Origin of the sequence: Nonomuraea basaltis, assembly GCF_005893125.1 — a bacterium.
In the GTDB taxonomy this organism is placed as follows: Bacteria; Actinomycetota; Actinomycetes; order Streptosporangiales; family Streptosporangiaceae; genus Nonomuraea; species Nonomuraea basaltis.
Genome location: NZ_VCJS01000095.1, coordinates 1 through 47,601 on the forward strand (window position 1 = coordinate 1; position 47,601 = coordinate 47,601).

Annotated in this window: 45 protein-coding genes and 1 pseudogene; 12 read left to right on the forward strand and 34 right to left on the reverse strand. The window is 71.2% G+C overall.

Going from position 1 to position 47,601, the window contains the following annotated elements; genetic code table 11:
- Positions 1 to 1,393, forward strand: a 1,393-nt coding sequence (locus tag EJK15_RS71110) for a hypothetical protein (protein WP_171074715.1), incomplete at its 5' end; no start/stop codon positions are given.
- Positions 1,394 to 1,481: 88 nt separating this feature from the next.
- Here the strand turns inward: EJK15_RS71110 and EJK15_RS35835 are convergent.
- Genes EJK15_RS35835 through EJK15_RS35845 form a run of 3 tightly spaced genes read right to left on the reverse strand, consistent with a single transcriptional unit; the run spans position 1,482 to position 4,423 of the window.
- The gene (locus EJK15_RS35835) at positions 1,482 to 2,306 is read right to left on the reverse strand and encodes a TIGR03619 family F420-dependent LLM class oxidoreductase (protein WP_138714919.1); all 825 of its coding nucleotides are present in this window, start codon (positions 2,304 to 2,306) and stop codon (positions 1,482 to 1,484) included.
- Between the two features lie 54 nt (positions 2,307 to 2,360).
- Positions 2,361 to 3,323, reverse strand: coding sequence for an acyl-CoA dehydrogenase family protein (locus EJK15_RS35840; RefSeq protein WP_138714920.1), 963 nt, complete (start codon positions 3,321 to 3,323; stop codon positions 2,361 to 2,363).
- Positions 3,320 to 4,423, reverse strand: coding sequence for an acyl-CoA dehydrogenase family protein (locus tag EJK15_RS35845; protein ID WP_138714921.1), 1,104 nt, complete (start codon positions 4,421 to 4,423; stop codon positions 3,320 to 3,322). The genes EJK15_RS35840 and EJK15_RS35845 overlap by 4 nt, the downstream gene beginning before the upstream one ends.
- 66 nt (positions 4,424 to 4,489) lie before the next feature.
- Here EJK15_RS35845 and EJK15_RS35850 point away from each other — a divergent pair, with 66 nt between their 5' ends.
- Positions 4,490 to 5,581: a helix-turn-helix domain-containing protein gene (locus EJK15_RS35850; RefSeq protein WP_138714922.1), complete on the forward strand. Its 1,092-nt coding sequence runs from the start codon at positions 4,490 to 4,492 to the stop codon at positions 5,579 to 5,581.
- On the opposite strand, the gene EJK15_RS35855 is transcribed toward EJK15_RS35850, so the two are convergent.
- Entirely contained in the window at positions 5,559 to 6,524 is a 966-nt protein-coding gene (locus EJK15_RS35855; RefSeq protein WP_138714923.1) for an alpha/beta hydrolase, read from the reverse strand. The genes EJK15_RS35850 and EJK15_RS35855 overlap by 23 nt on opposite strands.
- Before the next feature lie 94 nt (positions 6,525 to 6,618).
- A complete protein-coding gene (locus EJK15_RS35860; RefSeq protein WP_138714924.1) occupies positions 6,619 to 7,287 on the reverse strand; it encodes a type 1 glutamine amidotransferase domain-containing protein in 669 nt (222 codons plus the stop codon).
- A gap of 216 nt (positions 7,288 to 7,503) precedes the next feature.
- Here EJK15_RS35860 and EJK15_RS35865 point away from each other — a divergent pair, with 216 nt between their 5' ends.
- Both EJK15_RS35865 and EJK15_RS35870 read left to right on the forward strand, forming a co-directional pair.
- Positions 7,504 to 8,886 (forward strand): FAD-dependent oxidoreductase, encoded by a 1,383-nt coding sequence (locus EJK15_RS35865; protein ID WP_138714925.1) that lies wholly within the window; start codon positions 7,504 to 7,506, stop codon positions 8,884 to 8,886.
- 111 nt (positions 8,887 to 8,997) lie between these two features.
- The gene (locus EJK15_RS35870; protein ID WP_138714926.1) at positions 8,998 to 9,795 is read left to right on the forward strand and encodes an SDR family NAD(P)-dependent oxidoreductase; all 798 of its coding nucleotides are present in this window, start codon (positions 8,998 to 9,000) and stop codon (positions 9,793 to 9,795) included.
- A gap of 8 nt (positions 9,796 to 9,803) precedes the next feature.
- On the opposite strand, the gene EJK15_RS35875 is transcribed toward EJK15_RS35870, so the two are convergent.
- A complete protein-coding gene (locus EJK15_RS35875; RefSeq protein WP_138714927.1) occupies positions 9,804 to 10,829 on the reverse strand; it encodes a phosphotransferase family protein in 1,026 nt (341 codons plus the stop codon).
- Positions 10,826 to 11,044, reverse strand: coding sequence for a hypothetical protein (locus EJK15_RS35880; RefSeq protein WP_206061299.1), 219 nt, complete (start codon positions 11,042 to 11,044; stop codon positions 10,826 to 10,828). The genes EJK15_RS35875 and EJK15_RS35880 overlap by 4 nt, the downstream gene beginning before the upstream one ends.
- A gap of 248 nt (positions 11,045 to 11,292) precedes the next feature.
- On the opposite strand from EJK15_RS35880, the gene EJK15_RS35885 reads away from it, so the two are divergent.
- Positions 11,293 to 12,051 carry an SDR family NAD(P)-dependent oxidoreductase gene (locus EJK15_RS35885; protein WP_138714928.1) on the forward strand — a complete coding sequence of 253 codons (759 nt, stop codon included), beginning with the start codon at positions 11,293 to 11,295 and terminating at the stop codon, positions 12,049 to 12,051.
- A 12-nt stretch (positions 12,052 to 12,063) separates the two neighbouring features.
- On the opposite strand, the gene EJK15_RS35890 is transcribed toward EJK15_RS35885, so the two are convergent.
- Genes EJK15_RS35890 through EJK15_RS35915 form a run of 6 tightly spaced genes read right to left on the reverse strand, consistent with a single transcriptional unit; the run spans position 12,064 to position 17,023 of the window.
- Positions 12,064 to 13,110 carry an MBL fold metallo-hydrolase gene (locus EJK15_RS35890; RefSeq protein WP_138714929.1) on the reverse strand — a complete coding sequence of 349 codons (1,047 nt, stop codon included), beginning with the start codon at positions 13,108 to 13,110 and terminating at the stop codon, positions 12,064 to 12,066.
- Positions 13,107 to 14,621, reverse strand: coding sequence for a class I adenylate-forming enzyme family protein (locus tag EJK15_RS35895; RefSeq protein ID WP_138714930.1), 1,515 nt, complete (start codon positions 14,619 to 14,621; stop codon positions 13,107 to 13,109). Before EJK15_RS35895 ends, EJK15_RS35890 begins: the two co-directional genes overlap by 4 nt.
- 39 nt (positions 14,622 to 14,660) lie before the next feature.
- Complete coding sequence (locus EJK15_RS35900) at positions 14,661 to 14,981, reverse strand: EthD domain-containing protein (protein WP_138714931.1); 321 nt, start codon at positions 14,979 to 14,981, stop codon at positions 14,661 to 14,663.
- 28 nt (positions 14,982 to 15,009) lie between these two features.
- Positions 15,010 to 15,420 (reverse strand): nuclear transport factor 2 family protein, encoded by a 411-nt coding sequence (locus EJK15_RS35905; protein WP_138714932.1) that lies wholly within the window; start codon positions 15,418 to 15,420, stop codon positions 15,010 to 15,012.
- 26 nt (positions 15,421 to 15,446) lie between these two features.
- On the reverse strand, positions 15,447 to 15,800 hold the full coding sequence (locus EJK15_RS35910; protein ID WP_138714933.1) for a nuclear transport factor 2 family protein: 354 nt from the start codon (positions 15,798 to 15,800) through the stop codon (positions 15,447 to 15,449).
- A 38-nt stretch (positions 15,801 to 15,838) separates the two neighbouring features.
- Entirely contained in the window at positions 15,839 to 17,023 is a 1,185-nt protein-coding gene (locus tag EJK15_RS35915; protein ID WP_138714934.1) for an ABC transporter substrate-binding protein, read from the reverse strand.
- A gap of 170 nt (positions 17,024 to 17,193) precedes the next feature.
- Between EJK15_RS35915 and EJK15_RS35920 the strand changes: the two genes are divergently transcribed.
- Entirely contained in the window at positions 17,194 to 17,889 is a 696-nt protein-coding gene (locus tag EJK15_RS35920; RefSeq protein WP_138714935.1) for an alpha/beta fold hydrolase, read from the forward strand.
- 42 nt (positions 17,890 to 17,931) lie between these two features.
- Here the strand turns inward: EJK15_RS35920 and EJK15_RS35925 are convergent, their stop codons facing one another.
- From EJK15_RS35925 to EJK15_RS35990, 14 genes are all read right to left on the reverse strand, one after another.
- Positions 17,932 to 18,573: a TetR/AcrR family transcriptional regulator gene (locus EJK15_RS35925; protein WP_138714936.1), complete on the reverse strand. Its 642-nt coding sequence runs from the start codon at positions 18,571 to 18,573 to the stop codon at positions 17,932 to 17,934.
- Positions 18,574 to 18,653: 80 nt separating this feature from the next.
- On the reverse strand, positions 18,654 to 19,802 hold the full coding sequence (locus EJK15_RS35930; RefSeq protein WP_138714937.1) for an acetyl-CoA C-acetyltransferase: 1,149 nt from the start codon (positions 19,800 to 19,802) through the stop codon (positions 18,654 to 18,656).
- A 25-nt stretch (positions 19,803 to 19,827) separates the two neighbouring features.
- Positions 19,828 to 20,634, reverse strand: a complete 807-nt coding sequence (locus EJK15_RS35935) for an enoyl-CoA hydratase/isomerase family protein (RefSeq protein WP_138714938.1) — start codon at positions 20,632 to 20,634, stop codon at positions 19,828 to 19,830.
- The gene (locus EJK15_RS35940) at positions 20,631 to 21,389 is read right to left on the reverse strand and encodes an SDR family NAD(P)-dependent oxidoreductase (protein ID WP_240777433.1); all 759 of its coding nucleotides are present in this window, start codon (positions 21,387 to 21,389) and stop codon (positions 20,631 to 20,633) included. Before EJK15_RS35940 ends, EJK15_RS35935 begins: the two co-directional genes overlap by 4 nt.
- Entirely contained in the window at positions 21,386 to 22,156 is a 771-nt protein-coding gene (locus EJK15_RS35945; RefSeq protein ID WP_138714939.1) for an SDR family oxidoreductase, read from the reverse strand. Before EJK15_RS35945 ends, EJK15_RS35940 begins: the two co-directional genes overlap by 4 nt.
- Positions 22,153 to 23,370: an acyl-CoA dehydrogenase family protein gene (locus tag EJK15_RS35950; protein WP_138714940.1), complete on the reverse strand. Its 1,218-nt coding sequence runs from the start codon at positions 23,368 to 23,370 to the stop codon at positions 22,153 to 22,155. The genes EJK15_RS35945 and EJK15_RS35950 overlap by 4 nt, the downstream gene beginning before the upstream one ends.
- Before the next feature lie 24 nt (positions 23,371 to 23,394).
- Complete coding sequence (locus EJK15_RS35955) at positions 23,395 to 24,363, reverse strand: phosphotransferase family protein (RefSeq protein ID WP_138714941.1); 969 nt, start codon at positions 24,361 to 24,363, stop codon at positions 23,395 to 23,397.
- Positions 24,360 to 25,562, reverse strand: coding sequence for an acyl-CoA dehydrogenase family protein (locus tag EJK15_RS35960; RefSeq protein ID WP_138714942.1), 1,203 nt, complete (start codon positions 25,560 to 25,562; stop codon positions 24,360 to 24,362). The genes EJK15_RS35955 and EJK15_RS35960 overlap by 4 nt, the downstream gene beginning before the upstream one ends.
- A 78-nt stretch (positions 25,563 to 25,640) precedes the next feature.
- Complete coding sequence (locus EJK15_RS35965; protein ID WP_138714943.1) at positions 25,641 to 26,786, reverse strand: thiolase family protein; 1,146 nt, start codon at positions 26,784 to 26,786, stop codon at positions 25,641 to 25,643.
- Entirely contained in the window at positions 26,783 to 27,184 is a 402-nt protein-coding gene (locus EJK15_RS35970; protein WP_138714944.1) for a Zn-ribbon domain-containing OB-fold protein, read from the reverse strand. Before EJK15_RS35970 ends, EJK15_RS35965 begins: the two co-directional genes overlap by 4 nt.
- A 3-nt stretch (positions 27,185 to 27,187) precedes the next feature.
- The gene (locus EJK15_RS35975; protein WP_138714945.1) at positions 27,188 to 27,976 is read right to left on the reverse strand and encodes an enoyl-CoA hydratase/isomerase family protein; all 789 of its coding nucleotides are present in this window, start codon (positions 27,974 to 27,976) and stop codon (positions 27,188 to 27,190) included.
- 101 nt (positions 27,977 to 28,077) lie between these two features.
- On the reverse strand, positions 28,078 to 29,199 hold the full coding sequence (locus EJK15_RS35980; RefSeq protein ID WP_138714946.1) for an acyl-CoA dehydrogenase family protein: 1,122 nt from the start codon (positions 29,197 to 29,199) through the stop codon (positions 28,078 to 28,080).
- Positions 29,199 to 31,787 (reverse strand): ATP-binding cassette domain-containing protein, encoded by a 2,589-nt coding sequence (locus tag EJK15_RS35985; RefSeq protein ID WP_138714947.1) that lies wholly within the window; start codon positions 31,785 to 31,787, stop codon positions 29,199 to 29,201. Before EJK15_RS35985 ends, EJK15_RS35980 begins: the two co-directional genes overlap by 1 nt.
- Before the next feature lie 10 nt (positions 31,788 to 31,797).
- Positions 31,798 to 32,667 (reverse strand): branched-chain amino acid ABC transporter permease, encoded by an 870-nt coding sequence (locus tag EJK15_RS35990; protein ID WP_138714948.1) that lies wholly within the window; start codon positions 32,665 to 32,667, stop codon positions 31,798 to 31,800.
- Positions 32,668 to 32,918: 251 nt separating this feature from the next.
- On the opposite strand from EJK15_RS35990, the gene EJK15_RS35995 reads away from it, so the two are divergent.
- Positions 32,919 to 33,962, forward strand: coding sequence for an NAD(P)-dependent alcohol dehydrogenase (locus EJK15_RS35995; protein ID WP_138714949.1), 1,044 nt, complete (start codon positions 32,919 to 32,921; stop codon positions 33,960 to 33,962).
- Positions 33,963 to 34,436: 474 nt separating this feature from the next.
- On the opposite strand, the gene EJK15_RS75045 is transcribed toward EJK15_RS35995, so the two are convergent.
- The 4 genes and pseudogenes from EJK15_RS75045 to EJK15_RS36015 all read right to left on the reverse strand — a co-directional run bounded on the left by EJK15_RS75045 (position 34,437) and on the right by EJK15_RS36015 (position 38,248).
- Positions 34,437 to 34,610, reverse strand: a complete 174-nt coding sequence (locus EJK15_RS75045; protein ID WP_240777434.1) for a hypothetical protein — start codon at positions 34,608 to 34,610, stop codon at positions 34,437 to 34,439.
- Between the two features lie 265 nt (positions 34,611 to 34,875).
- Positions 34,876 to 35,034 (reverse strand): annotated as a pseudogene (locus EJK15_RS77805) (integrase core domain-containing protein); the annotation flags it as partial.
- Positions 35,035 to 35,226: 192 nt separating this feature from the next.
- Positions 35,227 to 36,705 carry a class I adenylate-forming enzyme family protein gene (locus tag EJK15_RS36010; RefSeq protein WP_138714950.1) on the reverse strand — a complete coding sequence of 493 codons (1,479 nt, stop codon included), beginning with the start codon at positions 36,703 to 36,705 and terminating at the stop codon, positions 35,227 to 35,229.
- Positions 36,695 to 38,248, reverse strand: coding sequence for an NAD(P)-binding domain-containing protein (locus EJK15_RS36015; RefSeq protein ID WP_138714951.1), 1,554 nt, complete (start codon positions 38,246 to 38,248; stop codon positions 36,695 to 36,697). The genes EJK15_RS36010 and EJK15_RS36015 overlap by 11 nt, the downstream gene beginning before the upstream one ends.
- Positions 38,249 to 38,309: 61 nt before the next feature.
- Between EJK15_RS36015 and EJK15_RS36020 the strand changes: the two genes are divergently transcribed.
- Positions 38,310 to 39,800: an aromatic amino acid ammonia-lyase gene (locus EJK15_RS36020; protein ID WP_138714952.1), complete on the forward strand. Its 1,491-nt coding sequence runs from the start codon at positions 38,310 to 38,312 to the stop codon at positions 39,798 to 39,800.
- A 299-nt stretch (positions 39,801 to 40,099) separates the two neighbouring features.
- Here EJK15_RS36020 and EJK15_RS36025 read toward each other — a convergent pair whose 3' ends face one another.
- On the reverse strand, positions 40,100 to 40,960 hold the full coding sequence (locus EJK15_RS36025) for a TIGR03619 family F420-dependent LLM class oxidoreductase (protein ID WP_138714953.1): 861 nt from the start codon (positions 40,958 to 40,960) through the stop codon (positions 40,100 to 40,102).
- A 112-nt stretch (positions 40,961 to 41,072) separates the two neighbouring features.
- Here EJK15_RS36025 and EJK15_RS76550 point away from each other — a divergent pair, with 112 nt between their 5' ends.
- The 4 genes from EJK15_RS76550 (at position 41,073) to EJK15_RS36040 (ending at position 45,524) form a co-directional block, all read left to right on the forward strand.
- Positions 41,073 to 41,195, forward strand: a complete 123-nt coding sequence (locus tag EJK15_RS76550) for a hypothetical protein (RefSeq protein WP_276615459.1) — start codon at positions 41,073 to 41,075, stop codon at positions 41,193 to 41,195.
- Between the two features lie 589 nt (positions 41,196 to 41,784).
- The gene (locus EJK15_RS36030) at positions 41,785 to 43,374 is read left to right on the forward strand and encodes a carboxylesterase/lipase family protein (protein ID WP_171074716.1); all 1,590 of its coding nucleotides are present in this window, start codon (positions 41,785 to 41,787) and stop codon (positions 43,372 to 43,374) included.
- 266 nt (positions 43,375 to 43,640) lie between these two features.
- The gene (locus EJK15_RS36035; RefSeq protein WP_138714955.1) at positions 43,641 to 43,868 is read left to right on the forward strand and encodes a hypothetical protein; all 228 of its coding nucleotides are present in this window, start codon (positions 43,641 to 43,643) and stop codon (positions 43,866 to 43,868) included.
- Between the two features lie 39 nt (positions 43,869 to 43,907).
- Positions 43,908 to 45,524: a carboxylesterase/lipase family protein gene (locus tag EJK15_RS36040; RefSeq protein ID WP_138714956.1), complete on the forward strand. Its 1,617-nt coding sequence runs from the start codon at positions 43,908 to 43,910 to the stop codon at positions 45,522 to 45,524.
- A 145-nt stretch (positions 45,525 to 45,669) separates the two neighbouring features.
- Here the strand turns inward: EJK15_RS36040 and EJK15_RS36045 are convergent, their stop codons facing one another.
- Both EJK15_RS36045 and EJK15_RS36050 read right to left on the reverse strand, forming a co-directional pair.
- Entirely contained in the window at positions 45,670 to 46,590 is a 921-nt protein-coding gene (locus EJK15_RS36045) for an ABC transporter permease (RefSeq protein ID WP_138714957.1), read from the reverse strand.
- Positions 46,587 to 47,601, reverse strand: a 1,015-nt coding sequence (locus tag EJK15_RS36050; RefSeq protein WP_206061300.1) for an ABC transporter permease, incomplete at its 5' end; no start/stop codon positions are given. The genes EJK15_RS36045 and EJK15_RS36050, both read right to left, overlap by 4 nt.

Here is a 47,601-nt window from a genome sequence, read left to right on the forward strand (position 1 = left end):
GACCTCCACTTCCGCCGCCGCAGGCCAGGCCGCCAAGAAGGGGAAGCACGCCAAGCCGACGACGGCCGACACGACGTCGGTGACCGCCGAGCCGCTGCCGACGCACGTGGACGCCTCAGCCACCGGCCCGTTGCCGAGCATCGACTCTCCGACGCTGATCGGGTCCGCCCTGGTGGCCGCACTCGCCCTGCTCGCCGTGGCCAAGACCCGCCAGTCCCGGGTACGGCTCGCCGCCGCCACAGCAAGCACGGCGCCACGCCCGGCCAAGCCCGCACCCCATCGCCGCCGGCGGCGCGGCAGGCGGCGCGGCGCGGCGCAGCCGGCTGACACACCCATGTGGACCCGGCACCTCCTGGACACCCTCGAACCCGCTACACAACCCGAACGACCCACCGTCACGGCAGACGCCGACCTCACCGCCACGGCGAACGCGGACCTCGCCGCCGCCGCCGGCCTCACCACCACGGCAGACGCCGACCTCGCCGCCACCGGCCTCACCGCCACGGCAGGCACCGAACCGCGCATCGCCGCTGCTCGTGTCGAAGGGCTCATCGCCGCCCGCTTCGCCGAGCACCCCATCGGTGCCCGGCACGGCGAGCAGCCCAGCGTCGGCGCGGGTTCCGGGCAGGTGCTGCGGCTGCGCGGCACAAGGCCCTTCGACCCGTTCGCGGACGCCGCGCCGCACCGCTCCGCCGCCGGTCACGCCCCCGGCCGCTCCTCGGGCGATCGCACAGCGAGCCGCTACGCCGGCGACCGCACCCTGGACGGCCACACCGCCGACCGGCACAGGGCTGACCACCACGCCGCCGACCGGCACAGGGCCGATCGCCACACCGCCGACACGAGCCCGTTCACGCCTGCCTTCGACACGGGCTCCTTCGGAGCGCCGCTCGACACCGGGCCCTTTGAGCCCTGCTGGGACACCGGGCCCTTGCAGCGGATCCGTGACACCGACCCCTTCGAGGACGCCTTCAGCGCCAGTCCGGCCGCGGCCGCCTTCGGCGCAGACCCGTTCGGGTCCACCGGGGACACGAGCCCCTCACAGCCCGCTCGCGACACCGGCCCTCTCGTCCTCGACACCGGGCCCTTCGCGCGCGTCGTCATCCCGCAGGCGACCAGCGCGTTCGACGCCTTCGCCCCCGCCGGGAGCGGCACCATGGGCGGGGACATCCTCGACTCGCCCGGCATCGGCACGGCGGCCTACCGAGGACGTCGCCGGCGCCGGGAGTCGCCGGTGGAGAAGCAGTTCGCCGCCTCCTCCACCAACATCCCGCCGCATGGCAGCCGCCACCGCACCACCGTGTCCCTGCCGGGGCACGACGACCGCGAACTGGTCGGCGCAATCAGCGCCTCCTCCACCGGCCGCGCCCGAAGGGGCCGCCACCGCGCCTGACCACAACGGCACGACACCGCAGCCTCACGGCACCGCAGCGTCACGACACCACGGCGTCACGACACCACGGCGTCACGGCGCGGCGGCGTCACGGCGCGCCGCTGCCGACCCCGTACCGCTCGGCGAAGGTGGCGAGGCTGGAGACGGCGTCGCGGCTGCGCGTCCAAGGACGGACGATCAGCCGGTCCACGCCCAGCGCCGCCCACGCGGGCACCTCCTCGGGCGAGGCCAGCGAGTAGGCGTGCGCCGTCACGGGCACGCCGGCCCCGAGCCGGTCGAGCTGCGGCTTGATCGACTCGATCGTGTGCGGCATGCTGATCCACCCGTCGCAGAGCCGGGCCGCCCGGCGCAGGGCGGCCGGCGACTCCCCGCCCGCGAGCACCGGCAACCGCCGCTGCACCGGCTTGGGCTCGAAGGCGACCTCGGGAAAGGAGTAGAACCTCCCGGAATGGGCGACCACCGGCTCGCTCCACAGCCGCCTGACCACCTCGATCGCCTCGTCCAGCCGCGCCCCGCGCGTGCCGAAGGGGATCCCGGCCGCCTCCCACTCCCCTCGGTACCAGCCCGCGCCGACCCCGCAGATGGCCCGTCCCTCCGAGACCACGTCGAGGGTGGCGAACGCGCGCGCCGACACGAAGGGGTGGCGCAGGGCCAGCAGCTGCACCGCCGTGCCCAGGCGGACGCGGGAGGTGAGGGCGGCCAGCCAGCACAGGAACGCGGGCGCGTCGAACAGCGGCGTCGCCGGCTTGATGCCCGGATCTGACGTGCCCGGGTAGACAGCGAGCGACAGGTCGGTGGCGAAGACGAGGTGCTCGGGCAGCCACACCGACTCGAACCCCAGCTCGTCGGCGGCCATCGCCACGTCCTTCCACGCGGCCGGATGCAGCAGCCCGAGCGGCACGCCGAACTTCACGAGAACCTCCCCAGGGGGCCGCACATCACGCCGGCCGCCGCGCGCCACCGCACCTCATGGGTACCTCCGCAGGTCGCCGCCGAGCAAAGCGGTGCGCAGGCGTTCGCGGTGGGCGGCCGTGGTGCCGTACGCGGCCGACAGCGACCAGGCCCGGGCGAGCCAGAACCGCAGATCCAGCTCCTCGGTATAGCCGATGGCCCCGTGGACCTGCAGCGCCACCCGGGCCGCCAGCGTGGCGGCCTCCCCGGCGGCGACCTTGGCGGCGCTCACGTCCCGCTCCACTGTGGCGGCGGCCCCGTCCACCGCCAGGGCGGCCCGGTACACCATCGGCGCCGCGAACTCGACGGCCACGGCCACGTCGGCGAGCTGATGCTTGACCGCCTGGAAGGACCCGATCGGAGCGCCGAACTGCGTCCGGACCCGGGCGTAGGCGACCGAGACCGCGAGCAGCTCCCTGGCGACCCCGATGAGCTGCGCGGCGGTCGCGACCGTGACCCGCCGCAGCGCCGGTGCGGCCGAGCCGCCCAGCCTCTCGGACTCGTCGAAGGCCACTTCGAACAGCGGCCGGCACGGATCCACGCCGGGCCGGGGCGTGAGGCGTACCGACTCCTTGGCGACCAGGCGCAGGCCGTCGGCGCCGGCCACGACGAGCAGGTCGGCGAGGTCGGCGTCCGGCGCGTACACCTGGCCGGGCAGCAGCACGCTGACGCACACCGCCCCCGAGGCGAGCTTGGGAATGCCCGCCGGCAGGTACGGCGCCGCGACGGCGGTCTCCACGACGGGCCCGGGCAGGCACGCCCGCCCGGTCTCCTCCAGCGCGGGCAGGACGTCGGCCAGGCCGAGCCCCAGCCCGTCGCTCTCGGGAGGCAGGAGCAGCCCGAAGAACCCCAGCACGGCCAGCTGCTCCCAGGCCGGCCGGCGCTCGGACCGCAACGCGGCCGGCGGGCAGTGCGCCCGCAGCACGTCCCGTACGGTCGCGCCCAGGGCGAGCTGCTCGTCGGTGAAGGCGAAGTTCATCGTGGCAGCCCCAGGACCCGCTCGGCGATGATGTTGCGCTGGATCTCGTTCGTACCCGCGTAAATGGGCCCGGCCAGCGAGAACAGGAACCCGTCCAGCCACGGCGTCTCCCCCGCCCGCTCCCCCAGCAGCTCCATGGCCAGGGCGTGCATGCGCAGGTCCAGCTCGGACCAGAAGACCTTGCCCATGCTGGCCGCCGCCCCGGCCTCCTCCCCCGCCATGATCTTGCGCGCGGTCCCGAACGTGTGCAGCCGGTACGCCTCCGCCTCCGCCCAGCACCGGGCGGCACGGTCCGCGAGCGCCGGGTCGGCGGCGGTGCGGGCCAGCGTGACGAGCCGGTCGGCGGTGGCCAGGAAGCGCCCGGGGCTGCGCAAGGTGAGGCCGCGTTCGGAGGAGGTGGTGGCCATCGCGATCCGCCACCCCTCCCCGACCTCGCCCAGCACCATCGACTCGGCGGCGAACACTCCGTCGAAGTGCAGCTCGGCGAACCCGGGCAGCCCGTCGAGCTGCGCGATCGGCCGGACGGCGACGTCGTCCAGCGGGAACATGAAGTACGTCAGTCCCTTGTGCCGCGTCCCCGACGTGCGGAAGAGGCCGAACCCGTGCGTGGCGTGGGCGGCCCGCGAGCTCCACGTCTTGTGCCCGTACAGCCGCCAGCCGCCGGGTACGGGCTCGGCGCGGGAGGTCAGCGCGGCCAGGTCGCTGCCAGCCTCCGGCTCGGACCAGGCCTGCGCCCACACGTCGTCGCCCCTGGCCATCCTCGGGAGCCAGCGGTCGCGCTGCTCGGGGGTGCCGTACCTCATTAGGGACGGTGCCAGGAGGAAGATGCCGTTCTGGGTGACGCGGGCGGGGGCGCCGGCGGCCCAGTACTCCTCCTCGAAGATCAGCCAGTCGATCAGGGAGGCGCCGCGGCCGCCGTACTCCTCGGGCCAGGAGACGACGGACAGCCGCGCGCCCGCCATCCGGGCCTCCCAGGCCCGGTGCGCTTCGAAACCCTCGGGGGTGTCCATGGACGGGAGCGGCCCCGGCGCGTGCGCGTTCAGCCAGTCGCGAACCTCGGCGCGGAAGTCCAGCTCGGCCGGGGAGAAGTCGAGATCCACGCCTACCAACCTAGCGCACGCTTGGTAGGCTCGCCAGGTCGCCGTTCACCGAACTAGTCTGGGGTTGTGCAGGGACTGCTGCTGCGACTGTCGACGCTCGACAGCGACGCGGAGAGCGCGGTGCGGGTCATCGCCTACTTCGACTCACTGCTGCGCGACCACGTGAGCGTTCCGGTGCTGCTCGCCGCCACGGCGCGGCTGGCGCAGTGCCCGGTCGGGCTGTTCGACGCGACCGCCGACCGGCGCACCCGCACGTCGCCGAACGGCTCCGTGGACACCCCCGCGGCCTCTCCCGCCCAGGTCAGGGAGCTGAGCTCCGGTCTCGGGTCGGTCTGGATGGAGCGCGAGGGGCCCCCGCACGGGCTCGACGAGATCGTGCTCGAGCGGTACGCCGCCGCCGCGGAGGTCACCCTGGAGCGTGCCGCCGCTCTGGCGCGGGCGGGCCAGGACCCGGCGCTGGTCGAGCTGGCGCTGTCGGCCGAGACCGGCGAGACGGAGCGCGCCCGGGCGCTGCGCCTGCTCGGCTTCGCCCCGTCCACCCCGCTCCAGGCCCTCGCGATCGCGCTGCCCGACCAGGGGCTGGCGGCCGGCCTGCGCGCGATGGGTCACCAGGTGCGCGAGGCCAGGATCGGCGACACGGAGGCCGTCCTGGTGGCGACCACCCTGCCGAGGCAGCCCGGAGACGCCGTCGCCGACCTCGGCCCCGAGCTGCCCGAAGGGGCGCGGGTGGGGATCGGGCCCGGGCTGCCGGGAGCGCAGGCGGCCGAGTCCTGGGCCGGCGCGCGTACGGCGCTGCGCTTCACCGGCCCGCACGACCGGGTCATGCGCTGGTCGGAGCTGGGCGCGCTGGCGCTGTTCGCCGATCTGCCGGAGGCGGCGGTCGCGGGCCTGGCCGACGTCCAGGCGATGGCGCGGCTCGGTGACGAGGCCGTGGCCGCGGTGCGGGCGCTGTGCCTGGCCGGCTCGATCCGCGGCTCGGCCACCGCCGTTCACCTGCACCACAGCTCGATGGCCGCCCGCATCGCCCGCGCCGAGTCCGTTCTGGGCTTCTCGCTCGCGGACCCGGCGGGCCGCCTGCGCGCCCACCTGGCCCTCGCCCTGCTACGGCTGCACGCGAACATCAGCCCGGCGAACGTCAGAGGCCGTACGCCCGCTTGAGCGCGGCCACCCGGGACGCCCTGGCACGCTTGCTCAGCTCGGCGTCCGGCACCATGCCGTCGAACCCGTGGAAGGCCCCCGGGTAGAGGTGGAACTCGGTGGACACCCCGGCCCGCGACAGCCGCAGCGCGTAGTCCAGGTCCTCGTCCCTGAACACCTCCAGCTCCCCGACGTCGATGAACGCCGGAGGCAGCCCGGACAGGTCGGTGGCCCTGGCCGGGGCCGCGTACGGGGACACGTCGTCGGCGCCCATCCGGTCGCCGAGCAGCGCGCCCCAGCCGTACAGGTTCGCGGACCTGTCCCAGACGATCGCGTCGGTGAACTCCTGGCTGGACGGGGTGATGTTGCGGTCGTCGAGCATCGGGCAGATGAGCAGCTGGAAGGCCACGTCGGGGCCGCCCCTGTCGCGGGCCAGCAGCACGGTCGCGGCAGCCAGCCCGCCGCCCGCGCTGGCGCCGCCGACAGCCACCCTGGCCGGGTCGATGCCCAGCTCGTCCGCCGCCTTGGCGGTCCACACCAGCCCCGCGTAGCAGTCCTCGACCGGCGCGGGATGCGGGTTCTCCGGCGCCAGCCGGTAGTCGACGGAGACCGCCACTATGCCGAGCTGCTCGACATAGCTGATCATCAGCGCTTCGTCGATCTCGGGCGTGCCGAGGATCATGCCGCCGCCGTGGATCCAGTAGAGCGCGGGCCGGTTCCCGGCCTCGTCCGCCGGGCGGTAGATCCGTACCCGGATGTCGGGCGCGCCGTCGGGTCCCGGCACCTGCCGGTCTTCGATCACCACGTCGGTCTCGGCGGGCGGCGCGGCGGCGAGGAAGGCGTTGATCTGGGCCCGGAACCCGTCGAGCTGCTCGAGCGACAGGTTCGACAGGTCGGACGCAGGCAGCGGCGACTGCTCGATCCCGGTGCGGAGTTCAGGGTCGAGGTTGGGGTGGTATGCCATGCGGTTCACCTTTCCACGGGGCGCGTTGTGCTACTCCGATGGTCAGAGGCAGCGCCCGTGGCGCACAACCGCCATCCGGCGGCGATTGTCCTCCTCACGCCCGCCGTTCGGCGAGGACCTCGACGACCCGCTCGGCGAGCGGGGCCGCGCTGGCGGGGTTCTGGCCGGTGGCGAGGCGGCCGTCCAAGACGACCCGGGCCTGCCAGTGGGGGCCCGGCTCGTGCTCGGCGCCCCGCTCCACCAGCTTGTCCGCCAGGAGGAACGGCACCACGTGCGCCACTCCCCGCAGCTTCTCCTCGTCGTTGGTGAACGCCGCCACCCGCTTGCCCGCCACCAAGTATGACCCGTCGGACAGGGTGAGGTTCACCAGCGCGGCGGGGCCGTGGCAGACGGCGGCCACCACGCCGCCCCGCTCGTACACCTCCCGGCCGACGCGGATGACGCCGGGATCGTCGGGGAAGTCCCACATGGTGCCGTGGCCGCCGGCGTAGAGCACGGCGTCGTAGCGGGAGGCGTCGACGTCGGCCAGGCGGGCGGTCTCGCGCTGCTCGGGCGAGGCGAGGAAGGCGACCTGGGCGGGGTCGCCGGGATCGAACCCGTCCTGTGGCGGCTCGCCGCCGCGCACGCTGGCGACGTCCACGTCGTATCCGGCCCGCCGGAAGATCTCCCAGGGGTGGGCCGCCTCGGGCACGTAGTATCCGGTCTTCTCCACGCCGCCGAGGTCGTCGTGGCTGGTCAGGGCAATCAGGATGCGCTTGGTCATGCCTCACAGCATCGCCCCCGGCCGCCATCAGCCACAAATCACCAAACCACCCCAGAGCCATCACAATATTGATATGCCGCCTATCTCGCTCGACCTGCTCCGGATACGGTCGGCAATCCATCATTTGAACTGAATTGAGTTTGGTCTATGGTGGCAGATAGGCCCGGGTCGGTTCGCTGAGCGGCCGATCAACGTGTGCCGCGAGAGGAGAGTCGCGTGAGCGCAGAAGCCGTCGACCTGCTGATCATCGGCGCCGGCATGGCAGGATTGACCGCCGGCGCCCGCGCCGTCCGCAACGGACTGTCCGTACTCATCGTCGAGATCAGCGGAGACGTCGGGGGATCCGCGCGCTTCGCCGGGTACGTGTGGACTGCCCCCACCCACGAAATCATGGATCAGCAAAATCCCCATGGAGACGTCCCGCTGAAGCGAGCACTGGTGGACAGGTTCGCCGACGGGGTCTCGTGGATTCGCTCCGTCGGCGTCGAGGTCAAGGACGCGCAACGCATCCTCAGCTTCGGCCGAGGGCACCAGTTCGACACCAACCACTACGTCGACACCTGCTGGCGCCTCATCCTCGACGGCGGTGGCGAACTGCTGCTCAACACCGAAGCCAAACGGCTGCTGGTCGAGCGCGGGGTCGTCGCCGGAGCGGAACTAAGGCCGGCCGACGGCACGCGAAAGCGGGTGCGAGCCCGCTCCACGCTCATCGCGACCGGCGGATTCCAGGGCGACCCGGAGCTCCGCACCGCTCACGTGCACCCTCACGCCGACCGTATGCAACTGCGCTCGAATCCGCACAGCCGCGGCGGCGGCTACCGTCTGGCCGCCCAGGCCGGTGCGGCCACCGGTCATGAAACCGCCGGCTTCTACGGCCACCTCGTCCCGAGTGGCATCCCTTTCGCCGATCCGGCGGACTTCGTCGACCTGTCGCTGTATTACAGCGAGCACGCGCTGCTGTTCAACCTGAACAACGAGCGGTTCGCAGACGAGACGCTGGGCGACCACCTCACGACCATCGCGCTGCTGGAGCAGCCCGAAAGCCGCGGTCTCCTCATCGCCGACGCCCGCGTGTTCCGCGACTGGATCGTCGGCTCGTATGTCGAGGGAGCGGTCGCTGTGGACAAGTTCGCTCTGGCGAGCAAGCGAGGCGGCCGGGTCGGACTTGCCGACGATCTCAGCGAACTGGCGTATCTTCCGGCGGATTGGGGCTACGACGGCGAGGCCGTTCGCGACGGCGTCGAGCAGTACAACCAGCGCGCCTCGGCAGGGCTCGAGCCGACGCCCGGCCGGCGGCTGGATCCTCTCCCGCTCGACGAACCGCCGTACTACGTCATCGAGACGGTTCCCGCCATCACGTTTCCGTTCCACGGCCTGCTCATCGACGACCGGGCCCGCGTCCTGAACCTGGATGGCGAACCACTCGGCGGACTCCTCGCGGCGGGGTCGGACGTCGGCGGCCTGTGGAACCGAGCATACGCGGGCGGTATCGCGGCCGCCCTCGTCCTCGGGCTCACCGCCGCGGACACCGCCGCAAAGGCCGCCGCAGACGCCGCTGCAAAGGCCACGGCGGACGCCCCGGCGAAGGCGGCGACGTGATACATCCAGCCCTCCCCCTGGCGAGCCCCGCGGCCGCTCTGCCCGCTTGTTGCAGCACGTCAGATCGCATCCCCCGGGGATGCTGTTGACCGTCTCGAAAGGAGCGGCCCCATGACCGGGACCGGCAACGGGAGATTCGAGGGGGCGATCGCGCTGGTCACCGGAGGCGGATCCGGGATCGGGGCCGCGGTCGTCCGGCAGCTCGACCGCGAGGGCGGCTCCGTGATCTATGTGGCCGACGTCGACGAGGACGGAGCGAAATCCGTGGCCGCGACCACCAGGTCCGGCCGCGCGGTCGTCCTGGACGTCACCGTCGCCGCCGACGTGGAAGCGCGGATCGGGCGGATCGTCGCGGAGCACGGCCGGCTCGACGTCGTCGTGAACTGCGCGGGGGTCGACGATCCCCGCGCCAAGGCGCGGATTCTCGCCGCCCAGCAGTCGGGTGAGCCCGTCGACGTGTTCCGCCACCTCGAGGACGATCAGTGGCTCCGTGTCATGCGGGTCAACCTCGACGGTACGTTCCACGTCCTGCGTGCCGCGGTGCGCGCGATGATCCCGGCCCGCCGCGGTGCCATCGTCACGGTCGGATCGTCGGCGGCCTTCGACACGCTCACGGGCTACGCCCACTACGCGGCGTCCAAGGCAGGAGCCCATGCGCTCGCGCAGTCGGTGGCCAAGGAGGCGGCGGCGTTCGGCGTACGGGTCAACGTCGTCGCGCCGGGTCCCGTGGACACCCCCATGGCGGCGCGGACCCCCGCGGCGGTGAGGGAGGCGCTGGCGGCGTCGGGACCGGTCGGGTACGCCTCCCCCGACGAACTGGCGGACAACATCTTGTACCTGGCGTCCCCCGGCGCCTCGAACGTGGTGGGCGCCGTACTCCTCAGCAACGGGGGCCGTTTCACGGTCTGAGGCCCAGGTCAGGGGAAGGTGTCGAGACCGGCCTGCAGCAGGGCGGGCACGGCCGAGCCGACGGCGTCGAACCCCGCTCCCACGGTCTGACCCGCGAGCGAGCGGGCATGGATGCCCTCGGCGATGACGGCCAGCTTCAGGTAGCCCAGCGCCTGGTAGAAGGCGAGCGACGAGATGTCGCGGCCGGATCGTTTGGCGTAGCGCTCGGCGAGCTCGTGCCCGGCCGGGAATCCGGCGTTGGCCGTGGGGGCGTGGCGCACTCCGAGCACCGGCTCGCAGACGGGGTCCCAGTAGACGAGGAGCAGGCCGAGGTCGGCGAGCGGATCCCCGAGCGTGGACATCTCCCAGTCGACGATGGCCAGCAACCGGCCCGGGTCGGCCGCGTCGACGATCGTGTTGTCGAGCCGGTAGTCGCCGTGGACGACGGACGTCCCGCTCGCCGCCGGTGTCCTCAGAGCCAGCCGCCGGTGCAGCTCGTGGAAGGCGGGCAGATCCCGGGTCGCGACGTGGCCCCATTGTCCGTGCCAGCGGCGTACCTGACGCTCGAGGTATCCGACGGGCCGGCCGAACCCGCCGAGGCCGATCTGTCCGGGGTCGAGTGAGTGCAGCCGCACCAGCTCGTCGACGAGAATCTCGGCGCACCGCCGCGCCTGGTCCGCGGGGAGTGCGGCGGCGTGGTCGCCGTCGCGGAGGACGGCTCCGTCCACGTACGACATGATCGTGAACGGGACGCCGATCACAGCGGTGTCCTCGCAGCACAGCACCGCCCGCGGCACCGGTACGCCGGTCGGCCCCAGCGCCTCCACCACGCGGTACTCGCGGCTCATGTCGTGCGCCGACGGGGTGAGCGTCCCGAGAGGCGGCCGGCGCAGCACCCAACGGCTGATCCCGTCGGTCATGAGGTAGGTGAGATTGGAACGGCCGCCCTGGATGAGGCTCAGTCGCAGGGGTCCCCCGCACCCGATACGCCCGTCGAGGAAGCGCCGCAGCGCTGGGACGTCGACGCCGGGAAGCTGTGTGCTGCCGGTGCTCATCGCGTGCCCGCCCGGTCCCGTGCGGCGCGCACAGCCCGCCGCGCGATGGCGGCTCGGCGCGCGGCCTCCTGCAACCGGCGCCTGAGCGGTGCGGGTCCGTCGTGGACGGAGCCGCCGGAGGCCGGCTCCTCCGGCAACACGACGTCCCGGGCGAACTCCGCGGTACACCGGGTGATGTCGGCGACATCGACGCCGACCTGGAACTCAATGGGCACGCCTGCTCCTCTGTGCTGCGGCTGACGGCTCGTTCTCCGCCGGCGAGGACGCGTACCGGCACGGCGTCTCGTCCTGCTCGGGGGTCGGCGCCACCGCGCCGGGCCGCCGGCGCCCGATCCGCCCGGTCCCGATGGTCCGGGACACGCCCGTGGCCCTTGGCCACTGGAGCGGCTTGTTGCTATTTTGAACTGAATTCAGTCCAATTACAATACGGCGGCCGTTCCAGGCGGCCCGAAAGGAGTGTGCCGTGAAAGCTCGACTGTCGGGACGTGTGGCTCTGGTGACCGGTGCGACCGGCGGAATCGGCGACGCCATCGTCCGCAGGTTCGCCGCGGAGGACGCGACGGTCGTGGTGACCGACGTGGACCCGGGACGCTGCGAAGAGGTCGCCGAGGAACTGACGAAGGCGGGCGGGCGCGCCGTCGGCCTGGGCCTCGACGTCACGGACGAGCAGGCCTGGGAGACGGTGGTGGACGAGGTGGGCGCGAGTCTGGGCGGCCTGTCCGTGCTGGTCAACAACGCCGGCATCGCCAGGATGACGGACGTGGAGACCGAAACGCTGGAGACCTGGGAAGAGGTCGTCGCGGTCACCCAGCGCGGGGTATGGCTCGGGATGAAGCACGCCGGGCCGGTGATCGAGCGTTCCGGCGGGGGCTCCATCGTGAACGTCTCGTCGATATTCGGCACGGTCGGCGGGTTCGGCGGGCAGTTCTCGTACCACGCCGCCAAGGGCGCCGTGCGGCTGATGACGAAGAACGCGGCTCTGCACTGGGCGACCCGTGGAGTCCGGGTCAACTCGGTCCACCCGGGGTTCATCGAGACCCCGCTGTCGCGCAAGCTCTGGCGCGGGACTCCCCGGCTCGAAGCGATGATCGGCAACACCCCGATGGGACGGCTGGGCCGCACCGGCGAGGTCGCCGACGCGGTGTTGTTCCTCGCCTCCGACGAGTCGAGCTTCGTCACCGGTTCCGAGTTGTACGTGGACGGCGGGTACACGGCGCGGTGAGGCGCGAGGGTGTCACGGCGCCGCGTCGTCCACCCGCGTGTACCTGGTCACACCGCCGTCGAGTACGGCGGTGACCCGTCCGCGTGCCACCAGGACGTCCAGGTGGGCGGCGGTCTCGTTGATCGCCAGCATCTGGTTGAAGTCGTCCAGGCCGGCGAACGGGATGTCGCGCCGTGTCCAGGTCAGCTGTCGCGCCACGGCGTAGGCGTCGAGGGTTCGCGTGCCGAGGGTGCGCAGCGTGTGCGCGAACCGGTTGTCATGATGGAGCAGCAGTTCGGCGACGCGGGCGTGGACGCTGCCGGTGACCGGTCCGTGCGCGGGCAACAGGCGGGCGTCGGGGTAGCCGGTGACGAGCCGTAGCGAATCGAGGTAGTCCGCCAGCGGGAGCCCCGGGTCGGCGAGCTCGAAGCCGATGGACGGCGTGATGTGCGGCAGCACGTGGTCGCCGGCGAACAGCAGCCCCGCCGCCTCGTCCAGGTAGACCACGTGCCCCCTGGTGTGGCCGGGCGTGGGGATGACGCGGAGCGCTCGCCTGCCCAGGTCCGCCACGCCCGCACCGATCCAGTTGTCGGGGGCCTCCCAGTCGGTCTCGTCGAACCCCGTGTAGCTCTGGATCTTCAGCAGCCGATCGGCCAGGTCGCCCGCGCCGCCGCGGCGCAGGACCCTCAGGGACGTGACGGGCACGTTGCTGCGGACCTCGCCCAGCAGCAGTTCCAGGCCGCGCCGCTCGCCGGCGCCGAGATGCACGCGCGATCCCAGCAGGCGGCGCAGGGCCACCGCCTGCGTGTAGTGGTCACGGTGGATGTGGGTGACGAAGATCTGAGTGATCTCCGCCAGGTCGTGCCCCAGTGACGCCATGGCCGTCTCGAGGACGTGGCGGCTGCGTGGAAGCGCCCAGCCGCCGTCGATCATGACGACGCCGTCGTCTTCTTCGAGCAGGTAGACGTTGACGGCCCGCAGACCGTCGCCGGGAAGCGGAAGCGGGATCCGGTGCACGCCGGGTCCGATCGTCTCCGCTCCCTCCTCGTCCCACCGGCCACGCTCGGCGCGGGTCGTCACGCCTGCGCCTTCTCGGCCGGGCTCACCAGGTTGGCATGCAGGTCACGCGCGAGATCACGGGCGCGGGCCCGCGAGACCTTGCCCACCGTGGTCTGCGGAAGCTCGTCGACAGGGAACACGAACTCGGGCCATTTGGTCTTGGACAGGCCCCTGTCGTGGAGGTGCCGCGTGATCTCGCCGAGGTCCGGCGAGCCGCCGTCCGCGGCGATCACCAACGCCGCGACCCGTTCTCCGAGAAGCTCGTCGGGGACCGGCACCACGCAAACCTGCCAGACGCCGGGATGGGTCGCGACGGCGCGCTCCACCTCGGTGACGTCGATGTTGCGGCCCCCACGGATGATCACGTCTTTCTCGCGGCCCATGACGCTGATGGTCCCGTCCTCGTTGATCGTCATGAGGTCGCCGGTGGGGAGGAACCCGTCGGGGGTGAGTTCGGGAGCGTTCAGCCTGCCGTCGCGGGCGTACCCGAGGAACAGCGACGGCCCTCGCACCTGCGCTCTGCCCACCTCGCCCGGCCGTGCCGCACGCCCCTCACCGTCGACGACGCGGAGCTCCGTGCCGGGGAACGGGCGCCCGTCGCGGCCGAGCCGGATCTCCGGCGGCTCGTCCGGCAGCGGCGAGGTGTGGCCCAGGCACTCCGACATCCCGAACACCCGCAGGATCCGGGTGCCCAGCGACTCTTCGGCGCGGGTGAGGGCGGCCACGTCCATCGGGCCCCCGCCGACGGTGATCGAACGTACGCCCTGGAGCACCCGCGAGCCGGCGGCCGCGGCGCCCAGCTGGAGCGCCATGGTCGGCACGCACATGGTCCAGCGCACCTGTGTCTCCGCCATGCGAGCCAGGGCGGCGGCGGGATCCCACCTGCGCCACAGGACGAGCGGGCCCTCGAGCGCCAAGGCCATGTAGACGCCGAAACAGTAGGCGGCGGTGGACGACAGCGGCACGAGCGCCGCGACCGCGTCCCCTTGGCGCAGCCCGTTGACGGCGACGGTCTGTACGCAGGCGTACCGCAGGGCGTCCTCGTTCTGCACGACTCCCTTCGCCCGTCCGGTGGAGCCGGAGGTCAGCCCGATGAGCGAGCCACCGGCCCAGTGTGAGACGTCACGCGGGCCATGACCGGAGCGGACCGCCCAGCCGTCCAGCACATCGCCTCCGGGGGAGGCCGGCGGGAGAGGCAGGGACCACTCCTCGACGGCCGCCGGTTCGGCCACCACCGCGTCGGGCCGGATGTCCTCGAAGGCCACGGCGGCCTCGGCGCCGGTCGTGTGGCGGTTGACCACCGCGAGCACGCCGCCGCTCATCCCCACGGCCAGGGTGGCCGCGATCGTCCGCCACGAGTTGTCGGCCTGCACCATGACGGTGCCGGCGCCGCCCTCGCCGGCCAGGGCCTCAGCGAGCGCGCCCGCATGAGCGAGCAGTTCCCGCGCGGTATGACCGCCGGAATCGTCGATGACGGCGACGAAGTCCGACTCGGCGGCCCTCCGCTGGAACTCACTCACTACCTGTCGCATTCCGCCCTCCTCGCATCCCCGCGCTGAATCGTGCCGCCCTCAGGCCGTGAACATCTCCTTCTCGGTGCCCATGACGGCGAGCCGGCGGCCCTTCATGTCGCCGACCTGGGCGACCGCCGCCGCCCACTCGGGACTGGCCAGCGCCTTCCTGAGGTCGTCCGCGCTGTCGAAGCTGAGCACCGAGACCCCGTCCCAGCCCTCGGAGCGGCTTTCGAACGCCGCGTCGATCTCGGTGTGCCGCCACGCGCGCAGTCCCGGGAGCCGGTAGGTGAGCTCGGCGTGCTCGCCGCGCCACCAGGCGATGAACTGCTCGTGGGTCCACTCCGGCGGTCGTGCCGCCAGAAGCACGAGGTTGTACATCCGATCTCCTGTTTCGCTGTTCGGGTTCCTACGACGTGCCCGCGCCGACCTGAGCCGCCTGTCCCGGCGCGTCGAATCGGACCGCCGGGGATCTGCCGATCAGGAGCCGTTCGAGGCGTCCCGACTCGCCGAGCTGTCCGGCGGCGACGAAGCTCGCCACCGGCGCACCCGCACGACGTACCTCGCCCAGGAACAGCTCGCTGCGCCCCGACGTGCTCGCCGCCACCAGGTGGTGGGTGAGCACGCCCTTCTCCCGCTGCTCCAGGTAGTGCTCGAGGGCGGGCCGGCCGCCGGCGAAGTCGGTCGCGGAGTCGCCGCCGGTCGAGAAGAGGATGGAGAAGGTGAAGTCGTCGGTGATGAGGTCGAGGATCCTTTCCGGCTCGTCGCCGTCCAGGATGCGGAACCACGCGGTGAGAAACGGCGCCGCCGTGCCGGACATCGTGCCCTCCTGCCGTTGTCGTGTCCTCAAGCCGGCCAGTCCAGCAACTCGAAGGACGTGGTGAAGAATGCCTGGTAACGGGCCATTTTTCCAGCAGGGGACACCACGGCCGCGGAGTGGAACGCCCCGACCGGCTCACCCGACTCGGTGACCACCCCGTAGACCGTCTCGAAGTTCTCGTCGACGGCCGAGCGGAGGATGTGGTGAACCCGGTCGACGGCGTTGCGCCCGGCGATGTACCGCGCGAAGTCCTCCCTGGACCGTCCGGTCACCTCGCGGCCAGGCAGCGCGATGAGGAATCGGAAGTCCGGCTCCACATACTCGAGCGCCTTGTCCGGATCGTGGCTGTCCATGCAGGCCATGTACTCACGCAGCACCATGACTTCATCCTCCTGCTCGTCGCATACCCAGGGCGTCGTCAGCGGTCCGGCGGCGTGTAGAAGTCGCCCTGCGACTCGAATTTGCCACCCTTCACGACCACCTTCTGCACCGCCCGGGTCCCGAGGTGTTTGTCGGCGCTGAAGCTCATCACCGGTGCCACGCCGGGGTCGATGTTGCCGGCCTTCTCGTAGGCGGCCACGAGCGACTGCGAGGTGATCGGCCCCTGCACGGTCTGCGCTACCTGGACGAAGACCTTGGCCGCGGTCCATCCCCACAGGGCGATGAAGTCGGCCTGCTGCTTCGGCGCGTATTTGGCCATCGCGTCGCGGAACTCCGCCACCGACGGATCGCTGTCGATCGGCGACCTGACCAGCTGCACCGCCCTGAAGCCTTCGGCGGCGTCGCCGGCGAGGGCCAGCGTGGACGCAGCCGCGGTGGGCGCATAGCCGTAGGCGGGCACCGACAGGCCCTGCAGCTTGGCCTCCTTGAGGAAGGCCGCGGCCTCCGGCGAGGCGAGGATCAGGATGATCGCGTCGGGCTTCTTCGCCTTCACCTGAGCGATCACGGGGCTGTAGTCGGTGGACTGGAACTTGACCGAGAGAAGCTCGGCGCTCGCCCCCGGGCCGGCCTTCTGGAGAACCGGCGCCACCTGCTTGGCCACGTTGACGAACGCGGCCGGGTCGCTGTGCACCACCAGCACCTTCTTCGCGCCGTCCTCGGCCACCCAGGCCGCCAGGGCCGCGGCCTGGTCCTCGTAGAGTGTCTGGACGCCGAACAGACCCGGACGGGGCGGCGTGTACCAGGTCGCGGCGCCGCCGAGCTCGTTGAAGATCGGCACCTTGGACTGCTGGAGAACGAACGGGAACGTCGCCTCGCCCTGCGCGGTGCCGTTGGCGGCCACGATGGCGACCACCTTCTCCTGGCCGACGAGTTCTCTCGCGATCTGCACCGTCTGCTGCGGGTCGAACGCGTTGTCCTTGACGATCCAGTTCACCTTGCGGCCGTTGATGCCGCCCTTGTCGTTGATCATTTTGAAGTACGCATCGGCGCCCGCGTGTTGCGGGACGCCGGAGGCGGCCACGGGACCCGTGAGCGGGTACCAGGCGCCGATCTTGATCTCTTTGTCGTCTGCGGCATCGGAGGCACTGCCACCGCAGGCGCCCGTAGCGAGCACGAGGGCCAGGACACCGGCCATGAGAAGGGGGGTCGTACGGAAGCTCATGGGCACTCTCTCAACTGAGTTCAGTTCAGCTAACTGGACTCTAGTGCCGCACTCACGCCCGGGCAATAGCCCCGTGAACAAACAGAAACAGTATGTCCAGGCAGGGCTAGGTATACGAATTGAATTCAGTTATGGTTGGCCGCCTAGGCGCTACGACGAGGAGGACACCCATGTCGTTCGTTCTCATCCACGGGGCAGGCTTCGGTGCCGACTGCTGGGACGAGCTCATCCCCCACCTGGGCGCGGAAGCGCTGGCGGTCGACCTTCCGGGACGCGGGACAAGGGCGGAGATCGACCTGCGCACGGTCACCCTCGCCGACTGCGCCGAGGCGGTCCGGCAGGACGTCGAAGCGAAGGATCTGAGGGACGTGGTGCTGGTCGGTCACTCCTTCGCGGGCGTCACGGTGCCACGCGTCCTGGACCTCATGCCTGACCGGATCCGTCACGTCGTCCTTGTGTCGGGCGTGGTGCCTCCCGACGGAACCCGGGTGCTCGACCAGATAGATCCCGACGTGCGGGTTCTGGTCGAGCAGTCCATCGCCGGCGGCGTCTACCACCAGACCCGCGAGGGCGCCGCCGCGGTGCTGTGCAACGACATGGACGAGGCGACCGCCGCGTCCGCTCTGGACCGGCTCGTCGACGACTCGGCCACTCTGCTGAGCGAGCGCGTGGATCTGAGCGGGTACGGACGCGAGCTCCCCCGCACGTATGTGCACCTCACCAGGGACCAGTGCTACGTCGAGGAGCTCCAGCAGCGATCCATCGCGCTGCTGCGGCCCGACGTCGTCGATCTCGACACCGGTCACATGGCGATGGTCAGCGCGCCCGAGAAGCTCGCCGCCGTTCTCAACGCCGTGCACGGCTGATCGCCGTGCACGGCTGATCGCCGAGCCCGCCCGGGAGCTCGGCTAGATCGCGACCATCCGCACGCAGCAGTCCTCGGTCAGCTCGCCCACGGCGGACAGCGTCACCGGGCCTCTCGGGCGGTACCACCGCCAGACGCTCACGATCATGCCGAGCATGTTCAACGCCAGCGTGTGCGCGTCACGGCGCACGAACACGCCCTCCGACATCCCCCGCTCGAGCAGCTCGGTCCAGGCGCTCTCGATGCGATGCACCAGCTCGCGAGCCGCCTGGCGTTCGGTCTCCTCCCGCTTGGAGTTGCGGGGGACCGCGAGGAGCGCGAGGTTGTTCTGCAGAATGCGCATCTGCAGCACGTCCTTCTCGGAGACCGCGTACGCGGCGCGCACCGCCGCCCGGAGCGCGTCCATGGCATTGGGCTGATCGGCCGTCGCCTTGACGAACATCTCATGCGAGCGTTGCAGCTCGAGCCGCATGATCGTGAGCAGGCAGTGGGCCTTCGACTCGAAGTAGTGGTAGAGGGCCGTCTGCCCGATGCCCACCTGATCGGCGACCGTCGACCACTTGGTGGCGTCGTAGCCGTCCTTGCCGAACTTCCCTATGGCGGCCGCCAGAATGGCAGCTCGCTTGGATCGAGGACCCTCGTCCGGCTCCTCGATCTTCACCGCCGTCGTCTTCGCCGCAGTCATCACCTCTCCCGACGGGGGTGTCGGGAGGCGCCCTGGCACGCCCGAAACCAACCTGACTTGAACTCGATTCTATCCAATGATCATACCCGTTCGACGATCGTGGCGTTCGCCATTCCGCCGCCCTCGCACATGGTCTGCAGGCCGTAGCGCCCGCCGGTGCGGCGAAGCTGGTGGATCAGGGTCGTCATCAGCCGCGCCCCGGTGGCTCCCAGCGGATGGCCGAGGGCGATGGCTCCCCCGAACGCGTTGGTCCGCTCGGGCGCCGCGCCCATCTCCCTCTGCCAGGCCAGCACCACCGAGGCGAACGCCTCGTTGATCTCGATCAGGTCGATGCCGTCGATGGACAGGCCGGACCTGTCCAGGATCTTCTCGGTGGCCGGGATGGGCCCGGTGAGCATGTATATGGGGTCCGAGCCGACGACGGCCATGCTGTGGACCCTGGCCAGCGGCGTGAGCCCATGGCGGCGCACCGCCTCCTCGGAGGCGACGAGCAGGGCGGCGGCGCCGTCCGAGATCTGGCTGGACACCGCGGCGGTCAGCCGGCCGCCCTCGCTGAGCGCTTTCAGGCCGGCCATCTTCTCGAGGCTGGTGTCGGCCCGCGGGCCCTCGTCGGCCTCCAGCCCGAACGCGGGCACGACCTCGTCGGCGAAGGCCCCGTCCGACCAGGCGGCGACCGCGCGCCGGTGACTCTCCAGGGCGAACCGCTCCATGTCCTCTCGCGACACGTCCCACTTCTGCGCGATCAGTTCGGCGCCGCGGAACTGTGACACCTCCTGATCTCCGAAGTGGGTCCGCCAGCCCTCACCGTCGTACGGCGTGCCCATGCCCTCACGCTCTCCGACGGTGGCCGGGCTGGCGATGGGCACCAGGCTCATGACCTCGACGCCGCCCGCGACGACGAGGTCCGCGGCGCCGGACATGACCGCCTGGGCGGCGAAGTGCACGGCCTGCTGGGAGGAGCCGCACTGCCGGTCGATGGTCGTCCCCGGCACGTGCTGGGGAAGCCCTGCGGACAGCCACGAGGTGCGGGCGATGTTCCCGGTCTGCGCGCCCATCTGGCTGACGCAGCCGAAATACACGTCGTCGACGGCGCCGGGGTCGATCCCGGTGCGGGTGACGAGCGCGCGCAGGACGTGAGCGCCCAGGTCCGCGGGATGCACCGCGCTGAGCGCTCCCTTGCGGCGGCCGACAGGGGTGCGGACGGCATCGACGATGAAGGCTTCTGCCAAGGCATTCTCCGGTTGTTCGACATGGTCAGGCTGGCTCGGATCGTGTGGGGAGGAACTGGGCGGGCCGCTTGCCGAGGAAGGCCGCGACGCCTTCGACGCCCTCGGGTGACGCCGCCGCCTCGGCGACGGACCGGGCCTCGCGATCGAGCTGCGCGTCGAGGCCGCCGGACAGGCCGGCGAGAACGAGCCGCCGCGTCGCCCCGAAGGCCCTGGTCGCGCCCTCCGCGAGCGTGGCGGTCACCCGTTCTGTCTCCTCCTGCAGCCGCCCGGGATCCACCACGGCGGTGACGAGCCCCAGGTCGGCCGCCTCCGGCGCGGAGATCCGGCGGTTGGTCAGCAGCAGCTCCAGCGCGCGCTTGGGGCCGAGCAACCGGGGCAGCGTCCAGGTCGTCCCGGCGTCAGGCGTGTACCCGATGCCCGTGTAGGCGAGCACGAACGTCGCGTCGGCGGACGCGATCGTGAGATCGGCGGCGGTGGCCAGCCCGACACCGGCTCCGGCGACCGCGCCGCGCACCTCCGCGACGAGCGGGGCGTCCATCGCGAGGAACGTCCGCAGCGCTTCGTGCAGGGCGTCGGTCACCTCGTTCAGGTGTTCCTTCAGCGCGTCGCCGTGGAAGGAGGAGAACTCGCGGAGGTCCCCGCCGACGCAGAAGGACCGTCCTTCGCCGCGCAGCAGGACGGCCCGGACGTCCTCGTCGAGGCAGCGCCGGGCGGCGGTCCGCAGGCCGCGCGCGAGCTCCAGGTCGATGGCGTTGCCGCGGGCGGCCCGGCGCATGACGACGTGCGCCACGTGGTCCTCGACCTCGACCGTGACGGCGGGAAGGGCGCTCATCGCGCCGTCCAGCCGCCGTCGACCACCAGGACCTGCCCGGTGCAGTAGGAGGAGGCGTCCGAGGCGAGGAACAGCAGGGCGCCGTCGAGCTCGCGCTCCTCCCCGGCACGGCCCAGCATGGTGTTCCTCTCGATCCACCGGCCGGATCCGGCGTCCTCGAACAGGTCCTCGGTCATCTCGGACCTGAACCAGCCCGGCGCCAGCGCGTTGACGCGTACACCGGCGCGGCCCCACTGGCCGGCCAGCTCGCGGGTCAGCCCCACCAGTCCCGCCTTGGAGGCCGCGTAGCTCGCCCCGCCGAGCGGTGCGGTGGATACCAGGGCGAGGATGGAGGCCACGTTGACGACGCTCCGGCCGGTGCCGGGGTTCTCCGTCTCCGCCATGAGCCGGGCGAGGTGGAACGGCGCCACCAGATTCACCGCCAGGACGCCGGCGAAGTCCCCCGGGCTCTCGTCCGCGGCGCGGGAGGCGCCGGCGACGCCCGCGTTGTTGACCAGGACGTCGAAGCGGCCTGTGGCCGCCAACGCCGTCTCGACCAGCCGGGCGCGATCCTCATCCCGGCCGACGTCACAGGGCACGGGGTGGATGCGGGAGTCTCCCGCGGCCAGCTTCTCCAGCCGGTCGGCCCTGCGGGCCGCCGCGAAGACGGTGGCTCCGGCGGCCGCCAGGACCGTCGCGAAGCGGGCGCCGAGTCCCGATGAAGCGCCGGTGACCACGGCCGTCCTGCCTCGCAGGGAGAACAGGTCGCCGATCACTCCTCGACCCCGATCGGCAGAGCCAGCGCGCCGCCGTCGATGACGAGCGTCTGGCCGGTGATCCAGGACGACGCGTCCGAAGCCAGGAAGAGCGCCGCGTCGGCGACGTCCTCGGGGGTCCCCAGCCGGCGCAGCGGGAGCTTCGCGGTGAGGATGGCCTCGCGGGCCTCCCACACGGCGCGCGCCAACTCCGTCTTGATCAGGCCGGGAGCGATGGCGTTGACCCGTGCCTTCGGCCCGAGTTCGTAGGCGAGCTGGCGGGTCATGTGCATCATCGCCGCCTTGGTCGCGTTGTAGTAGCCGATGTGCGGGTCGACGATCAACCCGCCCACCGACGCGATGTTGATGACGGCACCGCCGTGCTCGGCCATCGACGCCTTCCACGCGCAACGAGTCCAGGCGATCATCCCGTACTGGTTGACCCGCACCGTCTTCTCGGCGCGCGGCAGGTCGAGGTCGATCAGGTCGCCGTAGTACGGATTGGTGGCGGCGTTGTTGACCAGGATGTCGACCCGGCCGAACCGCTCCATCGTCTCTTCGACGCAACGCTGCGCCTGGTCCGGCTCTCCGGCGTTCGCCACGACCGTGTGCACGTCGCCGTCGGCGTCAAGCCCCAGCAGATCGGCGCGGGCGGCGGCCAGCCCCTCCGGTTTGCGCGCCGCGATGACCACGTGCGCCCCGGCAGCGCGGTAGGCCCGCGCGATGGCCCGGCCGATGCCCTGGGACCCACCGGTGATCACCGCCACCCTTTTGTCGAGCGGTTTCATGCCGCCTTCTCCTTCGTGTGCTTGGCCAGCTCCTGGCGGGCGACGGTGCGCAGGTGGACCTCGTCGGGCCCGTCGGCGATGCGCAGCGCCCGGGTGATCGCGAACAACCTGGCCAGGACGGTGTCGTCGCACACCCCGGCCGCGCCGTGCGCCTGCACGGCGCGGTCGACCACCCGGTGGGCCACGTCCAGCGCGGCCACCTTGATCGCCGCGACTTCCATGCGGGCCGCCGAGTTGCCCACGGTGTCCATCAGCCACGCCGACTTCAGCACCAGCAGCCGCAACTGCTCGATCTCGATCCGGCTGCGGGCGATCCATTCCCGCACCACGCCCTGGTCGGCCAGCGGGCCGCCGAACGCCTCCCGGGTGAGCACCCGCCGGCACATGAGGTCCAGGGCCCGTTCGGCGAAACCGACCGCGCGCATGGCATAGTGCATCCGGCCGGGCCCGAGCCGTCCCTGGGCGAGCGCGAAACCCTCCCCTTCCCCGCCGAGCAGGTTGGCGGCGGGCACGCGTACGTCCTCGAAGAGCACGTCGCCGTGCCCGAGGCGGTCGGTGTAGCCGAACATGGGCAGGTCGCGCAGCACCGTGACGCCGGGGGTGTCCCTGGGGATGAGCACCATGCTCTGCCGCCGGTAGGACGGCGCGTCCGGGTCGGTCACCCCCATCAGGATGATCAGCTTGCAGTCGGGGTCGAGGATGCCCGAGGTGAACCATTTGCGGCCGTTGACGAGGTAGTGGTCGCCGTCCCGGGTGATCCGGGTGCGGATGTTGCGCGGATCGGAGCTCGCCACGTCCGGTTCGGTCATCGCGAAGCATGACCGGATCTCGGCGTCGAGCAGCGGACGCAGCCATCGCCGCCGCTGCTCGGGTGTGCCGAAGAGGGCGAGCAGCTCCATGTTCCCGGTGTCGGGGGCCGAGCAGTTGAACACCTCTGGGCCGATGATGGAGCGGCCCATCAGCTCCGCGAGCGGGGCGTACTCCAGGTTGGTCAGCCCGGCGCCCCAGTCGCCGTGGGACATGAACAGGTTCCACAGTCCTTCGGCGCGGGCCTTCTCCTTCATTTCCCGCATCACCGGCGGCAGAGCGTGCGGGTCGTCCGCCTCGGCGATCTGCCGGTCGTACACGGCCTCGCCGGGGTACACGTACCGGTCCATGAAGGCGGCCAGCCGATCTCGGAGCTCGCAGGCACGCGGCGAGAGGTCGAAGTCCACGATTGTCCTCAATTTCTACGTTGATCAGCCGAGAAGGTCGCGAGCGGTCCGGATCATGGCGGCGATCGTGGGAGGCAGCCGTTCCTGGTCCGGGTCGTGGATCCTGCCCTCGCGGTGCCGGCGCAGGTTGTGGCCCATGATGGCGGCCATCTTCATCCGGCAGAGCGCGCGGAACCAGTCGAGGTCGGGAAGCGGCGGCGCACCGGCCAGGTAGGCGTCCAGCAGCTCCGTCTCGGGCGGCAGCCCGGGAACCTCCCGTCCCAGCGCAGGGAAGTTGCGGTGGTCGGCGAACAGCAGGAACCAGCCGAGGTCGGTCCGCGGGTCGCCGACGCTCCAGATCTCCCAGTCGACGACGGCCGCCGCCCGCTCCGCCCGGCACAGCACGTTGCCGAGCCGGAAGTCGCCGTGCAGCAGGACGGGTGGCAGGTCGCCGGGCACCTCCTCGGCGAGGCGGCGGAGCAGGTCGTCGGCCCCGGGGCGCAGCTCGGCGGGCACCGCCCGCATCGTGCGGCTCCACTGTTCAAGCTCGGCGGTCGCGTCGCGGGGCGGCGGCGCCTCCAGCGTCAGTGAGGCGAGGCCGACCTCGTGCAGGCGGCGCAGCACCCGGGCGGCTTCCACCATCCGCGCCCGTGCCAGGCCGGGATCGAGCTCGTGCTCGTGCTCGTGCTCGTCGAGCACCGGTTCCACGGCCTCGCCTGGGACGAACTCCATCGCGAACCAGGCCGGTTGCCGCTCGTCGACCGCCACGACCTCCGGGACCGGCACCGCCGAACCGGCCAGCGCCCGCAGCACCCTCGCCTGGCGGAGCATGTCGTTGCGGCCCACCGGCCGTTCCGCGGCCGGGACCGCTTTGACGACGTATCTGTCCTGCCCCACGGTCGTCACGTAGGTGAGGCCGGAGTGGCCGCCGGCGAGCGTCCGCAACGGGCCCACCCCGGGGAACGCCTCGGCGACCCGCTCGGCCAGGTCGGGCGCGGCGACGTCCGCGGTCATGGTGACGGCTCCTTCGGCAGGCCGAGCACCCGCTCGGACAGGATGGTGCGCTGGATCTCGTCGGTGCCGCCGGCGATGCTGTAGCCGGGCGCGCCGAGGAGGTGCTCGGTCCAGGCGAAGGCGCCCCACTCCCCCGTGTCGGCGACCAGGCGGGGCCCGAGAAGCTGCAGGGCCAGGTCGGTGGTGCGGCGCATCGTCTCGGTGGCGTACAACTTCCCGACGGACGCCTCGGCGCCCGGTTCCCGGCCGGCGACCAGCGCCGCGGTCACCCGCAGCCCGATGAGGCGCTGCACCAGCGTCCGCACGTACAGGTCCGCGACGCGGTCCCGCTCGCTCCCGGTGAGCGGCCTGGAGAGGTGCCGTGCCAGTTCGACGGCGCGGTCGGCGTTGGCCAGGCCGAGGGAGCCGGAGTCGAGGCGTTCGGCGGCCAGCACCGTCAGGGTGACCCGCCATCCCTCGCCGGCGGGGCCGAGCCGGTCGGCGTCGGGCACCACCACGTCGTCGAGGTAGACCTCGTTGAAGCTGGTGCCGCCGGTCATCTGGCGGATGGGGCGGATGGTCACGCCCGGGGCGGCCATCGGCACCATGAACACGGTGATGCCCGCGTGCTTGCGTGCTTCGGGATCCGTACGGCACACGGCCACGCCCCACGATGCGGCCTGTGCTCCCGAGGTCCACACCTTGTGCCCGCTCAGTACCCAGTGGTCGCCGTCGCGGATCGCCCGGGTACGCACGGCGGCCAGGTCGGAGCCGGCCTCGGTCTCGGAGAACAGCTGGCAGGCCAGCTGATCCGCGCGCAGCATGGGCCGGATCCAGCGTTCCCGTTGTTCCAGCGTGCCCCAGATCCGGACGGCCGGGGCCACCAGCTGCTGGGTGACGGGGAAGATCTCGGTGCGGCGCGGGACGTCGAAAGCCGCCTCCTCTTCCCGGTAGAGCTGCTCGTAGGACGCGGGCAAGCCGCGTCCGCCGAACTCCTCCGGCCAGCTCAGCGCACCCCAGCCGTGGTCGAAGCGGGTCCGCTCCCAGGACCGGATGCGTTCCGTGTGCTCGCGCTCCTCGTCCTCGGACCAGTTCTCGAAGACCGCGACCGAGTCGTCACCGGTGCCCCAGGCGCTGTCCGCCGGCCGCGGACGGGCGACCGACGTGAGCCAGGCGCGCGCTTCAGCCCGGAACCTCTCAGGTGCCGGAATACCGCTCATTTCTCCTCCTCACCCAGTCGCTCGACGTCCGGCCCAGTGGAGGGCCCAGTGGAGGGCCCAGTGGAGGGCACAGCGCGCTCATCGGGACAGCACCGTGCAGGCGCTCACGCCGGGGGCACCGTAGACGTGCGTGAACCCGACTCTCGGCCGGCCCGGCACCTGCCGGTCGCCGGCCTGCCCGCGCAACTGCTGGACCACCTCGTGCACCTGGCGCAGGCCGGACGCGCCGATCGGCTCGCCGTTGGCGATGCACCCGCCGTCGGTGTTGACCGGCAGCGAACCGCCGATCTCGGTGGCGCCCGCCGCGATCAGCTTCTCCTGCTCGCCGTCCTCGCAGAGCCCGCACTCGGCCATGTGCATGACCTCGGCGCCGCTCTCGGTGTCCTGCAGCTGGCACACGTCGACCTCGCCCGGGCCGACGCCGGCCGCCTCGAAGGCCGCCGTGGCCGCGTCCCGGCTCACGCTGGTCAGCTCGCCGCCCGGGACCCAGGGGCTGAAGACCTCGAACGAACCGAAGCGACGCGATCTCACGACCGCGGAACGCAGGGTCACCGGCACGCCGGTGAGCTCCTTGGCCGCCGAGGCGGCGCAGAGCACCAGCGCGGTCGCGCCCTCCCCGGGAGAGCAGAACATGTAGCGGGTCAACGGGTCGTTGACCATGCCCGAGGCGAGGATCTCATCGGCGCTGAACGGGGTGCGCCGCCACGCGTTGGGGTTGCGGGCGCCGTTGCGATACGCCTTCTCCGCCACCAGCGCGAGCGTCCGCGGAGTGATCCCGTGATCGTGCATGTAACGCCGGATCTTCATGCCGAAGAACTGGGTGGTGACCATCAGCCCGTCGCGGCCGTAGGCGTCGTCGAGTCCCCAGTCGGCGGGCAGCGGGTCGAAGGCGCCGCGCGGGTGCTTGTCGAAGCCGACCGCCAGTACGACGTCGGCCATGCCGGCGCGGATGGCGTTCACCGCCGAGACGAGTGCGCTGCCGCCCGTCGCGCATCCGTTCTTCACGTTGACGAACGGCAGGCCGGTCAGGCCGAGCTGCGCCACCAGGGTGTCGGCCAGGCCGGCGGCGTCGCTGCCCCCGAACGCGGCTCCCACCCGTGACCACGGGATCCCGGCATCGGCCAGCGCCGCGTTCACCGCGTGGACGGCGTGCTGACGGCCCGTCATGTGCTCGGTGCGGCCGAACGGCGAGATGCCGGCGCCGGCGATCAGCACGTCCGTCATGGGGTCTCCTCGACCGGGACGGCCCGCGGCACTCCACCGGTGGGTCCGATCCGAACCGGCATGCCGATCCTGATCGAGTCGAAGTCGTCCGTGTCGAGCACCGCCGCGACGCGAACGCCCTCCGGCAGCTCCACGTAGCCGACCGCGAACGGCCGGAAGCCCTCGGCGGGCGGGGCGTAGGGAGGCGCCTTGGGGGCGAACCGCTGAACCGTCCAGGTCCACAGCCGCCCCTCCGCGGACAGTGTCACCGCGGACGTCGCCCGCCCGCACCGTGGGCAGGCGCCGTCCGCCGGATAGGCCGTCACCGCGCACCCGCCGCACCGGCGTCCCCGCAGCCGGGCCGGCTCGCCCGCCTCGGTCACCTCGGCGCGGTCCTGGACCGGCGAGTCATCCGGCATCGGTCAGCGGCCCTTCCACTTCGGCTCGCGCTTCTCCAGGAACGCGGCCACGCCCTCGGCGGCGTCCTCGGAGTTGAGCGTCACGCCCACGGCGAGATGCTCCAGCACCATCAGCGACTGGATGTCGGCGTCCAGACCGCGGTCGACGGCCATCTTGGTGATCCGCATCTGGAAGGGACTCTTGTCGGTCAGGTGGCCGATGAACTCCTCGACGGTGGCGTCCAGCTCCTCAGCCGGCGCCGACTTGTTGATCAGGTCGAAGGCGGCAGCCTCGGCTCCGGACAGGAGCTTGCCGGTGAGCATCAGCTCCTTGGTCTTGCGGACACCGATCATGCGGGGAAGCCGGTAGATCGGCCCCGCGCCGCCGAAGAGCGCTCGCCTGATGTGGAAGTCCCCGATCTTGGCGTCGTCCGCGGCGATCGCGAAGTCGCAGGAGATCATCAGCTCGAAGCCGCCGGCGGTGACGTAGCCCTCGAGCACGGCCACGGAGGGGGTGCTCATCGAGTACAGCCGGTCGCAGACCTTCGCTGAGATGACCGCGACGTCCATCGCCGTACTGCTGCCGATGTAGTCGGCCTGCAGCTCGTCGAGGTCGAAGCCCGAGCAGAAGGTGCCGCCCCGGCCGCGGAGGACGAGGACGCGCAGCTCCGGATCGGCGTCGACCTCGGTGATGATCTCGTCGAGCCGCTGGAGGATGGGCAAGGTCACGCAGTTCTTCTTCCACGGGCGATTGAGCCACACCCGTGCCACGTTCCCGTCGCGTTCGAACTGGATCTCGTCGTTGACGCTCAAGTCTCCTCCTGGATCAATGAAACTGAACTGAATTCAATACAGTTCTAGGGCGCCGGAGATGCCCCTGTCAAGGGGCCCGCGCCACGGTGAATCCCGGGCGTTCAAGCCGCGTCGAGGCCGATCAGACGGGCCAGGCGCGCCCGATGGTCATCGGGCGTGCCGAAGAGGACCTCCGCCGAACGGGCGCGCCGCACGTAGAGGTGGGCGGGGTGCTCCCAGGTGAACCCGATGCCGCCGTGCAGCTGCACGTATTCCGCGGTCGCCCGGCTGTAGGCGCCGGAGCAGACCACCTTCGCCGCGCTCGCCGCCACGGGCAGCTCGCCGGAGGAGGCGGTGACGCAGGCCGTCGCGTACGCCGTGGCCGAGCGGGCCGCCTCGATCTCGACCAGGAGATCGGCGAGCCGGTGCTTGACGGCCTGGAACGAACCGATCTGCCTGCCGAACTGGCGGCGTTGCCGCACGTAGGACACCGTCGCGTCGAGCGCGTGGGCGCTGCCCCCGACCTGTTCGGCCGCCAGGCCGGCACGCCCGATGTCGAGCACGCGCTCGACGACCCCGCTCGCGCTCCCCAGCTCTCCGATCGGCACCAGCGGGGTGCCGGTGAGTGTCACCAGCGCCTGCGGGCGGGTGCCGTCCAGGACCTGCCGGGCCGTACGTGCCAGTCCGGCGGCCCCGGCCTCGCACGCGAAGAGGCCGGGGCCGCCGGAGGTCTGCGCCACGACGACGATCAGGCCGGCGCCGCACCCGTCGAGCACGAAGTCGGCGCTCCCGCCGCCCACCCAGCCGCCCGGTCCGGGCTCGGCGCGGAAGCGGCCGTGACCGTCGAAGCCCGCCACCGTCGCGGTGAGGGTGCCCGCGGCGACTCCGGGAAGATAGCGGGCACAGGCCTCGCGGTCGCCGCTGAGCAGCAGGGCCGAGGTCCCGAGCACAGCGGTGGACAGCAACGGCGCGCGCGGCAACACCCGCCCCGACTCCTCCAGGACCACCGCGAGCTCGGCGAACGAGAACCCCGATCCGCCGTACTCCTCCGGTACGGCCAGGCCCTGGACACCGAGCTCCTTGGCCATCCGCGACCACAGGTCCTCGTCGTAGTCGCACCCCTCCGGCACATGCTCACGCAGGTGCTGCGGCGGGGAGGTCTCGGTGAGGAAGGCGCGCACGACCGCCCGCAGTTCCTTGCGCTCCTCTGTGTCCCCGAGCAGAGCGGGGTCGACGTCGAGCATCAGGCCTCCAGCTTGTTGACGTCGCCAATGGTCAGCCCAGTAGTCAGCACGGCCTCGGTCGCCCCGCCGAAATAGGCCCGCTCCGCTCGTTCCGCGAACAGGGGGTCCGTCGTCTGTCCCCGGGCGGCCACCCGGCCCTCATGCAGCACCACGACCGCATGACAGGACGTGAGTGCCCGGCTGAGCAACTGCTCCAGGAGCACGACGGTCATGCCGTCGCGGGCCAGCCGGTTGATCCGTGCGTAGACCTCGTCGACCAGGGCGGGCGCCAGGCCGAGCGCGGGCTCGTCGAGGATCAGCACGTCGGGCCGGGCCATGAGGGCCCGTGCGATGGCGAGAATCTGCTGCTCCCCTCCGCTCAGACCGGCCGCCGCCACCGAGAGACGGCCGCGCAGCCGCTCCGGCAGCCACTCGGCGACCTCGTCCAGGCGGGCGCGCAAGTCCGATCCCTTGAGACCCGCCGCGTACCCGGCGACTTCGAGGTTCTCCCGCAGCGAGAGGGTCTTGAACAGGGCACGGCCCTCGGGGACGAGGCTGGCGCGGATCCGGCGCCCGTCGCCTTCACCGATCACCACCTGTCCCGACGACGGGCGCAGCGAGCCATGGATGATCCGCCCGAGCGTGCTCTTGCCGGCGCCGTTCGCTCCGACGACCCCGATGACCGCGCCCGTGCCGATGTCCAGGTCGACGCCGTGCAGGGCGGCGACGCCGCCATAGTGATGGCTGACGTCGCGGACGGCGACGGCGGCGGTGCCGGAGTCGCGCACCGCCGGCAGTTCGGCGGGCGCGGCGACCGAGCCGAGGTACGACGACCGCACCTGCGGATCCCGCAGGATGGCGTCCGGCGTGCCGGAGCCGATCGGCTTGCCGAAGTCGAAGGCGACCACACGATCGGCGACGGCGAAGAGGTCGTCCAGCACATGGTCGATGATCACGACGGCGGCGCCCTGGGCACGCAGGCGGGCGATCTGCTGGGCGGTCAGCCGGCGCTCGGTGGCGTCCAGGCCTCCGAACGGCTCGTCCAGGATCAGCAGCACCGGCTCTCCGGCCATCGCGCGGGCGAGATCGAGGCGCTTCTGCAGCCCGAACGGCAGCTCGGCCGGGTAACGGCCGGCCACGTCGGCCAGTCCGGTCCGGGCGAGCAGCTCGGCGGCCCGGGCCCGGTCCGAGGCGTTGACCCAGCGGCTCGTGCACAACACGTTCTCGACGACCGTGAGTTCCGAGAACGACTCCGCGTGCTGGAACGTCCGGCCGATCTTCAGCCCGCGCCGCGCGGTGGCCCTCGTGCCCACCAGATTCCTGCCGGCGTAGCGGGCCGTGCCGCTGATCCGCGCGCCGCCGATGAGCCCGGACACGACGTTGACCAGCGTGGTCTTGCCGGCGCCGTTGGGGCCGATGATGGCGAGCACCTCGCCGGGGCGTACCGCCAGCGATGCCCCCTCGAGTGCCTTCAATCCGCCGAAGCGCACGGACAGGTCGTCGACGACCAGCAACGGTTCCCGGTCGTCCTGGACGGGCCCGTCGTGCCCGTGGTCGTCGGGCCGGTCGCGCTCATGGGCGACAGGCGCGCCTTCCTCGCCTGCGTGGTGCTCGGCGTCGTGCTCCGATCCCACCTCGCGGCGCCCGCTCATCCCCAGCACCCTTCGCGCCGTGGCGGCGGCGAACGGGGCCACCCCGCCGGGGAGGAAGATCAGCGCGGCGATCAGCAGCACGCCCTGCACCACCGGCTGCGGCACCGAGACGCCGGCAGCCACCGTCGGGACCCACGCCAGGTAGACACCGCCGACCACGGCGCCGGCGACCGTGCCAACGCCGCCGAGCACGCAGGCCGCGATGAGCGTGATGCCGAAGCCGAGCGAGAACGGTTCAGGGCTGACGAAACCGGTGATCAGCCCGAGCAGCACGCCGGCGAAGCCGGTGAACCCCGCGCTGACCGCGAACGACAGAGCGCTCTGCGCCTCGGGCGCGATTCCGACGGAACGGGCGGCAGGCGGATGCGCCTTGGCCGCCACCATGCGCATGCGCAGCCCGGTCGACTTTCCGAACACCGCTATCGCCAACACGATCCCGGCCGCGAGAACCGCGAGATATTGCGCTTCGGCCCCGCCGCTCGGGATCGAGACCAGGCCGAGCGCGCTGTCCAACTGGGACACCGCCACCCCTTGGTCTCCGCCGGTGACGCCGGTCCAGCGGTTGATCACCTCCAGTGAGACCAGGCTGAACGCCAAGGTCAGCAGGGCGATGTAGAGCACGGAGAACCTGGCCCCGGCGTACCCGAGGAACGCGCCCATGAGGGCGCTCGACGCCACCGCCCCGAGGATCACCAGTTCGAGCGGCCACTGGTGCCCGCTGCCGTACGCCGCGAAGTACGCGCCCACGGCGAAGAAGGCGGGGTGGGCGACCGACCAGACCCCCGACCATCCCGCGAGGAGGCCGACGGACAGAACCACGATCGCGTAGACCGCGGCGAGCGCGACCGAATACGCCTGGTAGGCCGGGATCACCTCGAACCACATCAGCGCGATGAGCACGAGCCCGACGCCGGGGCCGAGCGCGGCCTTCACCAGGTTCGAGCGGGTGAATACCATGTGCTGCTCCTCAGACCCGCTGGAAGGTACGCGTGCCGAACAGGCCCTGCGGGCGGATCAGCAACACGAGGACGGTGAACGAGAACACGAACGTGTCGCGGAAACCGGCCGAGACATAGCTCGCCGCGACGTTCTCCAGCACTCCGACGGTCAGCCCGCCGATGACGGCGCCGTACATGCTCGTGAGGCCGCCGAGGAAGATGCCGGCGAAGGCGCGGAACAACGGCGCGGCCAGCACCGTGGGCGCCAGACCCGATCTAGGCGCGTAGAGGCAGGCGGCGAGGGCCGCCAGGGCGAGGCCGAGAGCCCACGCGATGCGTGCGACGCGTTGTGCGCTGATGCCGATGATCCGGGCGGTGTCGGCGGATTCCGCGACCGCCCGCATCGCCGACCCCAGCGTGGTCCGGCTGAACAGGAAGGCGACCGCCGCCATCGCCACCGCCGCGATCGCGATGGTCAGCAGGCTCTGCGCGGGCAGCGCCGCGTCACCCCACCGCACGGTGCCGTTCACCAGGCTGGGGAACGTCTTGGGCTGGGTGCCCCACACCGAGTTGACGACGCTCTCGGCGATGAGCGAGACGCCCATGGTCACCACCAGCGCGGAGAACAGCTGGCCCTGGCCGAGCGGCCGGATCACCACCTCCCGAACGGCCACGCCGGCCAGCGCGGTCACGACGATGGCCGCGAGCACGCCGACCGCCGTCGCGACTCCGCCGTCGGTGAAGGTGATCGCGACGTACAGTCCCAGTGTGGCCAGGCTGGCCAGAGCGAAGTTCACCACGTCCGTCGCGCGATAGATGATCACGAGCCCGAGGCCCATCAGGCCGTAGACCGCGCCGCTGGCGACGCCACTCACCAGCACGAGCAGGAACTGATCCATGTCGGCCGCCATCCTCTCGCGGTGCCCGCTCACCATTGGCCCTTAATTGAACTCAGTTCGAGAACTCTAGATGACGGAATCACGGTTCACAAGAGGACCTTCACCAGAGTCAGCTCCATGAACTGACTTCAGTTTGCTACCGTGGGAGCCATGCTGACAACCGTCCCGAGCACCGTCGGCCCCCCACCGGGGCAGATCATCGGCGGCCGGGCGGCCGCCGCACTCCGCAGCCTGGCGAACCGGGTACCGCGGTGAGAGCGCTGAGACTTCCGGACTGGGGCCTCCCACCGGTCCTCACCGACGTCGACCGGCCGACCCCCCGCGACGGCGAGGTCCTGCTGCGGGTGGAGGCCGCGGGCCTGTGCCACTCCGACCTGCACGTCATCGACGCGAGCCCCGGCGGCATGCCCTTCCGGCCGCCCTTCACCCTGGGCCACGAGATCGCCGGCCGGGTCGCGGCCGTGGGCCCCGCTGTCGCCGGCATCGCACCCGGCGACCGGGTCGCGGTCTACGGCCCTTGGGGCTGCGGTGAATGCCGGCGCTGCTCGGCGGGCCGCGACAACTACTGCGACCGCAGATCGGAACTGCCCTGGGCCGGGGCCGGACTCGGCCTCGACGGTGGGATGGCCGAGTACGTCCTCGTACCCTCGGCTCGCCACCTCGAGCCGATCGGCGAGCTGGATCCCGTGCAGGCCGCGCCGCTGACGGATGCCGGTCTGACGCCCTACCACGCCATCCAGAAGTGCAGGCCGGCCTTGCTCGAGGGATCGACGGTCGCCGTCATCGGAGTCGGCGGCCTGGGGCACCTGGCCATCCAGATCCTCCGCACCCTGACGCCGAGCCTCTTCGTGCTCGCGGTCGACGTGCGCGAAGAGGCTCTCGCTCTCGCCGACCGATGCGGAGCCCACCTGAGCACCCGCATGTCGGCAGACACCGGCCGGGTCCTGCGGGATGCGAGCGGCGGGTACGGCGTCGACGTCGTGCTCGACTTCGCGGGCACCGAGTCGACGCTCGACCTGTCCGCCAGGAGCCTTCGCGCCGACGGGGAGCTCGTGGTGGTCGGCAGCGGAGGCGGGCGGCTGAGCGTCCGGAAACCGGGCCCGCTCCCCCAGGGCGGCCGGATCTCACTGCCGTTCTGGGGGACCCGCCCCGAGCTCACCGAGGTGATCTCGCTCGCCCGGTCCGGCGCGCTCCGCGTCGAGGTCGAGCGGTTCCCGCTCTCCGCCGCCGGCGAGGCGCTGGCCCGGCTGCGCGCCGGACAACTGAAGGGACGAGCCGTACTGGTCCCCGACTGACGTCTGCGGCGGCGGTATCGCGCCGGCGCCGAGGGACGGGATGGGGGAAGAACCGCAGGCCACCGCGCGCAAGCTGAATCTCAGGGCGGCCGCCTTTGTCATGAGGCCATCCACCACGGGCAACCCGCCGCGAACGCGGCGTAGATCGCTGGAGAGCCACGTGCTGGGAAACTAGCCCGCGTGGTTCGGAGGGAGGCCGCGCCGGAAAAGGACCTGAACACCAGGCACCTCGCCGCGCGGCCCACCCTGTTCCGACCGCTCTTGTAGTCGTCGTGGCGATCATCGCGGCAGGTTCCGGGATCCTGCAGGCGTATTCGACACCCCACATCGTGATCGTCGGTAAGACTGAGTGCTACGTTCGCGCCGGCTAACATGCTCACGCCGAATTGGGTATCTGCGCAGCCTCCTTGCGGAGCTGTTCGGCGCCCGTGAGGCATAAGACGGCCGTCGGTATCCATTCACGCCTGTGATTGATCAGGCGTTTTGTGGTGGCATCCAGGGGTTTACGGACAAGGCGTCGCGGAGGGCATCGAGCGGGTGGATGCCGTGGTTGCGGGCGGTGCCGAGGTAGGAGCGGATGAGGCAGTAGCGGGCGGCGGTGCGGACGCTGCGCCAGCAGCCGCCGATCTTCATCTGGAGTTTGACCATGCGCTGGGGCTGCTCGGCGGGGGTTGTTGGTGAAGGGCACGGCGAAGTCGACGGTGAAGCGCCAGACCTGCGGGGCCCTGGTCTGCAGCCGTCGCGCCAGGGTGTGCCGCTCGAATATTGAGTCTGTGGCCTGAGCTGCGGTTAAGCGGCGTGGGTGGTATTCGCTGATCATGCCGGCAACGACGGGTTTTCGGCGGATGGATCGCGGGTCGTTGAGGTCGGTCACGTCTCGTGGGGACTGCGTTGCGGTGTCCGGGGGACGTTGCTGCCGGGCTTGGTGCGGCCGGTGCCCGTTGTAGTGGATCAGATACTCGCGAAGCACGAGGGCCACGTGGCGTTCGCTGAGGGTCAGGATCCGGTCCAGGAGCTCACGGCGCAGGGTGCCGATGACCCAGGCAGGCCAACTCGCCCTGGATCCGCCTATGACCCCAGGTCAAAGCACGAAACCGTGTTTCCGGGCGGGACAGGATCGTCCACCTCGCCGACCCTGCCGCCACCTGGATCACCGGCCAAGTCCTCACCATTGACGGTGGCCTGGAACTCACCTGAAGCGCGGCCCATGGGCCCGGCCATCAGCGGACTGCTCGCCACCCGGATCCCGTTACCGCGCAGCTGATCACGCAGTGCCGTCCGCGACTCGTGGTACTGCGGCCATCAGAAGGCGCTTGTCCGGTTTGCCATTCGGTGTCAGCGGCGCCTCGTCGATGACGGTGATGGTCGCCGGCATGCATGCGTCACCGAGCTGCTCTCTGACCAGCGTCCGCAGCGAACCGAGGTCGAGGGCCCGGCCCGCCACTGATACTACGAATGCGTGCACCGCCTCGCCGGTGTCCTCGTCCGGGGCGCCGACCACGTACGCCTCCGCGATGTCAGGGGAGGTGGCCAGGGCCCGCTCGATCGGGCCGGCGTAGTAGAGGTTCGCGTTGACGATGATGACGTCCCGCGTCCGCCCGACCAGGTACAGTCGCCCGTCCTCGTCGAAGTGGCCCAGGTCACGGGTGCGCACCCAGCCGTCGATGAACACCTCCGCAGTCTGCGCCGGCTCGGCCCAGTAGCCGATGGCCTGTGCGGGTGTGCGGACGTACAGTTCGCCGTCGACACCGGCCGGGACCTGCTTGCCGCCCGCGTCCCGGATCACGACGTCGATGACGTCAGGCGGGAACCCGACCGACGGCGGGACATCCGACGGTGTGGCCATGGAGATCGTGCCGGTCTCGGTCTGCCCGTAGCCCTGGAACACGACCGGACCGAGGACGTCGAGCGCCTCGCGCAGCCGGGACGCCGCCAGCGGCGACCCGGACACCATGAGCGCCCGGAGGCTGCTCAGGTCGCCCGGGGCGCTGCGCTGGGCGGCGACGAGTTTGTACAGGCGGGGCACGGTGATGACGCTGGCGGTCGCCCGATATTTGGTGATCGCGTCGGGGAACGCAGGCGGGTCGGCGACGACCATGGTGCCGCCCGCGGCGAGCGTGAGGACGCCGTACTCCATCATCACCTGGCTGCTCAGCGACCCGAACACGAGGTAGCGCTCCAGCCGCGACGCCAGTTCCCGGATCGCCGGCGGCCACGCCGCCGGCCGGGCGGTCCAGGCCGCGTTCATAGCGGCGTAGGTCTGCGCGCATGCCTTCGGCGTGCCGGTGCTGCCGCTGGTGTAGACGAGCCGGGCGACGTCGTGCGGCCGGCCGGACAGGTGCAGCGGGCCGCCCTCGTCCGGTGCGGCCAGCAGCTCGGAGACGGTCAGCGTGTGCGGCGCGTGCTCCGGCCCGGTGACCGCGTCGGTGACGACCGCGGCGACGTCCTGGTGGAGCATGTGGCGCAGCTGGCTGTCGGACAGCCCGGGCCGCACGCCGACGACCCGGGCTCCCACGGCGTAACCGGCGATCATCGCGGCGAACGCTTCCGGGGTGACGCCGAGCATCATGGCGAGGCCGTCCCCGGGCCCGATGGCCGCGGCGCGCAGCCCGGCCGCGAACCGCCGGACGAGGCCGAGCATCTGCGCGCCGGTGACCGTACGGGCGCCGTGCTCGAAGACGGGCCGGTTCCCGGCCGCGACAAGGAGGTCCAGAACGGACCGCGGGTACGGCTCAGCCGGCATCGGCAAGGCATTCCTTGACGAAGACGGCCAGCGGCTGCTGATGCACCGCCGGCACGTCCCACCGGTTATCCAGGTTCTCCGCAAGGTGGTGGACGCCGGCCACCGCGCCGTCGCGGTAGTACCGCACCACCGGGTGCAGGTAGCTCGCGTCGTGAGCGTGGGCGGCGTCGTTCTCGACGACCCGCGGGACCGAGATGTCGAACGGGTCGACGGCGTCATGATCCGGCCCGTACTCCAGGGTGATGACGAACCTGTGCCGGGCGTGGCCGAGCCCACCGCCGGTGGCGTACGCAACCGGGACTTCCTGCTGGTACAGCGCGGTGGTGCCATTCACGGTGACCACATCGCCGAGCACGCCGAACTGCTGCCACAGCGCCGACGAGCGGTTGACCCTGGCGATGATCGCGTCGCTGATCGCGTCCGGCGACGGATCGACCTTCTCGGCCGGCCAGGTCTCGCCGTGGTAGCGGGTGGCCAAGATCCGGCAAAGCGCACGCACCCCATAGCGGAACCCGTGGATGAACCCACTGGTGGACTTCTTGAAATCGCGTTGCTGGGTGAGCGTACCGGCGAAGTACAAACCAGGCACGGTGGTCGACTCGTACGCCGGCGTCTGCTCGGGGAAACGGTCGTTGATGACCAGCGCGGGCCGGCAACCGTCGTCGAACGCCGAGGCGTCGAACCGGAAACCGGTGCACACGATCACCCGGTCGTAGAACAGTTCGCGCAGCGCTTCCACGGTGCGGGCGTAGCGGAACATCACCCGGTAGCGGCCGTCGTCACGCCGTTCGATGCTCTCCACCGTGCCGTCGAGGACCGAATTCTGGGACTTCAGCTGGTAGGTGTCCAGGAAATTGTTGTTCACCGCGCGCAGGTGCCCGACGAAATGCGACTGCCAGGCCATCTTGACGGAGTGCGGCCCGGCGACGTGGATGACAGCGGCCTTCTCCATGAGCGCGTCGGCGGTCTCGAACCCCGAGTTGCCCTTGCCGATCACCAGGACCTGCTGGTCGACGAAGGACGCCGGGTCCGTCTCGAACGTGTCATAGCGTTCCGCGGTCTCGATGCCGGGAATCGGCGGGACGTACAGCTGGGAGACGCCGGTGGCCACGACCAGTCGCCGGCTCCGCCATGAGCGTCCGCCGCGGTCGGTGGCGGTGAACCCGTCGTCGTCCCGGCTGATCCGGACGACGTCGGTGTCGTAGTGCACCCGGACACCGGTCGCCGACGCGAAGTCGGACAGGTAACGCACGAGATCGTCGGCCTGCGGGAAGTACCGCTCGCTGTACCGGGTGAACAGCAGCTCGGGATCGTCGCTCAGCAACGAGTTCCAGTCCATCCGCAGCCGCAGCTCCGGATCCTCGTAGCCGGTGTGGACCTTGTTGATGGAGATCAGCTGGCGGTGCCGCGGGAACCGGGTGAAGAAGGTGCCCGGCCCGGCTCCGCGTTCCAGGACGACATAGTCATGACCATTGCCTTCCAGGAATGCGGCGACCTGCAGCCCGGCCGGCCCGGCCCCGATGATCACATAGTCATGCGCCATGATCTGGAAGCTATGGATGAATTCTCAGAGATTTCTGAGAATTCATCTCTATGGTTCAGGCATGCCCTCCGGCGAAGGCTCCATCAACCTCAGTGCGCCGCTGCGCCCCGCCGACCTGCACCGCGCCGCGACGCCGGTGTCCGTCCTGGTCGACGAGGTCGTCCGCAGCCGCGTCGAGCGCGGCCGCGACTACCTCCGTGACGTGCTGAAGGAGGAGGAACGTCCGGTCTACGGCGCGACCACCGGCTTCGGCGCCCTGGTCGGGTTCCCCGGCCGGGACGAGGAGGCGGACCAGTGCGACAACACCCTGGCCCACCTCGGTGCCGGGCAAGGGCCGGATCTCCCCCATGACGTGAGCCGCGCCGCGCTTCTCGTGCGTGCGTGGTCTCTCGCCCAGGGCGTGTCCGGGGTTTCCGCACACGTGGTCGACGGGCTTGCCGCGATGTTCGCGACGACGTTCGTCCCGACGATCCCACGCTACGGTTCGGTCGGCGCGAGCGGAGACCTGATCCCGCTCGCCTACGCCACCCAGGCACTGCGTGGCCGGGGACAGGCGTATGTCGACGGACGCCGGATGCCCGCGGCCGAGGCGCTCCGCCAGGCCGGGCTGACCCCGTTGACGCTCGACGGCCGGGACGCCCTCGCGCTCGTCAACGGCACTTCCCTCACCACCGCCGCCACCGCCCTGGCCCTGGACAGCGTCCGGGCCTCCCACCGCGCGATACAGGCGCTCACCTGTCTGCTCGTCGATCTGCTCGGCTGCGACCCGGGCTTCCTCAACCCGCTCCTCCTCAACGCGTACGGCCATCGTGGCGCGGCCGACGTCGCCGACGGCATGCGTAAGACCCTCGCCGGGATCAGCCCGACCGGCACACGTGCGCTGCAAGAGCCGTACAGCATCCGCTGCTCCCCACAACTGCTCGGCGCCGCCGAGGACGCACTGCGGTACGTCGACAATGTCGTCGAGGCCGACCTGTCCAGCGTCAGCGACAACCCGTTGTTCTTTCCCGATGATGACCTGGTCGTCCATGGCGGCAACTTCTTCGGACAGCCGGCCGCGTTCGCCTCCGATGTCCTGGCGATGGTCACCGCTCAGCTCGGCAACCTCGCCGAGCGGCAGCTGGACCTCCTCGTCGACCCGGCCCGCAACGGTGGCCTGCCCCCGATGCTCGCCGCCGGACCTGGCCGCCAACACGGGATGCAGGGGGTACAACTCGCCACCACCGCGTTCGTCGCCGAGATCCGCCGCGCCGCCGTGCCGGCCGGCATGCAGAGCCTGCCGACCAACCTGCACAACCAAGACGTGGTGCCCTTCGGCACCCAGGCCGCCCTTCGCGCCTACGACACGGCCGCCCTACTGCGTCTGCTCTGCGGCTCGCTGGCGGTGGGACTGCGGCAGGCGACACACGTCGGCGCCCGCCGCCCCACGGCCCCGGGCTGTGCGGCGCTCCTCGACGCCCTGGTCGAGGCGATCCCTCCGGTCGACCCCGACCGCCCGTTGGACGCCGATGTCCGCAAGGCCGTCGAGCTGCTCACCGCGATACTCCCCTGAAGTCCCGCCGGCAGCCGCGGTGCCGCCGGCGCACAAATGGCTCCCCCGCCCTGCTCGCCGTGAAGATCCGCTGCCGCAGCCGCCGTACGTCGTCCTCGACCTGCCGATCTCCTCGGGCGCTGTCATCGGGCCGGGCCTCCATCGCGTGGCAGGGGTGACGGGATGCCCGGGGGCCTCGGTCGGGAACCGAAATTCTGACCGGCGTGCTCTCGGCTACAGTGCGTGACCCTTCCAGGTCGGGCCCCGGCGCCAGACTAATGAACGGGTTCGCATGCCCAAGGATAGATCTTCCAGGGACGTCAGCCAGTACCTCGGAGGGCGAACCTCTGGGCGAACGCGCACATCTCATCCCGCTGCCGTTCCGGTTCCATCGCAGTGGGGCTGACCACAATGCGGGTCACGCCTTGCGCGGCGAAGGTCTCGACCTGTTCGGCGGACATGTCGATTGACCCCCATCGCGTGTACTCCAGCGCGCCAGGGTCGCGGCCGGCCTCGGCGGCGGCGGCCCGGGCCAGATCCAACTGGATCGCGCGCTCCTCGGGGGTGAGCGCGCCGCCAGGGAAGTAGCCGTCGCCACGCCGCCCAGCGCGGCGTGCGGCCGCCCGGCTCGACCCTCCGACGTGGATCGGCAGGTGCGTGACCCCACGAGGCTTCGGGTAACTGGTCACGTCGTCGAAACCGAAGAACTCGCCGTCGAAGCTGACGCCCTCCTGGCCGCCTTCCCAGAGCAGCCGCAACACGTCGATGGCTTCGTCAGTACGGCGTCCGCGCGTGCCGAAGTCGACCCCCACCGCCTTGGCCTCGCCGGGCAGGGTGCCCAGCCCCACGGTCAGCAGCCGCATCCGCCCCTTGGACAACACATCGATGGTCGCCAGGCGCTTGGCCAGGACCACTGGATGGTGGTACGGCAGCAGCAGGACGGCGGTGCCGAGCAGGATGCGCTGGGTGGCCGCCGCGACGAAGCCCAGGCAGTCGAGCGGATCGGGGTAGGGCAGGGCCGGCGGGAACTCAAAGGGCCCGACCGTGGCGCCGGGATACAACACGATGTGCTCCGGCAGATACAGTCCCTCGAAGCCGCAGTCCTCGGCATGCCGGGCATAGGTCACGAGCCTGTCGGGGTCGACGCCGTCGGCTGTGGAGTAGCTGATCGCGAATTTCATCGTCATCCTCAAGGTCGGTATTCGCGAGCACGCTACAACCCTGTCGTCGGCGTCAAGGCAAGCGCGGAGCCGCCGGGATCGAGACACCAGGTCCGATGGTGCCACCGGCCGTGTGTCCGCCGCCCCTTCCCAGGACGGCGATTCCTACCCGTCCAACGGCGGCCGCTCCTGGTACGTCTGTCGCAAGACGCTTCGTGACTACCTGACCACGGTGGCGTTCCGTACGACGACATGAGAGTCCGGCCGCGGGCGCGGCCGACTGCGTACTCGCCAGAGTTCCACCGCAGCAGGGCTGCATCCCGCGGCCGACCGGCTCGCGGTCCCGGGTGTGGCCACGTCCCGGATCCGTTCGCCGGCTGGCGCACCCGGGGTCGGCCCTCCGAGCGCACCGCTTCGGCCCAACCGTTCATGCTTGAGCCGTCGGTGACGGTATCTGCGCACCTCTTTTCCGTCAACACTTCTGGATCAAGTATTGTTCACAAAATTTTTGACAATGCTCCAGGCTCAGGCCATTGCGCGGCTGTCCGGTCCGGGTTATGTTCTGGCAGACAACAAAGTCTTCCCTGTCCTCGGCCGGTCGGGGGAGAAGCAAGCGCCGCGACTGTTCCGCCCCGGCTCTGTGTCCGGAGTACTCGCCTGGACCGTCGCTTGGCCATCGTTCCGTGGGCCGGTGCAGTGCCCGGCTTACCCGACCTCCCCTTCAGCCAACCGAGCACCGCCGTCCTCGCCACCCCGGTCAGGTGACGCCGGTCGGCGGCGATTCGACGCGCCCACCCCCACTGGTACTCCCGCCGGTAGCCGGCGAACAGGAGGAGAGATCAGTCGTGCGCTTATTCAGAGGTCTGTCCAGGCGGCGTTTGGCGGCGCTGGCCGCGGCCGTGACCGTCACGGTCCTGACGATCGGCGCCGCGGGCGCCACCGCGCAAGCGACCGGCAAGCCGTCCGCGAGCAGCGGCGGCCCGGTCGTCCGGACGCAGAGCGGGCTCGTGCGCGGCGTCGCGAAGCAGCGGTTCGATGAGTTCCTCGGCCTGCCCTACGCGGCGCCCCCACTCCGTGAGCTGCGGTTCGCGCCTCCGGCCGCACCCAAGTCATGGAAGGGAATCCGCCCTGCCGACCGGCAGTCGCCCGCATGCCTGCAGTTCGAGCCCACCGGCGTCCGGGAGGAGCAGACGCTGAGCGAGGACTGTCTCTACCTGGACGTCTACCGGCCGTCGCAGGTGGCGAAGAGCGCGAAGCTGCCCGTCATGGTGTGGTTCCACGGCGGCGCCAATACGCAGGGCACCGGCGTCATCTACGGCGGCGGCACGATGGCCGCCAAGACCGGCACCATCGTCATCTCGATCAACTACCGGCTGGGAGCGCTCGGCTTCCTCGCGCACCCGGCCTTCAGCGCGGCCACGTCCGGCGGATCCGGCAACTACGGGGCGATGGACCAGCTTGCGTCGCTGACGTGGGTCCGCGACAACATCGCTGATTTCGGCGGCGACCCGCGGAATGTGACGATCTACGGCCAGTCCGCGGGCGCCGGGGGCGTCTGCAACATGCTGGCCATGCCGTCCGCCAAGGGGCTGTTCCACAAGGCCATCGTGCAGAGCTCGGTGTGCGTGAACGACCGGACCACGCTCCAGGCCGGGGAGCAGAGCGGCCTGAAGTTCGCCCAGTCCGTGGGATGCACCGACCAGGCCACCGTCGTGACCTGCCTGCGTAAGGCCTGGCCAGGAACGCTCATCGCCAACCAGGCCAACTACCTCGGAGGGCCGAAAGTGGGCGGCGCACTGCTGCCCCGGCAGCCCAGGGAAGCGCTCGCCGACGGCACGTGGAACGCGGTGCCCATCATGACGGGCAGCACCCGCTCGGAGGCCCGCCTCACCTCCACCGCCCTGGCGGGGATCACCCCGCAGGGCTACGTCGACCTGGTCAGGAGCACGTACGGCGACAAGGCCGAGCGGGTGCTCGAGCTCTACCCGCTGAGCAGGTTCAAGAGCCCGTACGACGCCATCACGCAGGTGCGGACCGACGCGGGGACCGCATGCCGGGCCGAGCTGACGGCTCGGGCGACCACGGGCAGGGTGCCAACCTACCGCTACGAGTTCAACGACCCGACCTCGCCGACGCTCTACGGGTTCCGCATCCCCGGTGAGGACATGTCGAACGGGCACAGCGCCGAACTGGCCTACCTCTTCGACTTCACCCTGGGCGAGCAGCCGCTGACCGCGGAGCAGGAACGGATCTCGGACCAGATGATGCGCTACTGGGGCGCCTTCGCACACGACGGAAACCCGAACTTCCGCGGCGCTCCAGCCTGGCCCGTTTACGGCACCGGCCAGAAGGTCATGCAGCTCCGCACCGGTGGAGCCAGCCAGGTGATCACCTCGCTGGCGGCCGATCACCACTGCGACTTCTGGCTCAGCTGACCGATCTCCCAAGGAAGGGCCAGACGATGAGATTCCGTCATGCATACAAGCTGGCCGCCGTCATCCTGGCCGTCTCGGCGGGCGCGTCGCCGCTGGTCACAGCGGCCCGGGGCGAGCATCCCTGACGACGAGTCCTACGGGCGCCAGACCTTCCAGGTCCTCGGCTCGCGAGTGAAGCCCGGCTGCGCCGAGGACGCCATCGCCGACGGCATCCAGAACCTCATCTCCCCGCTAGCAGCAGGAACGGCGCTAGGAGCAGGAACGACATGAGAGCCAGATCGAAGGCGGCGCTGGTGGCGCCGGCGCTCACCGCCGGGGGTGCGGTGGCGGTCGGACCGTCCACCGCCGACGCCTCCGGGAAGGGCCTCCCGGCCGTCCCGAGGTTCGACGTCACGGCCCAGCGCGTGGTCGGGTTCAATCCCGGCGGCCCGCAGATCGTCGCCGACATGGCGGCCGACCACCAGTGCTCCTTCTGGGACGCCCAGTCCTCCTAACCGCTCATCCACCCCCCATTTCAGGAGGTACAGAACCGCATGAGAAGACGATCAATAGCCCTGCTGGCGGGAGTGTCGGCGGCGGCAGTCGTAGCGGCATCCCTGCCGGCCATGGCCGGCCTTGTCGCGGGGGCGCCGGAATCCGCCTACCCGGGCCAGTATCCCGTCGTCCGTACGGACGACGGCCTGCTCCGGGGCGAGGCCAAGTCCATGGTGACCTCGTTCAAGGGCATCCCCTATGCCGCTCCACCGGTCGACGGTCTCCGCTGGAAGGCGCCGCAGCCCGCTGCCAAGTGGCGGGGCGTACGGGACGCCACGCAGTTCGGCGGGTCGTGTGTACAGGGCATCGGGTGGGACCCGGGCTATGAGCAGCCCACGCTCACCGAGGACTGCCTTTACCTGAACGTTTACCGGCCCACCGACACCAAGGAGAAGGACCTCCCCGTCTTCGTGTGGAACCACGGCGGCGGGAACGTCGGCGGAGCCGGCCGCGACACCAACCCCGACAAGTTCGTCACGCGGCAGGACGTCGTATACGTCACCATCAACTACCGCCTCGGCGCGATGGGCTACCTCCTGACCTCCGCGCTCGAGCAGGACAACCCCGACAGTGCGGCGGGCAACTTCGGCATCCTCGACCAGCAGGCGGCGCTGCGCTGGGTACAGAAGAATATCGGCTCCTTCGGCGGCGACCCGGACAACGTCACGCTGGCCGGGCAGTCCGCGGGTGCCGGCAACACCGCCGCCCAGCTCGCCGCTCCGGGTGGGCGGGGCCTGTTCCACCGTGCGATCCTCCAGAGCGGAGGCGGTGGCGCGGCCAGGACGCCGGCGGCGGCCCGCACGAGCGGCGAGCAGTTCGCCGCCGAGCTCGGCTGCGTACCGGGCGCGGGACAGGCGAGCTGCCTGCGCGCCAAGAGCCCCGCGCAGGTCCTTGCGGCGCAGATCAAGTACCGCCAGTCGGGTGCGGTGGCCGGGACGGCCGTCCTGCCGGACGACCCGCTGGCCCTGCTGAAGGCCGGGAAGCTGACCAGGCTCCCGGTCGTCGTCGGCGGCACCTCCGACGAGTCCCAGCAGAGCGTCTTCGGCGCGTACGACTACCTCGGCAAGCCGCTCACGAAGGACCAGCTCGACTCGCTCATCGCCACGACGTACCCGAACGGTGCCGACAAGGTCCGTACCGCCTACCCGGCCGCGAACTACAAGTCGCCGACCGTGACCTGGGGGGCGATCCAGAGCGACCAGCGCGCCTGCCGGGACCAGACCCTGCGCGACCGGCTGGCGGCGAACACCAAGACGTGGACCTACGAGTTCGCCGAGAAGAACGACCCGCCCTTCGTCTCCATCTGGCGGCTCAACACCGACTACCCGTTCGGCGCCACCCACGTCAACGACTTGGGCTACCTGTGGGACTACCTCGGCACGGCGCTGCCGTTCAGCACCGCGCAGGTCGACCTGTCCAACCAGATGATCAGCTACTGGGGGGCCTTCGCCAGGAACGGTGACCCGAACGTAAAGGCGGCCCCCGCCTGGGCGCGGTACACCCCGCAGGGCACCGAACTGCAGTTCGCCGCGCCCAGTGCCAAGCAAGTGCCCCACACCCAGATCGACACGGAGCACAACTGCGCCCTCTGGGACCAGGTGAGCCCCGCCCCGTAAATCAAGGCAACAAGACCGACCAGCCCGGGCCGCCGCCCAACCAAGGCGGCGGCCCGCCCCGCTGCACAGCAGCCCCGGTCCGCGCCGGTCGTCTTCGGATAGGTGATCTCCGCCGGATCTCGGAGCGGGGTCAGGATCGGCGTCATCAAGCGCGGGCCTCTCGGACGAAGGGCAGGGTGAGCGCGGACGGTGACCGGCTGGCGCCGGTCAGGCCGCTGACCGCGAGCAGCGCCAGCAGATAGGGGGACATGACGAGGACGGCCGTCGGCAGATGGATGCCGAACGCCGGGGCGGCGAACTGGAGGGCCTGGGCGACGCCGAAGAACAGGCAGGCGAACAGGGTCGGCCAGGCCCGCCAGCGCCCGGCGATGACCGCGACCACGGCGAGGTAGCCCGCGCCGGAGGTGAGGTTCTCGGTGAAAGCGTGCACGTCGGAGAGGGCCAGCTGCGCCCCGGCCAGCGCCGAGGTCAGGCCGGTCAGCAGGACCGCGCCGTAGCGGACCGCGGTGACGGGCAGCCCGGAGCGGTCGGCGGTGGCGGCGTCCTCGCCGATCGCGCTGACCGCGAGGCCGAGGCCCGTCCGCCGGCCGAACAGGACGGCCAGCGCGGCCACCACAGCGAACGAGACATAGCCCAGGGCGGTCTGCTCGAACAGGGCGGGGCCAAGGAACGGGATCTCGTGGAGCAGGGGGATCTTCACCGGGTCGAAGCCCGGCACCGACCGGTCCTGGGTGAAGATCAGCCGGGTGCCGTAGGTGGTGGCGCCGAGCGCGAGCGCGTTTGCGGCGATCCCGGTGACGATCTGGTCGGCTCGGAGCGTCACGCTGAGGACGGCCTGAAGGAGCGCGACCAGCAGCCCTGCGGCGAGCGCGCAGCCGACGCCGACCAGGGCGCTGCCGCTCTGGTGGGCACCGACCGCCCCGGCGAAGGCGCCGGTCAGCATCATGCCCTCGACGCTGAGGTTGAGGACCCCGGCGCGCTCGCTGACCAGCTCCCCCGAGGAGGCCACCAGCAGCGGGATGGCCAGGCGTACGCCTCCCTCGAGCAGTTCTCCCACTGCGCTCACCGGGCGGTCTCCTTTCTGAGGATCATCGCTCCGGCGATGACGATGATGAGGACGCTCTGGACGACCTGGACCGAGGAGGCCGGCACCCCGGCCGCGAGCTGGAGGTTGATCCCGCCGGAGGCGAGCATGCCGAACAGCAGGGAGATCCCGGCGACGGCCGTCAGCGAGCCGCGGGCCAGCAGGCCGACGACGAGTCCGGCGAAGCCGTAGCCGGAGGTGAAGTTCTCGGCGAGCACATAGGGGACGGTCGCGACGAGGGCGGCTCCGGCCGTCCCGGAGAGGCCGCCCGCGGTGGCCAGCGCGCCGATCTGGAGGCGGGCCACCGGCAGCCCGAGCCGCCGGGCGGCGGGGGCCGACAGGCCCACCGCGGTCAGCCGGGTGCCGGTCGCCGTCCTGCGCAGGACGATCCCGGTGACGACGGTCGCCGCCACTGCCACCAGCACCGCGATGGTCGCCGGCGACCCGGTCAGGCCGAGCAGCGGCAGCTGGGCCCCCGCTGCGAGCGGCTCGGACTGTGGCAGCGTGTCAGCCGAGGTCACGGGCTGGCGCAGCAGCCCCTCCTCGTGGACGGCCAACGAGACCAGGCCCAGCCCGACGAAGTTCAGCAGCAGCGTGGTGATGACCTCGTTGACCCCGCGCCGCGCCTTCAGCCAGGCCGCGATCGCGGCCCACGCCGCTCCGGCGCAGAACCCGGCCCCCAGCACGAGCGGCACCGCCAAGACGGCGGGTGTCGCGTCGGGCAGGTTCACCCCGACCGCGGTCGCGCCGATCCCGCCGACCCCCAGCTGCCCGTCACCCCCGATATTGACCAGCCCCGCCCGGTAGGCGACGGTGAACCCGGTCGCGATCAGAGCGAGCACGGCCGCGGCGTTCAGCGCACTGCCCAGCGCATAGGGAGTCCCGGCCATACCCTCGGCCAGCGCACCAGCGGCCTCCCCGATGGAGGCCCCGCTACCGGCCACCAGTGGAACCCCGACGGCGAGCGCAGCCCCCACCGCCCCCGCATAAACC

Excerpts from the sequence above, each read along its gene's own strand:
- EJK15_RS35870 (WP_138714926.1), top strand. The coding sequence starts at position 8,998 with ATGACCGGGACCGGCAACGGGAGATTCGAGGGGGCGATCGCGCTGGTC.
- EJK15_RS36035 (WP_138714955.1), top strand. The coding sequence starts at position 43,641 with ATGAGAGCCAGATCGAAGGCGGCGCTGGTGGCGCCGGCGCTCACCGCC.
- EJK15_RS35970 (WP_138714944.1), bottom strand. The coding sequence starts at position 27,184 with ATGCCGGATGACTCGCCGGTCCAGGACCGCGCCGAGGTGACCGAGGCG.
- EJK15_RS35875 (WP_138714927.1), bottom strand. The coding sequence starts at position 10,829 with ATGAGCACCGGCAGCACACAGCTTCCCGGCGTCGACGTCCCAGCGCTG.
- EJK15_RS35965 (WP_138714943.1), bottom strand. The coding sequence starts at position 26,786 with ATGACGGACGTGCTGATCGCCGGCGCCGGCATCTCGCCGTTCGGCCGC.
- EJK15_RS35910 (WP_138714933.1), bottom strand. The coding sequence starts at position 15,800 with ATGGTGCTGCGTGAGTACATGGCCTGCATGGACAGCCACGATCCGGAC.
- EJK15_RS36020 (WP_138714952.1), top strand. The coding sequence starts at position 38,310 with ATGCCCTCCGGCGAAGGCTCCATCAACCTCAGTGCGCCGCTGCGCCCC.
- EJK15_RS75045 (WP_240777434.1), bottom strand. The coding sequence starts at position 34,610 with ATGGTCAAACTCCAGATGAAGATCGGCGGCTGCTGGCGCAGCGTCCGC.
- EJK15_RS35935 (WP_138714938.1), bottom strand. The coding sequence starts at position 20,634 with ATGAGCGCCCTTCCCGCCGTCACGGTCGAGGTCGAGGACCACGTGGCG.
- EJK15_RS35900 (WP_138714931.1), bottom strand. The coding sequence starts at position 14,981 with ATGTACAACCTCGTGCTTCTGGCGGCACGACCGCCGGAGTGGACCCAC.
- EJK15_RS35985 (WP_138714947.1), bottom strand. The coding sequence starts at position 31,787 with ATGGTATTCACCCGCTCGAACCTGGTGAAGGCCGCGCTCGGCCCCGGC.
- EJK15_RS35980 (WP_138714946.1), bottom strand. The coding sequence starts at position 29,199 with ATGCTCGACGTCGACCCCGCTCTGCTCGGGGACACAGAGGAGCGCAAG.
- EJK15_RS36010 (WP_138714950.1), bottom strand. The coding sequence starts at position 36,705 with ATGCCGGCTGAGCCGTACCCGCGGTCCGTTCTGGACCTCCTTGTCGCG.
- EJK15_RS35945 (WP_138714939.1), bottom strand. The coding sequence starts at position 22,156 with ATGAAACCGCTCGACAAAAGGGTGGCGGTGATCACCGGTGGGTCCCAG.
- EJK15_RS35925 (WP_138714936.1), bottom strand. The coding sequence starts at position 18,573 with ATGACTGCGGCGAAGACGACGGCGGTGAAGATCGAGGAGCCGGACGAG.
- EJK15_RS35990 (WP_138714948.1), bottom strand. The coding sequence starts at position 32,667 with ATGGATCAGTTCCTGCTCGTGCTGGTGAGTGGCGTCGCCAGCGGCGCG.
- EJK15_RS36025 (WP_138714953.1), bottom strand. The coding sequence starts at position 40,960 with ATGAAATTCGCGATCAGCTACTCCACAGCCGACGGCGTCGACCCCGAC.
- EJK15_RS35920 (WP_138714935.1), top strand. The coding sequence starts at position 17,194 with ATGTCGTTCGTTCTCATCCACGGGGCAGGCTTCGGTGCCGACTGCTGG.
- EJK15_RS36015 (WP_138714951.1), bottom strand. The coding sequence starts at position 38,248 with ATGGCGCATGACTATGTGATCATCGGGGCCGGGCCGGCCGGGCTGCAG.
- EJK15_RS35915 (WP_138714934.1), bottom strand. The coding sequence starts at position 17,023 with ATGAGCTTCCGTACGACCCCCCTTCTCATGGCCGGTGTCCTGGCCCTC.
- EJK15_RS35860 (WP_138714924.1), bottom strand. The coding sequence starts at position 7,287 with ATGACCAAGCGCATCCTGATTGCCCTGACCAGCCACGACGACCTCGGC.
- EJK15_RS35895 (WP_138714930.1), bottom strand. The coding sequence starts at position 14,621 with ATGCGACAGGTAGTGAGTGAGTTCCAGCGGAGGGCCGCCGAGTCGGAC.
- EJK15_RS36040 (WP_138714956.1), top strand. The coding sequence starts at position 43,908 with ATGAGAAGACGATCAATAGCCCTGCTGGCGGGAGTGTCGGCGGCGGCA.
- EJK15_RS35955 (WP_138714941.1), bottom strand. The coding sequence starts at position 24,363 with ATGACCGCGGACGTCGCCGCGCCCGACCTGGCCGAGCGGGTCGCCGAG.
- EJK15_RS35840 (WP_138714920.1), bottom strand. The coding sequence starts at position 3,323 with ATGAACTTCGCCTTCACCGACGAGCAGCTCGCCCTGGGCGCGACCGTA.
- EJK15_RS35905 (WP_138714932.1), bottom strand. The coding sequence starts at position 15,420 with ATGTCCGGCACGGCGGCGCCGTTTCTCACCGCGTGGTTCCGCATCCTG.
- EJK15_RS35960 (WP_138714942.1), bottom strand. The coding sequence starts at position 25,562 with ATGAGCGGTATTCCGGCACCTGAGAGGTTCCGGGCTGAAGCGCGCGCC.
- EJK15_RS35855 (WP_138714923.1), bottom strand. The coding sequence starts at position 6,524 with ATGGCATACCACCCCAACCTCGACCCTGAACTCCGCACCGGGATCGAG.